Annotated in this window: 42 protein-coding genes; 15 read left to right on the forward strand and 27 right to left on the reverse strand. The window is 62.6% G+C overall.

Going from position 1 to position 47,470, the window contains the following annotated elements; all coding sequences use genetic code 11:
• Positions 1-92: 92 nt before the first annotated feature.
• The 17 genes from murA to DUPY_RS18530 form a co-directional block, all read right to left on the reverse strand.
• Entirely contained in the window at positions 93-1,343 is a 1,251-nt protein-coding gene (gene murA, locus DUPY_RS18450) for a UDP-N-acetylglucosamine 1-carboxyvinyltransferase (protein WP_070249876.1), read from the reverse strand.
• A gap of 2 nt (positions 1,344-1,345) precedes the next feature.
• The gene (locus DUPY_RS18455; RefSeq protein ID WP_019924129.1) at positions 1,346-1,582 is read right to left on the reverse strand and encodes a BolA family protein; all 237 of its coding nucleotides are present in this window, start codon (positions 1,580-1,582) and stop codon (positions 1,346-1,348) included.
• A gap of 52 nt (positions 1,583-1,634) precedes the next feature.
• Entirely contained in the window at positions 1,635-2,402 is a 768-nt protein-coding gene (locus tag DUPY_RS18460) for an ABC transporter permease (protein ID WP_070249879.1), read from the reverse strand.
• Positions 2,399-3,313, reverse strand: coding sequence for an ABC transporter ATP-binding protein (locus tag DUPY_RS18465; RefSeq protein WP_070249881.1), 915 nt, complete (start codon positions 3,311-3,313; stop codon positions 2,399-2,401). The genes DUPY_RS18460 and DUPY_RS18465 overlap by 4 nt, the downstream gene beginning before the upstream one ends.
• 196 nt (positions 3,314-3,509) lie before the next feature.
• Entirely contained in the window at positions 3,510-3,860 is a 351-nt protein-coding gene (locus DUPY_RS18470; RefSeq protein ID WP_070249883.1) for an STAS domain-containing protein, read from the reverse strand.
• Positions 3,861-3,877: 17 nt separating this feature from the next.
• Complete coding sequence (locus DUPY_RS18475; RefSeq protein ID WP_070249885.1) at positions 3,878-4,528, reverse strand: MlaC/ttg2D family ABC transporter substrate-binding protein; 651 nt, start codon at positions 4,526-4,528, stop codon at positions 3,878-3,880.
• Between the two features lie 42 nt (positions 4,529-4,570).
• The gene (locus DUPY_RS18480; protein WP_070249887.1) at positions 4,571-5,575 is read right to left on the reverse strand and encodes an MlaA family lipoprotein; all 1,005 of its coding nucleotides are present in this window, start codon (positions 5,573-5,575) and stop codon (positions 4,571-4,573) included.
• A 3-nt stretch (positions 5,576-5,578) separates the two neighbouring features.
• On the reverse strand, positions 5,579-6,046 hold the full coding sequence (mlaD, locus tag DUPY_RS18485) for an outer membrane lipid asymmetry maintenance protein MlaD (RefSeq protein ID WP_070249889.1): 468 nt from the start codon (positions 6,044-6,046) through the stop codon (positions 5,579-5,581).
• A 34-nt stretch (positions 6,047-6,080) separates the two neighbouring features.
• Positions 6,081-6,869, reverse strand: coding sequence for a lipid asymmetry maintenance ABC transporter permease subunit MlaE (gene mlaE, locus DUPY_RS18490; protein WP_026637700.1), 789 nt, complete (start codon positions 6,867-6,869; stop codon positions 6,081-6,083).
• The gene (locus DUPY_RS18495) at positions 6,866-7,669 is read right to left on the reverse strand and encodes an ABC transporter ATP-binding protein (protein ID WP_071651670.1); all 804 of its coding nucleotides are present in this window, start codon (positions 7,667-7,669) and stop codon (positions 6,866-6,868) included. The genes mlaE and DUPY_RS18495 overlap by 4 nt, the downstream gene beginning before the upstream one ends.
• Positions 7,670-7,861: 192 nt before the next feature.
• Complete coding sequence (locus DUPY_RS18500) at positions 7,862-8,164, reverse strand: helix-turn-helix domain-containing protein (RefSeq protein WP_070249892.1); 303 nt, start codon at positions 8,162-8,164, stop codon at positions 7,862-7,864.
• A 339-nt stretch (positions 8,165-8,503) separates the two neighbouring features.
• Positions 8,504-9,967, reverse strand: a complete 1,464-nt coding sequence (locus DUPY_RS18505) for a glutamate synthase subunit beta (RefSeq protein WP_070249894.1) — start codon at positions 9,965-9,967, stop codon at positions 8,504-8,506.
• A gap of 161 nt (positions 9,968-10,128) precedes the next feature.
• Positions 10,129-14,877 carry a glutamate synthase-related protein gene (locus tag DUPY_RS18510; protein WP_070249896.1) on the reverse strand — a complete coding sequence of 1,583 codons (4,749 nt, stop codon included), beginning with the start codon at positions 14,875-14,877 and terminating at the stop codon, positions 10,129-10,131.
• 192 nt (positions 14,878-15,069) lie between these two features.
• Positions 15,070-15,771 carry a transposase gene (locus DUPY_RS18515; RefSeq protein ID WP_070249966.1) on the reverse strand — a complete coding sequence of 234 codons (702 nt, stop codon included), beginning with the start codon at positions 15,769-15,771 and terminating at the stop codon, positions 15,070-15,072.
• A 215-nt stretch (positions 15,772-15,986) separates the two neighbouring features.
• A complete protein-coding gene (locus DUPY_RS18520) occupies positions 15,987-16,667 on the reverse strand; it encodes a response regulator transcription factor (RefSeq protein WP_070249897.1) in 681 nt (226 codons plus the stop codon).
• 86 nt (positions 16,668-16,753) lie between these two features.
• Positions 16,754-17,881, reverse strand: a complete 1,128-nt coding sequence (locus DUPY_RS18525; protein ID WP_070249898.1) for a PAS domain-containing sensor histidine kinase — start codon at positions 17,879-17,881, stop codon at positions 16,754-16,756.
• 6 nt (positions 17,882-17,887) lie between these two features.
• Positions 17,888-21,031, reverse strand: coding sequence for a DEAD/DEAH box helicase (locus tag DUPY_RS18530; RefSeq protein WP_070249899.1), 3,144 nt, complete (start codon positions 21,029-21,031; stop codon positions 17,888-17,890).
• A 226-nt stretch (positions 21,032-21,257) separates the two neighbouring features.
• Here DUPY_RS18530 and DUPY_RS18535 point away from each other — a divergent pair, with 226 nt between their 5' ends.
• The 3 genes from DUPY_RS18535 (at position 21,258) to DUPY_RS18545 (ending at position 24,654) form a co-directional block, all read left to right on the forward strand.
• Positions 21,258-23,606, forward strand: coding sequence for a Tex family protein (locus tag DUPY_RS18535; RefSeq protein WP_070249900.1), 2,349 nt, complete (start codon positions 21,258-21,260; stop codon positions 23,604-23,606).
• A gap of 153 nt (positions 23,607-23,759) precedes the next feature.
• Positions 23,760-24,071, forward strand: coding sequence for a Grx4 family monothiol glutaredoxin (grxD, locus tag DUPY_RS18540; RefSeq protein ID WP_070249901.1), 312 nt, complete (start codon positions 23,760-23,762; stop codon positions 24,069-24,071).
• Positions 24,064-24,654 (forward strand): UbiX family flavin prenyltransferase, encoded by a 591-nt coding sequence (locus tag DUPY_RS18545; protein WP_070249902.1) that lies wholly within the window; start codon positions 24,064-24,066, stop codon positions 24,652-24,654. The genes grxD and DUPY_RS18545 overlap by 8 nt, the downstream gene beginning before the upstream one ends.
• 59 nt (positions 24,655-24,713) lie before the next feature.
• Here DUPY_RS18545 and DUPY_RS28440 read toward each other — a convergent pair whose 3' ends face one another.
• Positions 24,714-24,887, reverse strand: coding sequence for a hypothetical protein (locus DUPY_RS28440; RefSeq protein WP_167359085.1), 174 nt, complete (start codon positions 24,885-24,887; stop codon positions 24,714-24,716).
• 298 nt (positions 24,888-25,185) lie between these two features.
• On the reverse strand, positions 25,186-25,593 hold the full coding sequence (locus tag DUPY_RS18550) for a hypothetical protein (RefSeq protein ID WP_070249904.1): 408 nt from the start codon (positions 25,591-25,593) through the stop codon (positions 25,186-25,188).
• Positions 25,594-25,860: 267 nt separating this feature from the next.
• Here DUPY_RS18550 and DUPY_RS18555 point away from each other — a divergent pair, with 267 nt between their 5' ends.
• The 6 genes from DUPY_RS18555 (at position 25,861) to DUPY_RS18580 (ending at position 32,436) form a co-directional block, all read left to right on the forward strand.
• Positions 25,861-26,268, forward strand: coding sequence for a MerR family transcriptional regulator (locus DUPY_RS18555; RefSeq protein ID WP_070249906.1), 408 nt, complete (start codon positions 25,861-25,863; stop codon positions 26,266-26,268).
• A gap of 93 nt (positions 26,269-26,361) precedes the next feature.
• Positions 26,362-27,546, forward strand: coding sequence for an isovaleryl-CoA dehydrogenase (locus DUPY_RS18560; protein ID WP_070249908.1), 1,185 nt, complete (start codon positions 26,362-26,364; stop codon positions 27,544-27,546).
• Between the two features lie 35 nt (positions 27,547-27,581).
• Positions 27,582-29,402, forward strand: a complete 1,821-nt coding sequence (gene aceK / locus DUPY_RS18565; RefSeq protein ID WP_070249910.1) for a bifunctional isocitrate dehydrogenase kinase/phosphatase — start codon at positions 27,582-27,584, stop codon at positions 29,400-29,402.
• Positions 29,395-30,615, forward strand: coding sequence for an acetyl-CoA C-acyltransferase (locus DUPY_RS18570; protein WP_070249912.1), 1,221 nt, complete (start codon positions 29,395-29,397; stop codon positions 30,613-30,615). The genes aceK and DUPY_RS18570 overlap by 8 nt, the downstream gene beginning before the upstream one ends.
• On the forward strand, positions 30,600-31,268 hold the full coding sequence (locus DUPY_RS18575; RefSeq protein WP_070249914.1) for an SDR family oxidoreductase: 669 nt from the start codon (positions 30,600-30,602) through the stop codon (positions 31,266-31,268). The genes DUPY_RS18570 and DUPY_RS18575 overlap by 16 nt, the downstream gene beginning before the upstream one ends.
• A 40-nt stretch (positions 31,269-31,308) precedes the next feature.
• Positions 31,309-32,436, forward strand: a complete 1,128-nt coding sequence (locus tag DUPY_RS18580) for an acyl-CoA dehydrogenase family protein (protein ID WP_070249916.1) — start codon at positions 31,309-31,311, stop codon at positions 32,434-32,436.
• A gap of 3 nt (positions 32,437-32,439) precedes the next feature.
• Here DUPY_RS18580 and lepB read toward each other — a convergent pair whose 3' ends face one another.
• Complete coding sequence (gene lepB, locus DUPY_RS18585; protein ID WP_167359086.1) at positions 32,440-33,207, reverse strand: signal peptidase I; 768 nt, start codon at positions 33,205-33,207, stop codon at positions 32,440-32,442.
• A gap of 217 nt (positions 33,208-33,424) precedes the next feature.
• Between lepB and DUPY_RS18590 the strand changes: the two genes are divergently transcribed.
• Positions 33,425-34,006, forward strand: a complete 582-nt coding sequence (locus DUPY_RS18590; RefSeq protein ID WP_070249921.1) for a flavin reductase family protein — start codon at positions 33,425-33,427, stop codon at positions 34,004-34,006.
• A gap of 329 nt (positions 34,007-34,335) precedes the next feature.
• Here the strand turns inward: DUPY_RS18590 and DUPY_RS18595 are convergent, their stop codons facing one another.
• Positions 34,336-35,253 carry a YihY/virulence factor BrkB family protein gene (locus DUPY_RS18595; protein WP_070249923.1) on the reverse strand — a complete coding sequence of 306 codons (918 nt, stop codon included), beginning with the start codon at positions 35,251-35,253 and terminating at the stop codon, positions 34,336-34,338.
• Positions 35,254-35,412: 159 nt separating this feature from the next.
• On the opposite strand from DUPY_RS18595, the gene DUPY_RS18600 reads away from it, so the two are divergent.
• Together DUPY_RS18600 and dacB are read left to right on the forward strand one after the other, a co-directional pair.
• The gene (locus tag DUPY_RS18600; protein WP_070249925.1) at positions 35,413-36,651 is read left to right on the forward strand and encodes a spore maturation protein; all 1,239 of its coding nucleotides are present in this window, start codon (positions 35,413-35,415) and stop codon (positions 36,649-36,651) included.
• Between the two features lie 11 nt (positions 36,652-36,662).
• Positions 36,663-38,312 carry a D-alanyl-D-alanine carboxypeptidase/D-alanyl-D-alanine endopeptidase gene (dacB, locus tag DUPY_RS18605; RefSeq protein ID WP_070249927.1) on the forward strand — a complete coding sequence of 550 codons (1,650 nt, stop codon included), beginning with the start codon at positions 36,663-36,665 and terminating at the stop codon, positions 38,310-38,312.
• A 21-nt stretch (positions 38,313-38,333) separates the two neighbouring features.
• Here dacB and DUPY_RS18610 read toward each other — a convergent pair whose 3' ends face one another.
• The 6 genes from DUPY_RS18610 to DUPY_RS18635 form a co-directional block, all read right to left on the reverse strand.
• Positions 38,334-38,843 carry a type II toxin-antitoxin system VapC family toxin gene (locus DUPY_RS18610; protein WP_070249929.1) on the reverse strand — a complete coding sequence of 170 codons (510 nt, stop codon included), beginning with the start codon at positions 38,841-38,843 and terminating at the stop codon, positions 38,334-38,336.
• On the reverse strand, positions 38,840-39,574 hold the full coding sequence (locus tag DUPY_RS18615; protein WP_070249931.1) for a hypothetical protein: 735 nt from the start codon (positions 39,572-39,574) through the stop codon (positions 38,840-38,842). The genes DUPY_RS18610 and DUPY_RS18615 overlap by 4 nt, the downstream gene beginning before the upstream one ends.
• A gap of 94 nt (positions 39,575-39,668) precedes the next feature.
• Positions 39,669-40,535 (reverse strand): N-acetylmuramoyl-L-alanine amidase, encoded by an 867-nt coding sequence (locus DUPY_RS18620; protein WP_070249933.1) that lies wholly within the window; start codon positions 40,533-40,535, stop codon positions 39,669-39,671.
• A 42-nt stretch (positions 40,536-40,577) separates the two neighbouring features.
• Complete coding sequence (locus DUPY_RS18625) at positions 40,578-41,555, reverse strand: N-acetylglucosamine kinase (RefSeq protein ID WP_070249971.1); 978 nt, start codon at positions 41,553-41,555, stop codon at positions 40,578-40,580.
• An 8-nt stretch (positions 41,556-41,563) separates the two neighbouring features.
• Positions 41,564-43,144: a glycoside hydrolase family 10-like protein gene (locus DUPY_RS18630; RefSeq protein ID WP_229255423.1), complete on the reverse strand. Its 1,581-nt coding sequence runs from the start codon at positions 43,142-43,144 to the stop codon at positions 41,564-41,566.
• Positions 43,145-43,388: 244 nt separating this feature from the next.
• Positions 43,389-44,669 carry an MFS transporter gene (locus DUPY_RS18635; RefSeq protein ID WP_070249935.1) on the reverse strand — a complete coding sequence of 427 codons (1,281 nt, stop codon included), beginning with the start codon at positions 44,667-44,669 and terminating at the stop codon, positions 43,389-43,391.
• Between the two features lie 143 nt (positions 44,670-44,812).
• Here DUPY_RS18635 and DUPY_RS18640 point away from each other — a divergent pair, with 143 nt between their 5' ends.
• From DUPY_RS18640 to DUPY_RS18650, 3 genes are all read left to right on the forward strand, one after another.
• Positions 44,813-45,253 (forward strand): YchJ family protein, encoded by a 441-nt coding sequence (locus tag DUPY_RS18640; protein WP_070249937.1) that lies wholly within the window; start codon positions 44,813-44,815, stop codon positions 45,251-45,253.
• Between the two features lie 30 nt (positions 45,254-45,283).
• Positions 45,284-46,906 (forward strand): carboxyl transferase domain-containing protein, encoded by a 1,623-nt coding sequence (locus DUPY_RS18645; RefSeq protein ID WP_070249939.1) that lies wholly within the window; start codon positions 45,284-45,286, stop codon positions 46,904-46,906.
• 9 nt (positions 46,907-46,915) lie between these two features.
• Positions 46,916-47,470, forward strand: a 555-nt coding sequence (locus DUPY_RS18650; RefSeq protein ID WP_070249941.1) for an enoyl-CoA hydratase/isomerase family protein, incomplete at its 3' end; no start/stop codon positions are given.

A 47,470-nucleotide genomic window follows, 5' to 3' on the forward strand; every position in this document is an offset into this window, starting at 1 on the left:
ATACTTCGGATGCTCAGCATGGACTCCCGCTTTCGCGGGAGTGACGGTGCTTGGTGCACGGGTGTCAATGACGACAGTGGCTGCATAGCGCCTTACTTGATGCGCCGAATATTGGCACCCACCGCCGACAGTTTCACTTCCATCTGGTCGTAACCACGATCGAGGTGATAGATGCGGTCGATCAGCGTCTCGCCGCGGGCGGCCATGGCGGCGATCACCAAGGAAGCCGATGCGCGCAGGTCGGTCGCCATCACCGGCGCGCCAACCAACTGCTCGACGCCCTTGATGAAGGCGGTGTTGCCGTCGGTCTCGATGGCCGCGCCCAGGCGGTTCATCTCCTGCACGTGCATGAAGCGGTTTTCGAAAATGGTTTCGGTCACGCGGCTGGCGCCATCGGCCACCGTGTTGACGGCCATGAACTGCGCCTGCATGTCGGTGGGAAAGCCCGGATATTCGGTGGTGCGGAACGTGACCGGGTGCGGGCGCTGGTCCATGCGCGCACGGATCCAGGTGTCGCCGATGGTCAGCTGCAGGCCCATTTCGCGCAGCTTGTCGAGCGCGGCGTCCATGATGTCCACGCGCGTGTTGCGGATCGAGATATCGCCGCCGGTGGCAGCGACCGCGCACAGGAAGGTCACCGCTTCGATGCGGTCGGAGATCACCGCGTGCTTGGCGCCATGCAGCTCGGCCACGCCTTGAATCACCAGGCGGTTGCTGCCGATACCTTCGATCTTGGCGCCCATGGCCACCAGCAGGTTGGCGAGATCCGTCACTTCCGGCTCGCAGGCGGCGTTTTCCAGCACGGTCTCGCCGTCGGCCAGCGTCGCTGCCATCAAGAGGTTCTCGGTGCCGGTGACGGTGATCATGTCGGTGACGATGCGCGCGCCTTTGAGCTTGGCGCACTTGGCGTAGATGTAACCGGCCTCGATGGTGATCTCGGCGCCCATCGCCTGCAGGCCCTTGATGTGCTGATCGACCGGACGCGAACCGATGGCGCAGCCGCCCGGCAGCGACACCTTGGCCTGGCCGAAGCGCGCCAGCAGGGGGCCCAGCACCAGGATCGACGCGCGCATGGTTTTCACCAGTTCATACGGCGCTTCGAGCTTGTCGATGGCGCTGCCGTTGAGCGTGACCTTGTCGTTGTCCTGGCTGACCTTCAAGCCGGTCTGGCCCAGCAGTTTCAGGATCGTGGCCACGTCGTGCAGGTGCGGCACGTTGGACAACTCGACGTCGCCGGACGTCAGCAGGCCGGCGCACAAAATCGGCAGCGCGGCGTTCTTGGCGCCGGAAATCGTGATGTCGCCGTGCAGGCGGTTGCCGCCTTGAATGAGGAGTTTGTCCATGCTTAGCCTTGGTATTCTTCTGGGGTGAGGGTTTTCATCGACAGCGCGTGGATTTCTTCGCGCATGCGGTCGCCCAGCGCGGCGTACACCAGCTGGTGACGCTGGATCGGGCGCTTGCCCGCAAACGCCGGCGAGACGATGATGGCCTGGAAGTGCTGGCCGTCGCCGTCCACTTCGAGGTGCGTGCATTCGAGGCCGGCCGAGATATAGCCGTGGATCAGTTCTGGAGTGGTAGCCATGATGGGGTCCTGTGTTAAATCTGTTATCTGTATTTGACGCATAGTGTTGCGCTTAGTGCCGCTGCCAGTAGCTGCTGCGCAGCATGCGCAGCGCCGCCAGCGACAGCACCACCAGGAAGCCCGAAACAATGGCCAGGCTGGCCCAGGGGTTGGTGTCGGACTGGCCGAAGAAACCGTAGCGGAAGCCGTCGATCATGTAGAAGAACGGGTTCAGGTGCGACACAGTGAACCAGAACGGCGGCAATGAATTAATCGAGTAGAACACGCCCGACAGGAACGTCAGCGGCATGATCAAAAAGTTCTGGAACGCGGCCAGCTGGTCGAATTTTTCGGCCCAGATGCCGGCGATCAGGCCCATGGTGCCGAGGATGGCGGCGCCCAGCAGCGCAAAGGCCGCAATCCACAGCGGCGCCGAAAAGCTCATGTGGGCAAACCACGCGGTCACGGCAAACACGCCCAGGCCCACGGCCAGGCCGCGCACCATGGCCGCAATCACGTACGCCGAGAAGATCTCCCAGTGCGACAGGGGCGTGAGCAGCACGAACACCAGGTTGCCGGTGATCTTGGACTGGATCAGCGACGACGACGAATTGGCAAAGGCGTTTTGCAGCACGCTCATCATCACCAGGCCCGGAATCAGGAACGACGTGTAGCTCACGCCTTCGTACACCTGCACCCGGCCCTCCAATACGTGGCCGAAGATCAGCAGGTACAGCATGGCGGTCAGGATCGGTGCTGCCACGGTTTGGGTGGCGACCTTCCAGAAGCGCAGCGTCTCTTTGTAGACCAGGGTGCGGAAGCCGCTCGAGATAAAATTCATAACGTGCCCTTGTCCATGATTTGCAGGAAGATGTCTTCGAGGTCGGCCTGTTGCAGCTGCATCTCGTCGATCACGGCACCCGACTCGCGCAAGCGCGCCAGGATACCTTCCACTTCCGCATACTCGTTGATGCGCAGGCTGTACTTGCGGCCATGGTCGGAAGTCTCTGCGTGCGTGACCAGGTGGCGCAGCTCGTCCGGCAGGTCGCCGGCCGTCATGTTGACGATCAGTTGCGAGCCCGAGATGCGGCGGATCAGCGCGGCCATCGAGTCGAGCGCGACGATCTTGCCGCTCTTGAGCATGGCCACGCGCTTGCACATGGCCTGCGCTTCTTCCAGGTAGTGGGTGGTGAGGACCACGGTGTGGCCTTCACGGTTCAGGCGCGAGATGAACTTCCACAGCGTCTGGCGCAGTTCCACGTCCACGCCGGCGGTCGGTTCGTCGAGCACGATCACGGGCGGTTTGTGCACCAGCGCCTGCGCCACCAGCACGCGGCGCTTCATGCCACCCGACAGCGCGCGCATATTGGTGTCGGCCTTGTTGGTCAGGTCGAGGTTGTGCATCACCTCGTCGATCCAGGGGTCGTTATTGGGCAGACCGAAGTAGCCCGACTGCAGGCGCAGCGTTTCGCGCACGGTGAAGAACGGGTCGAACACCAGTTCCTGCGGCACCACGCCGAGCTTGCGGCGCGCCTCGCGGAAGTCGCCGGTGACGTCGTGGCCGTGGATGGTGACCGTGCCGGCATCGGGCCGGATCAGGCCGGCGATGATGGAAATCAGGGTGGTCTTGCCGGCGCCGTTGGGGCCCAGCAGGCCGAAAAACTCGCCCTCCTCGATGGTGAGCGACACGCCGCCCAGCGCCTGGAGCGACTTGTAGCGCTTTTCGACATTCGTTATTTGGATCGCTGACATTCTAGACTTTACGTTGTGCGGCGGCAGGGCCGGCGCTGAGTGCCCGCCAGGGGCCAAAACGGCGCGCGGCGGTGGTACAGGGCGCCACAGCACTGTGGCTGCGGCAACGTTCAATTATAGGGGAAATCTGGGTCGGTCGAACCGGACCGGCGGTATTACAAGGGCAACACAGGGGTACGACGGGGCGGAGCGGGGGTCAATGATGGTGGTGCTGGTCGGCAGGCGCGGCGGCCGGGGCGACGGGAGTGCAATCTTGTTCTTCTTCCTGGCCGGGGAACACCAGGCCGCACACGCCATAGAGCTTGGTCAGGTTTTTCAGCGACGCAGGCAGGTTGTGCAGCATCAGCTGCACCCCGGCTTCGCGCGCGGCGCGCTGCCAGGACAGCAGCACCGACACGGCCACCGAATCGACCGAGGTAACGTTGCTCAAATCAAACGCCTGCTGGCCAGCCTTGATGGCGGCCAGGCCGCGCTCTTGCGCCGCAGTGGCGTTGAGCACGGTCAGGGACGTGAGCGATTGCAGGTTGTCGGTCGATTCGGCGGTCATGGCGTGTACTTGGTTACTTACTTAGCTGGCGTGGCGGGATTGGCTTTGAGGGGCTTGCTGGCCAGCGACTTGTTCTTGTCGGCCAGGGTCTTGATCAGGCCATCGATGCCGCCCTTGTTGATCTCGGACGTGAACGTACCTTTGTAGGTTTCCACCAGCCAGGCGCCCATGACGTTGATGTCATAGATTTTCCAGCTGTCGCCAGCCTTGGCCACGCGGTAGTTCAGCAGGACCGGATCGCCACGGGTCATGTTCACTTGCGAACGCACTTCCACGTCGGTGTCGGCCGCATCGGCACGCATCGGCTTGAAGGTGATGGTTTCGTTCTTGATCTGCGACAGCGCGCCCGAGTACGTGTACACCAGCAGCGTGCGGAACTGTTCCGACAGCGCTTTCTGTTGCTCAGGGGTGGCCTGGCGCCAGAAGCGGCCGGCCGCCAGCGCGGTCATGCGGTTCGAATCGACGTACGGCAGGATCTTGGTTTCGACCAGGGCCATGATTTTTTGCTGGTTGCCGGACTGGATGTCCTTGTCGGCCTTGGCAGTGTTGATCACGTCTTCGCTGATGCGCTTGACCAGCGCGTCAGGCGCCTCGGCCGCTTGCGCGGTCGCGGTAAAGCCCATCGTTGCCACAGCGGCGACTGCTAACAGTTTTTTAATCAGGTTCATCGTTTATCTACCTTTGGTGAGTTCTTCGGGTCACCGGCTGGCTCAGTTCGCAGCCGGTGTACCGGAGTTTAACGCGTTGGGGGCGGATTCCGCTGACACGGTTGGCGAAGTTTCCACTGGAGCAACAGTTGCGACTGCAGTGGCAGGGGCAACGGCGGCGGTTTCAGCGGTGGTCGCGGGTGCAACAGGTGCGACAGGTGCTGCATCAGCTTGCGGCGGCGTCGTTGGCGCGGCGGCCGGCGCCGGCTCGGCAGCAGGCGCTGGCGTCACTGGCGTAGCCGGCACAGCTTGCGGATCGGCAGCTGGCTTGGCGCCGTCGTCCTCACCGTAAGGATCGTCGTTCTGCTTTTTCTTGCGCGGATTGCCGTCTGGGAAGACCTGGCTTTCGCGGCGTTGCAGGTAGCCGTCGCGCAGGAACACGTAGCGGTCGAGTGCAGCGTCTTCGAACAGCGAGCCGGCGTCGAGCAGGCTGGCGCGGGTGTCGATCAGGTTGATGCCGGTGCCGATGTTGCGCACATTGGTCGGATCCTTGTAGCGCCAGATATTGCCGGCGAAGTCGGCCGGCAGCGCCACGGTGTCACGCACGGTGGACGGTCCCAGGATCGGCAACACCAGGTAAGGGCCCGATTCCAGGCCCCACACGCCCAGCGTCTGGCCGAAGTCTTCCTTGTGCTTCTCCAGGCCTGCCGGGGTGGCGATGTCGAACAGGCCCAGGATACCGAGCGTGGAGTTCAGCGCGAAGCGGGTGATGTCGGTCATACCGTCGCCGCCTTTGCCTTGCAGCAGGTTGTTGACGCCGCTCCAGGCATCGGAGATGTTGCCGAAGAAGTTGCCCACGCCGGTTTGCACGAACGACGGCGTAACGTCGCGGTAGACGGTGGCCACCGGTTTCAACGCATAGGTATCGACCTTGTCGTTGAAGGTGAACATGGCGCGGTTATAGCTTTCGTACGGGTCGCGCGGGTTGGGACCGGCGCAGCCAGCCAGCATCATCGCGGTACCCAGCACCAGCGCGGCGGTGCGCAGCGAGGTTTTATTGGTCTTCATTGATTATTCCTTTTTACCGTCAGCAGCCTTGCTGTAGATGAACTGATTGATCAGGTCTTCCAGCACGGCAGCCGATTGGGTCCTTGCGATTTTGTCTCCGGCAACCAGGTTTTTCTCGTCGCCGCCAGCTTCGATGCCTACATATTGCTCACCCAACAGGCCTGCCGTCAGAATCTTGGCCGAGCTGTCTTTCGGGAAGTTATAGCCTTCATCCATGTTCAAGGTCACCAGCGCCTGATACGTCTTGTCGTCGAAACTGATGTCGCCCACGCGGCCGATGACCACGCCCGACGCCTTGACGGCCGCTTGCGGACGCAGGCTGCCGATGTTGTCGAACTTGGCGGTAATCGCGTAGGTTTTACCGAAGGACAAAGAGCCGGTATTACTTGCTTTTAACACCAGAAACATCAGTGCGGCCACGCCGATGACGATAAACAGGCCGACCCAGACATCCAGAGATTTGCGTTGCATAACTATCCTCGTTTAATTCCGTTTTATCTTACAACTATTTGCTGAACATCAGCGCCGTCAACATGAAGTCCAGCCACCAGACCATCAGCGACGAGATCACGACCGTGCGGGTGGTGGCGCGGGCCACGTCTTCCGGGGTCGGACGCGCCTGGTAACCCTGGTACAGCGCGATGAAAGTGATGGCCACGCCGAACACGATGCTCTTGACGAAGCCGTTGAGCACGTCCTTGAACAGGTCCACGCCGCCCTGCATCTGCGACCAGAAAGCGCCCTCGTCGACGCCGATCAGCTGCACGCCGACCAGGTAACCGCCCATCACGCCGACTGCACTGAATACCGACGCCAGCAGCGGCACCGAGATCACGCCGGCCCAGAAACGCGGCGCCAGCACGCGCTGGATCGGATTGACTGCCATCATTTCCATGGCCGACAGTTGCTCACCCGCCTTCATCAAGCCGATTTCGGCCGTCAGCGAGGTACCGGCGCGGCCGGCAAACAGCAGTGCGGTGATCACCGGCCCCAGTTCGCGCGTCAGGCCGAGCGCCACCAGCAGGCCCAAGGATTGCTCCGCGCCGTATTTATTGAGCGTGTAGTAACCCTGCAAGCCCAGCACCATGCCGACGAACAGGCCGGACAGGGTGATGATGACCATCGAGTAGTTACCGATGAAATGCAGCTGCTCGACCAGCAGGTGCGGCCGGCGGAAAATCAGGCCCGGCGACAGGCGCAGGATTTCAAAAAAGGTACGCGCAGCGAAGCCGATGCCCTCGACGAAATCGCGCAGCGGCGCGCCGAGTTTCGACAACAAATTTCTTACACTCATGCTTTAACTCCCAGGCCAAGGTCGTCGGCCAGGGATTTGCCGGGATAGTGGAACGGCACCGGCCCGTCCGCTTCCGCGTTGACGAACTGGTGCACATACGGGTCGGTGGAGGCCATCATGTCGGCCGGCGTGCCGTGCGCGACGATTTTGCCCTGCGACAGGAAATACACGTAGTCGGCAATCGCGAAGCACTCCTTGACGTCGTGCGACACCAGCACCGATGTCGAACCGAGGGCGGTATTCAGATTGCGGATCAGGTTGGCGGTCACGCCCATCGAGATCGGGTCGAGGCCGGCAAACGGCTCGTCGTACATGATCAGTTCGGGGTCGAGCGCGATCGAGCGCGCCAGCGCCACGCGGCGCGCCATGCCGCCGGAGATTTCTCCGGGCTTCAAGGCAGCGGCATTGCGCAGGCCCACGGCGTGCAGCTTCATCAGCACCAGGTTGCGGATCAGTTCTTCCGGCAGGTCGGTGTGCTCGCGCAGCGGGAAGGCGACGTTTTCGTACACGGTGAGGTCGGTAAACAGCGCGCCATGCTGGAACAGCATGCCCATCTTGCGACGCAGAAGGTACAAGCCGGCGGTATTGAGCTTGTGCACCACCTGGCCTTGCACCTTGACCTGGCCCTTGCGCGGGATGAGCTGGCCACCGATCAGGCGCAACACCGTGGTCTTGCCGCTACCCGAACCGCCCATGACTGCGATCACTTTTCCACGTGGGAAATCCATGCTCAGCCCGGACAGGATGGCTCGCTTTCCATACGAGAAATGTAAATCGCGAATTTCGACTAGATTGGACACGACGGAACTCTTTATTTTTTGATGCCGTATTGTAGTGCAGAAAGGTCAATCCTTGCTGGAAGCACCTCCGTTCAACGCAAAGGGACGGACGATGTACCGCCGATAATACAACACTACTGAATCCAAAGTCAGCAATTTACATGAGGCATGCTTTGTTACATGGTGCGGCGCATCATCGATGCCTGTCAAAAGTCAGATAATTGCCTGCAAACCCTTGTCGGCGATCACGTTCAGCAGTTTAAGTGCCGGCCCCGTGGGATGGGAGTCGCCTTGCTCCCATTTGCGCACGGTCGAGGCCGACGTGTGCAAATGAAGAGCGAACACAGGTTGGCTGAACTTCAAGGTCTCGCGTAGGTGTTTGATGTCGGCAGCGCTGAACTCCCGCACCGGCGGCGGACAGATCGCGTCGAACTCGCGCATCGTTACCTTGGTAATTGCTTTTGCTTCGTGTAGCGTAGCCAGGTCGGCACGCAGGGATTCAATGATCGTGCTCACAATGCACCTCCAATAACACGCCCGACTGCAGCGAATGCCGTTCAGTTAAGAGCCGTCATTCCGAATCGACGGAACGCCGCGAAAGCGGGAATCTATGCTGAGCAAATGATCACGCGCCCTATGGATTCCCGCCTGCGCGGGAATGACGGATCATCGGTTCACGGTCAAAAATGGCTTAACTGAAACGGGCATAGTTTTCGAATGCTGAATATTGATAGACTCAGTACGATACGCGCCAGTCCAGCCAAGTGGCGCGCTGGAGTCACGGTGAAAAAAAACCGGGAGGCACGGGGATTGCCCGCCCGCTCCCGGGTTGAAATCGAGGCCTTGCGGCCGTGATCAGCGTGGCAGTTCGGAGCTGCCCATCAGGAATTCATCGACTGCGCGCGCGCACTGGCGGCCTTCGCGGATCGCCCACACCACCAGCGACTGGCCGCGGCGCACGTCGCCTGCAGCAAATACCTTGGCCGACGACGTCTTGTAACAGCCTTCGCCGTCGGTGGTGGCCTTGGCGTTGCCGCGTGCATCTTTTTCCACGCCGAAGGCGTCGAGGATATTGGCGACCGGCGAGACAAAACCCATGGCCAGGAACACCAGGTCGGCCTTCATTTCGAATTCCGAGTTCGGCACTTCGGCCATCTTGCCGTCTTTCCACTCGACGCGGCAGGCGATCAGGCGCTCGACCTTGCCGCCCTTGCCTTCGAGGCGCTTGGTGGCCACGGCCCAGTCGCGCTCGCAACCTTCGTCGTGCGACGACGAAGTACGCAGCTTGGTCGGCCAGTACGGCCAGACCAGCGGCTTGTTTTCCTGCTCCGGCGGCATCGGCATCAGTTCGAACTGGGTGACCGAGGCGGCGCCCTGGCGGTTCGAGGTGCCGACGCAGTCGGAACCGGTATCGCCGCCGCCGATCACGACCACGTGCTTGCCGGTAGCCTTGATCTGATCCTTGACTTTGTCACCGGCATTGATCTTGTTTTGCTGGGGCAGGAAGTCCATGGCGAAATGCACGCCCTTGAGCTCTCGGCCCGGCACCGGCAGGTCGCGCGGCTGCTCGGCGCCGCCGGCCAGGACCACGGCGTCGAATTCTTTTTCCAGGTCTTCAGGGAAAATGGTTTCCTTGGCCCAGTTGTTGACGTTGGCCGGGAAATCCTTGCCGATCAACACGCTGGTGCGGAACACCACGCCTTCGGCCTCCATCTGCTTGATGCGGCGGTCGATGTGCGACTTTTCCATCTTGAAGTCCGGGATGCCATAACGCAGCAGGCCGCCGGCACGGTCCGATTTTTCGAACACGGTGACCGCGTGGCCGGCGCGCGCCAGCTGCTGGGCAGCGGCCAGGCCGGCAGGACCGGAACCGACGACGGCAACCTTCTTGCCGGTCTGGTGCGCCGCAGGCAGCGGCACGACCCAGCCGTGTTCCCAGCCTTCGTCGATGATCTTGTGCTCGATCGACTTGATGCCGACCGGATCTTCGCTGATGCCCAGGGTACAGGCCGATTCGCACGGCGCCGGGCAGATGCGGCCGGTGAACTCGGGGAAGTTGTTGGTCGAATGCAGCGTGTCCAGCGCTTCACGGTAGTTGCCGCGATAGACCAGGTCGTTCCAGTCGGGGATGATGTTGTTGACCGGGCAGCCGTTGTTGCAGAACGGGATGCCGCAATCCATGCAGCGCGCGCCCTGCACCTTGGCTTGCTCGTTGGTCAGGGGAATGACGAACTCGGCGTAGTTTTTCAAACGCGTCGCAGGTGGCAGATAGCCTTCTTCCTGACGCTGGAATTCCATGAAACCGGTGATTTTACCCACGATTAAATCCTCTTTATTCTAATTTACCCGGGACCGCTCATTCGTCGTCCTCGCGTACGCGGGGACCCATAGAACGCTGGCTTCATGTTGCGCTCTATGGATTCCCGCGTGCGCGGGAATGACGGACTCAAGGCTGTCGACGATTCAGACAATAACTTTGCTTAAGCTGCCACCGGCTGCACCACCGCCGTCGCGTTCGCCACGTCTTCCGCCATTTCGGCCAGCACGCGCTTGTATTCGCTCGGGAATACCTTGACGAACTTGCTGCGGCTGTCGGCCCAGTTGTCGAGCAACAGGCGGGCACGGGTGCTGCCGGTGTGCTTGAAGTGGCGCTCGATCAAGCGCTTCAGGATCCCTTCGTCCGACTCGCGGCCCAGGTCCTTGTGCAGCACGTGGTAGGTCGCCGTGTCGGCCGACTGTTCCTTGCTGCTCAGCACGCGCTCCAGGGTCACCATTGCCGTGTTGCAACGCGATTCGAAGTCGCCGTCCGGGTCGTACACGTAGGCGATACCGCCCGACATGCCGGCTGCAAAGTTGCGGCCGGTGGCGCCCAGCACCACCACGGTGCCGCCGGTCATGTATTCGCAACCGTGGTCGCCGGTGCCTTCGACAATGGCCGTGGCGCCCGAGTTGCGCACCGCGAAACGCTCACCGGCCACGCCGTTGAAGAACGCTTCGCCGCTGATCGCGCCGTACAACACGGTATTGCCGACGATGATGTTGTTGACCGCCCAGCCACGGAACTCGGTGTTCGGACGCACGATGATGCGGCCGCCCGACAAGCCCTTGCCCACGTAGTCATTACCTTCACCGACCAGGTCGATGGTGATGCCGTGCGCCAGGAACGCGCACGCCGACTGGCCGGCCGTGCCTTGCAGCTGGATGTGGATGGTGTCGTCCGGCAAGCCGGCGTGGCCGTAACGCTTGGCCACTTCGCCCGACAGCATGGTGCCGACCGTGCGGTTGACGTTGCGCACCGGCGAGATGAACGACACGCGCTCGCCTTTTTCCAGCGCGCCCTTCGCTTGCGCGATCAGCTTGTGATCGAGCGCCTTGTCGAGACCGTGGTCCTGGTCCATGGTGTGGAAGATCGATTGACCGTTCTGCACTTCCGGCTGGTGGAAGATGTTGGTGAAATCCAGGCCCTTGGCCTTCCAGTGCGAGATCGCTTTCGATTTGTCGAGCAGGTCGACGCGGCCGATCAGTTCGTCGTAGGTGCGGATGCCCAGCTGCGCCATCAGTTGACGCGCTTCTTCGGCCACGAAGAAGAAGTAGTTGACCACGTATTCCGGCTTGCCCGAGAACTTGGCGCGCAGGACCGGGTCTTGCGTGGCCACGCCCACCGGGCAGGTGTTCAGGTGGCATTTGCGCATCATGATGCAGCCTTCGACCACCAGCGGCGCCGTGGCAAAGCCGATTTCGTCAGCGCCCAGCATGGCGGCAATCACCACGTCGCGGCCGGTACGCATCTGGCCATCGGCCTGCACCCGGATCCGCGACCGCAAGCCGTTCAGCACCAGGGTCTGCTGGGTTTCCGCCAGGCCCAGTTCCCACGGCGTGCCGGCGTGTTTCACCGACGACAGTGGCGAAGCACCGGTACCGCCGTCGTGCCCGGCCACCACCACGTGGTCGGCCTTGGCTTTCGTGACGCCGGCAGCGACGGTGCCGATACCGACTTCCGACACCAGCTTGACCGAGATCGAGGCGCGCGGGTTGGCGTTTTTCAGATCGTGGATCAGCTGCGCCAGATCTTCGATCGAGTAGATGTCGTGGTGCGGCGGCGGGGAAATCAGGCCCACGCCCGGCACCGAGAAGCGCAAGGTGGCGATGTATTCCGACACCTTGTGGCCTGGCAGCTGGCCGCCCTCGCCCGGCTTGGCGCCTTGCGCCATCTTGATCTGGATCTGGTCGGCCGAGTTCAGGTAAGCGGCAGTCACGCCGAAACGGCCCGACGCCACCTGCTTGATGCGCGAACGCAGCGAGTCGCCTTCCTGCAAGGCGATGTCCACCACCATCTGCTCCTTGCCCATGACCGAGGCCATGGTCTCGCCCTGCTTGATCTTGATGCCCTTCAATTCCTGGGTGTAGCGCGATGGATCTTCGCCGCCTTCTCCGGTGTTGCTCTTGCCGCCGATGCGGTTCATGGCCACCGCCAGCGTGGCGTGTGCTTCGGTCGAGATCGAACCCATCGACATGGCACCGGTCGCGAAGCGCTTGACGATTTCCTTGGCCGGTTCCACTTCGTCGAGCGCAATCGCCTTGCTCGGATCGATCTTGAACTCGAACATGCCGCGCAGGGTCAGGTGACGACGGCTCTGGTCGTTGATGATTTGCGCGTATTCCTTGTAGCTCGAGAAGTTGTTGGCGCGCGTCGAGTGCTGCAGCTTGGCGATCGCGTCCGGCGTCCACAGGTGGTCTTCGCCACGTACGCGGAACGCGTATTCGCCGCCCGCATCGAGGTTGTTGGCCAGCACAGGATCGTTGCCGAAGGCCAGTGCATGCAGGCGCAGCGCTTCTTCCGCCACTTCGAACACGCCGATGCCTTCCACGTTCGACGACGTGCCCTTGAAGTACTTGTTCACCAGCGACTTGTTCAGGCCGACCGCTTCGAAGATCTGCGCGCCGCAGTACGACATATAAGTGGAGATGCCCATCTTCGACATCACCTTCATCAAGCCCTTGCCCACGGCCTTGGTGAAGTTGTAGATCGCTTTTTCGCCCGACAGGTCGCCCGGCATGCCGTGCGCCAGCTCGATCAGGGTTTCCATGGCCAGGTACGGGTGGATCGCTTCGGCGCCGTAGCCTGCCAGCAGGGCGAAGTGGTGGGTTTCACGGGCCGAGCCGGTTTCCACCACCAGGCCGGTGGACGCGCGCAAGCCCTTGCTCACCAGGTGCTGGTGGATGGTCGACGTTGCCAGCAGCGCGGGAATCGCCACGCGGTCCGGGCCGATGGTGCGATCCGATACCACCAGGATGTTGTGGCCCGATTTGACGGCGTCAACGGCTTCCGCGCACAGCGAGGCCAGGCAGGCTTCGATGCCTTCCTTGCCCCACGACAGCGGGTAGCAAATGCTCAGCTCGTACGACTTGAACTTGCCGCCCGTGTGCAGGCTGATGTTGCGCAGGCGCTCCATGTCGTCGAAACCGAGGATAGGCTGCGACACTTCGAGGCGCATCGGCGGGTTGACGTTGTTGGTGTCGAGCAGGTTGGGCTTGGGACCGATGAACGACACCAGCGACATCACCATCGCTTCGCGGATCGGATCGATCGGCGGGTTGGTCACCTGCGCAAACAGCTGCTTGAAGTAGTTATATAACGGCTTCAGTTTGTTGGACATCACTGCCAGCGGCGAGTCGTTGCCCATCGAACCGGTCGCTTCTTCGCCGGCGGCAGCCATCGGCGCCATCAGGAATTTCAGGTCTTCCTGGGTGTAGCCGAACGCCTGCTGGCGGTCCAGCAGCGACGGCACGGCTTTTTCGCCCTGCGCCGGCGCAGCGGTCACGGTCGTGCCCGCACCGTACTTGGCGCGGTTGTGCGCCAGCTGGCTTTCGCTGAGCTTGATTTCGTTGAGCTTGATGCGCACCGCGTTGATCCACGCCTTGTACGGCTTGGCGTTGGCGTAGGTGTCCTTCAGTTCCTTGTCGTCGATGATGCGGCCCGCTTCGAGGTCGATCAGGAACATCTTGCCTGGTTGCAAACGCCATTTCTGGATGATTTTCGACTCGGGAATCGGCAGCACGCCCGATTCCGACGCCATCACCACCAGGTCGTCGTCGGTGACGATGTAGCGGGCCGGACGCAAACCGTTGCGGTCCAGGGTGCCGCCGATGTAACGGCCGTCGGTGAAGGCCATGGCGGCCGGGCCGTCCCACGGTTCCATCATGGCGGCGTGATATTCGTAGAACGCGCGGCGATTGTCGTCCATCGTGCCGTGATTTTCCCACGCTTCCGGGATCATCATCATCATGGCCTGGGCCAGTGGATAACCTGCCATCAACAGCAGTTCGAGCGCGTTGTCGAAGCAGGCGGTGTCGGACTGGCCTTCGTAAATCAACGGGAACAGCTTTTGCAGGTCGTCGCCCAGCACGGCCGACTTCATCACGCCTTCGCGCGCGCGCATCCAGTTGAAGTTGCCCTTGACGGTGTTGATCTCGCCGTTGTGGGCGATCAGGCGGTACGGGTGGGCCAGCGGCCACTCGGGGAAGGTGTTGGTGGAGAAACGCTGGTGCACCAGCGCCAGCGCGGACACGCAACGCGCATCCTGCAGGTCTTTATAGTACACGCCCACCTGGTCGGCCAGCAGCAAGCCCTTGTACACGATGGTACGGGCCGACATCGAGGTGACGAAGAATTCCTTACCGTGGATCAGGTTCAGCGCCTGGATCGCGTGGCCCGACGATTTGCGGATCACGTACAGTTTGCGCTCGAGCGCGTCGGTGACCATGATGTCGGCGCCACGACCGATGAAGATCTGGCGGATCACCGGCTCTTTATCACGCACGGTCGGCGACATCGGCATGTCGATATCGACCGGCACGTTGCGCCAGCCCAGCAAGACCTGGCCTTCGGCGCGCACGGCGCGCTCGATTTCCTGTTCGCAAGCGATGCGCGAGGCGTTTTCCTTCGGCAGGAACACCATGCCCACGCCGTACTCGCCCGGAGGCGGCAGTTCCACGCCCTGCTTGGCCATCTCGTCGCGGTAGTACTGGTCCGGGATCTGGATCAGGATGCCGGCGCCGTCGCCCATGAGCGGGTCGGCCCCGACCGCACCGCGGTGGTCGATGTTTTTCAGGATCATCAGGCCCTGCTCGACGATGGAGTGACTCTTGTTACCCTTGATGTGGGCGACGAATCCGACGCCGCAGGCATCGTGTTCATTGGATGGATCGTACAGACCTTGGGCTTTCATGGTGCTCTCCACTGGCAGATTGGCTATGAGAATGGAGAGTAGAACAATCCCACACAAAAAACAATGACAATAATTAGGGTCGGAGTCGAATTAAAATATTGAATATCCCTAGAATTTTTTATTAGGGACAGAGTGGTTTGGGTGCAAAAAAAATCCGCAGCAGCGAAATATACTGCGGCGGCTTTGACGGATTTATGCGTTTTCTTGCTTGATCTTGAATGGCCGTCCGCGCTTGGCGGGTAGCACCCGGCGCTTGACCTTGTTTTGCAAAACAGCCTTGAACTGGTCCGAGCCCAGCGGCCAGCCCTTGAGCAGGGCATTGCTGATGCGGGTGATATCGTCGCTCGAGATTACCAGTTCGAACAAGGCAACGTAGGCAGCCTCGCGCTCGAACGGCGTGTTGCCCAGCTCCCAGAACTTCGGATGATCGATGATCAGCCCGTCCGGGCGGATGCCGGCGTGGTGACAATAGCTCGACCAGCGGTAGTCCTCGTGGCGCACCGCCAGGCCGCTCCGGACCGGGTTCGATTCGATGTACCGGCTGCACAACATGAAATAGGCATCGGCGTCGATCAACGAGGTCTTGTAGCGTCCGTTCCACAAGGTACCGCTGCGGCTGTATTTCTGGTTGAAGTACGGCACGTAGTAGCGGCCCACCCACTGCATCATCTGGCCCAGGCCATCTTCGTCGGTGGGCGTGACCAGCAAATGCAGGTGGTTGGGCATCAGCACATAGGCGTGGACCTGCACCTTGTAGGTCTTGGCGGCTGCGCGCAGCCAGCCGAGGAAGGCCTGGTAGTCGTCATCGTCGTGGAACACCGGTTGTTCGTTGTTGCCGGTCTGGATGACGTGGTGCGGCTGGTGGGGAACGATGAGGCGGGGCAGGCGGGCCATGATCATTGCGTAAAATTTGGCCGCGCGACGCCGCATCGTCATTCCCGCGAAGGCGGGGATCTAATTCGCATGCGTGGCGTCGGCGCCCGAAAACTGGATTCCCGCCTGGGCGGGAATGACGGAGCTAAAGCTGACGAAGCAAGATACCACTGTGGCCCTGTAAAATCGAGCGAATGGCCAAATCTGCTTCCGCCCTGCCTTTATTTATTTCAAAGTCAGGACAAATTGAAACTGGCGGAGAGGCTGTAACCCTCGCCGTAGGCGCTGCGCAGCGGCAGGTCCTGGCCCAGGCCGGTGCGGGCCTTCTTGCGCAGGCGGTACACCAGCATGTCCACCCGGCGCCCGGCGTCGGGATCGTCGCCGCCGATGCCGGCCACGATCACCTGGCGCGGCACGGGCCGGGTGTTAATCGTGAGCAGGTGCAGGAAGTTGCATTCCTTTTCGGTCAGCGTGATCGCCGTGCCTTGCAGTTCCAGTTGGCGGGCGCTCACTTTCAGGGTCCACTTGCTCGGTGTCGGTGCAGTTTCCTGCGGTCCCACGCGGCGGTCGAGCGCCTCGATGTGGGCGGCCAGCTCCGGGAACTTGATCGGCTTGGTCAGATAATGGTCGGCGCCCAGGCGCAGGCCGAGGATGCGGTTGTCGAACGCCACGCGCCCGGTCAGGACCAGCAAACCGATCTGCGGATACAACTGGCGCATGCGCGGGATGACGTTAAAACCGTCTTCGTCGGGGAGGCCGAGATCGAGTACGACCACGCCCACGTTGCCGTGGCTCAGTGCGGTCCACATATCGCTGGCGTTATTGGTGATGTGCACCTCGTGTTGAAGTTCAGTCAGGAACTCCGCCATTTCCTCGGCGTAGTCCAGATTGTCTTCCACGATCAGTATTTGCGTCATTGATGCGCCATTCGATGTTTTACGGACAAACTGCCCAGTGTAAACTTGCTATTCAGTAGAGCATCAGCGGGCCGCGAGCCCGTCACCTACATCGGGGGATTATCACTGTTGCTACCCACTCGCGCAAGGCTTTTCCCCGGCTTGGCCGTCACCGGCAGCCAAAAGCGAAATTCCGCGCCGCTTTCAGAAACATTTCTGACCGTAATGGTGCCGCCGTGGACATCGGCGATCGACCGCGCCATGTACAGCCCCAGGCCGGAACCGGCGACACCGGCGGCATTGCTGCCACGGGTGCCACGGCCGAAGATGGTCTCCAGTTCAGCTTCCAGCACGCCGGCGCCGTGGTCGCGCACCAGGAATTCGACGCCGCCTTCGACTGCCATCTTGCCGGTCAGTTCCAGCGGCGCGTCGGCCGGCGTGTATTTAATGGCATTGTCGAGCAGGATCTCCAGGCACAGGCGAATGCCGGCCGGGTCGCACCGCATCCACTGCGGCAGCGCTTCGATGTGCAAATCCACCCGGGCGCGGCGCGTACGCGCCACTTCGGCAGTCGCTTCGAGCAGGTTGGCCGGCGAAATCTCGTCCGGTTGGCGGGCGCGGCCGATGCTGGCCATGCGCTCGGGCGACAGGTACTCGTCGAGCATGGCCAGCATGCGGTCCACCGCCGCCTGGATCTTGCGGTAGCGCTTGCGCGTGCCTTCGTCGTGGTGGGTGCCGGTCATTTCCAGGCGCTGGACGGCGCCGTCGATGGTGGACAGCGGCGTGCGGAACTCGTGCGACAGCATCGAGGCGAATTTTTTCTGCTGGTCGGCCAGCGCGCGCCGCTCGGTCAGATCACGCACCACGCCCAGTACCGAGACCGGCACGCCGTCGGCGTCCAGCATCAGCGTCGATTCGATTTCCACCGGCACGGTATGGCCGTCGGCATGGGGAAGTTCGGTTTCGCGCACCAGGCGGCGGCGGCTGAGGTCGCCGGATTCGTAGCGGTCGAGCCGGGGCGCCAGTTCCTGCGCCAGGTCCCAGGCCAGGGCCCGGGCGGTGTCCAGCGTGTAGCCGAACTGGGTTTCGGCGGCATGGCTCAGCCATTCGAGTTCGCCGCTGGCGCAGTCGATCATCCAGCTCACTTCGCCACTGTGGTCGAGCAGCTGGCGGTAGCGCGCTGCCTCCTGCTGCGACTGGCGCAGCGCACTTTCCAACTCAGCCACGGTCGCCATGATCGATTACTCGACCAGCGGGGCGAAGATTTGTTGCAGGTCTTCTTGCGTGAGTGCCATTTTTTGCGACTCCCCTTCTGCCAGGATCGATTGCGCGAGATCCGATTTTTTCTGTTGCAGGATCTGGATCTTTTCTTCCAGCGTGCCCTTGGCGATCAGTTTATACACGAACACCGGCTTGTCCTGGCCGATGCGCCAGGCGCGGTCGGTGGCCTGGTTTTCCGCTGCCGGGTTCCACCATGGATCGTAGTGGATCACGGTGTCGGCCGCAGTCAGGTTCAGGCCCACGCCGCCCGCCTTCAGGCTGATCAGGAAAATCGGCACCGCGCCCTGCTGGAACGCCGCCACTTGCGCGCTGCGGTCCTTGGTGTCGCCGGTGAGCAGCGCGTACGGAATGTCGCGCGCTTCGAGTTCCTGTTCGATCAGTTCCAGCATGCTGGTAAATTGCGAGAATACAAGGATCTTACGCTTTTCTTCCAGCAAGTCTTCAACCATTTGCATCAGGTCGATCAGCTTGGCCGAGCCGGCCGTCTGCTTTTTCGACGACAGCGACTTCACCAATCGTGGATCGCAGCACACCTGGCGCAGCTTGAGCAGCGCTTCGAGAATGACGATCTGGCTGCGCGCCACGCCCTTGCGGTCGATTTCATCGCGCACTTTCTGGTCCATGGCCAGGCGCACGGTTTCGTACAGGTCGCGCTGGGCGCCGGTCAGTTCCACGCGGCGCACCATCTCGGTCTTCGGCGGCAGTTCCTTGGCCACGTTGTCCTTGGTCCGGCGCAGCAGGAACGGCTTGATGCGGCGATTGAGCAGCGAGCGGCGCAGCGGATCGTCCTGGCGTTCGATCGGATGGCGGAACACGGTATTGAACCCCTTCTCGTCACCGAGCAGGCCCGGCAGCAGGAAGTGGAATTGCGACCACAATTCCCCCAGGTGGTTTTCCAGCGGCGTGCCCGACAGGCACAGGCGGTGACGCGCGCGCAGCAGGCCGGCGCTCTGGGCCGCCTTGCTGCGGGTGTTCTTGATGTAGTGCGATTCGTCCAGGATCACCAGGTGGAAATCGTGCTCGCGCAGTTTTTCCTCGTCGCGCGGCAACAGCGCATACGTGGTGAGCACCAGGTCGGCGCCGTCGATCTGGTCGAACTGCGCCATGCGGTCCTTGCCTTGCAACAGCAGCACTTTCAGGTCGGGAGCGAACCGCGCCGCCTCTTCCTGCCAGTTGCCCATCAGGCTGGTCGGGGCGATCACCAAGGCCGGTGCGGTCAGGCGCCCGGCTTCCTTTTCCACCAGGATGTGGGCCAGCGTTTGCACGGTTTTACCGAGGCCCATGTCATCGGCCAGGATGCCGCCGAAGTTGTATTCGCGCAGGAACTGCATCCACGACAAACCATCGGTTTGATAGTCGCGCAGGGTGGCGCGCAGGCCGGCCGGGGTGGCGATGCGCTTGACGGCGCCGAACTGGTTCAAGCGTGAACCCATGTCACGCAGCTCTTCGCCGCCGGTCCATTGCATCTCGACGTTGCGGGACAGTTCGTCGAGGCGGGCGGCGTCGAGGGTGGCCATGCGCAGCGAGGTCTTGATCTTGTCGTTGAAATACAACTCGCCCAGGGTGCCCAGGATGGGCTTGATGCGCGCCCACGGCAGGGCCACCCGTGAGCCGTCCGGCAAGGTGGCCAGCATCTGGTCGTCGTCGCCGTGGTGGGCGATGGCCTTGGGGGTGAAATCGAGCGGCGCGCTGCGGATCAGTTGCACCAGCACCGGCAGCAGCGGCACCCGTTCCTGGTCCACCAGGATGCCGAGCTCGAGGTTGAACCAGGTGTTGCCGCCGTCAGCTTCGTCAGCCGTGACGTCGGCGTACCAGGCGCCGGCGTCGCGCAGGTCGTAGCGGTACTTGGCGGTCTTTTCCAGTTTCCAGCCCGCTTCTTTCAATTCGGCCATGCCCTCGCGGGCAAAGCGGATCCAGGCGGCCTGGTTGGGCAGCAGCAAACCGCCCTTGAGGCTGCTGAGCGGCAGCGTGGTCGGGGCAGTAAATGTGCGCTCGGACAGCAGGGCCAAGGCAGAGGCTTCGGCCGCCACATCGCGCTCGATGATTTCGGTAACGTCACCCTTCTGGCGCACCACGCGCTGCGACGGATCGAACGACACCCGTTCGCCGTCGTAGTCGAACGACAGCACGGCAAAGTCGTGCCAGCGCTGCAGCGAACCGTCAGCCAGCATGGCGGCGTCGAGCGTGAGCACCGGGCGTGGCTTGACGTCGTCGCGCAGGCGCTGCGGCAGCGGTTGCGGCAGCGGCATCAACTGCTGCAAGCCGTGGGCCAGCAGCAATTGCGAGACGCGCATCTTGTCGTGGTTGGTCAGCAGCGGCGCTTGCGCCACCAGCGCCTGCAGGTCGGCCAGCGGGATCGCGGCGCCGCCCTGGTTCAGTTGCAGCACGCCGCACGACAGGTTGTCGATATACCACGGTGGATCGGTGGGCAACATGTAGTCGACCTGGTCGGCGCCGGCTTGCCCCGCATGGCGCGCGCCCGGCGCTGGCTGCACGGCCCAGCCCAGGCGTAATCCTTTGCCCTCTTCGCGCCAGGCCAGGTTGGCTTCGCGCAGCACGCCGCCCTTCAGTGGATAGACCAGGCCGTTACCGACGTCGGCCCAGGAGTTGGCCCACAACAGTTTGTCTTGCTCGGCCAGCATTTGCAGCAGCGCCGCGCCGATCTTGCCGCGTGGTTCGGTGGCCGAACCGGTCTGCGAATTTTGCCCGCTGCGCATCGCCACGAAAAAGCGCACCAGGTCCTCGTCGCCCGCGACCAGGAAGTTGGGCGGCGCCGACAGCAGCGAGAAAATTTCACTGACCGGCGTGGCGGCCGCGACGTCGCCATTGGACCGCAACCGCGCCTTGTACAGGCACAGCGCCACGTGACGGCCACCGCTGGTGGGCGCGAGCACGTAGATCAGGCGGTACTGGGTTTGCTTGGGGTCGGCGTCAACCGGCGGCGGCGTGAGCTTGGCCTTGGGATGCGCTGCGGCGTCCACCCGCTGCAGCCACGTGGCGACAGCATACGAGAGTTGATTCGCAGGGGGCGTCAGGCGCGGGGGTGCAGCCGGTGCCGATGGGGCAGCTTTTACTTCGGAAGCGTCGTCGCGGGTAAAATCCATGGGTCGCATTGTTGTTCAAAGATGGTTCAAAATCGGCAACAGGCGATATTATCCGCCATACACGCGTTCGTGTTTGCGGATTCTATCGAAAAGCCGCCATTCAATCGGTGTTTCCGCACGCATTCGGCACACATCCGCGCGCACACAGTCCGTTTCCGCTGTCAAGACTGGCAGATTCGCCAAGATTGCGTATGATTCCGGGCTTGACTGCTTAGGATCCCCTCTCATGTTGCCTTCCATCGAACAACGCCTCGCCCTCGAACTTGCTGCCAAACCGGCCCAGGTTGCCGCCGCCATCGCCCTGCTCGACGAAGGCGCCACCGTGCCGTTCATCGCGCGTTATCGCAAGGAAGCAACGGGCGGCCTCGACGACATCCAGCTGCGCCTGCTGGAAGAACGCCTGCGCTACCTGCGCGAGCTGGAAGACCGGCGCGCCGCTATCGTGGCATCTATTACCGAACAGAACAAGATGACGCCGGTCTTGCTAGATGCAGTCATGCACGCCGAAGACAAGACCCGCCTCGAAGATTTGTATCTTCCGTACAAACAAAAACGCCGCACCAAGGCCCAGATCGCCATCGAAGCGGGCCTGGCGCCGCTGGCCGACGGCCTGCTGGGCAACCCGGACCTGAACCCGGAAACCGAGGCCGCCAACTACCTGCGCGAGGCCTTTACATCCACCGACGGCAACAACCCGGGCGTGGCAGACACCAAGGCAGCGCTCGATGGCGCGCGCCAGATCCTGATGGAACGCTTTGCCGAAGATGCAACCTTGCTACAATCGCTGCGCGAATACGTACAGGAGCATGGCATTGTCCAGTCGAAAGTCATTGAAGGAAAACAAGAAGAAGGCGAAAAGTTCGCCGATTATTTTGATTATTCCGAACCCCTGGCCAACGTTCCTTCGCACCGCGCGCTGGCGCTGATGCGCGGCCGCCGCGAGGGCATCCTCGATGTCGCCCTGCGCCTCGACAGCGAGCCGGAAAAACCGAAATGGGACGCGCCGCACAATCCGTGCGAGAGCCGCATCGCCGCCCGCTTCGGCATCAGGCAGCAGGGTCGCCCGGCTGACAAGTGGCTGGCCGACACCGCGCGCTGGACCTGGCGCGTGAAGAGCTTCATGCACCTTGATACCGAATTGATGGGCGCGCTGCGCGAAAAATCCGAGCTCGACGCCATCAATGTTTTCGCTACCAACCTGAAAGCCTTGTTGCTGGCAGCCCCCGCCGGTCAGCACGCCACCATGGGCCTGGACCCGGGCCTGCGCACCGGCGTCAAGGTGGCAGTGGTCGATGCCACCGGCAAAGTGGTCGATACGGCCGTGATCTATCCGCACCAGCCCAGGAACGACTGGGACGGTTCGCTGCACACGCTGGGCAAGCTGGCCGCCAAGCACAATGTCTCCTTGATTTCGATCGGCAACGGCACCGCCTCGCGCGAGACCGATAAATTGGCACAGGATTTGATCAAGCGCTTCCCAGAGCAAAAGATGAGCAAGATCGTCGTCTCGGAAGCGGGCGCGTCGGTGTACTCGGCCTCCGAGTTCGCGTCGCGCGAGTTGCCGGATATGGATGTATCGCTGCGCGGCGCGGTATCGATTGCCCGCCGCCTGCAGGATCCGCTGGCTGAACTGGTCAAGATCGATCCGAAATCGATCGGCGTGGGCCAGTACCAGCACGATGTGTCGCAAACCCAGCTGGCGCGCACGCTCGACGCCGTGGTCGAGGATTGCGTCAATGCCGTGGGCGTGGACGTGAATACGGCATCGGCGCCGCTGCTGGCGCGGGTGTCGGGCCTGTCGGCGTCGGTGGCGCAGGCCATCGTCACCTATCGCGATGCGAACGGCGCGTTTACGTCGCGCAGCGGGCTGAAATCGGTACCGCGCCTGGGTGATAAAACGTTCGAGCTGGCGGCGGGCTTTTTGCGCGTGACCGGCGGCGACAATCCGCTCGACGCCTCGGCCGTGCACCCGGAATCGTATCCGCTGGTGGAAAAAATCCTGGCTGATATCAAGAAGGATATCAAGGGCGTGATCGGCGAAGCTGCTCTCATCAAATCACTGAATCCGGCCAAGTACGCGGACGACAAGTTCGGCGTGCCGACCATCACCGACATTTTAAAAGAGCTGGAAAAGCCGGGCCGCGATCCACGGCCGGAATTTACCACCGCCACCTTCAAGGAAGGCGTGGAAGAAATCCGCGACCTGCGCCCGGACATGATCCTCGAGGGCGTGGTGACCAACGTCGCCGCCTTCGGCGCCTTTGTCGACATCGGCGTGCACCAGGACGGCCTGGTGCATATCTCGGCGCTGTCGAACACCTTCGTGAAAGATCCGCACACGGTGGTCAAGGCCGGCCAGGTGGTGAAAGTGAAAGTGCTGGAAGTGGACGAAAAGCGCAAGCGCATCGCCCTGACCATGCGCCTGACCGACAGCGCCCCGCAGCCAGGTGCCCAGCCACAACAGCGCGCCGACCGCAACGACCGCAAGAGCATGGGCCAGCACCAGAAGCAAAGCGCCCGCGAACAACCGGCCGGCGGCAGCATGGCTGCTGCGTTTGCCAAGCTGCGGGGTTGAGCTTCGGGGTCAGTGCCGACATTCGGACACGGCCTCGGCCGCTAAATGCTGAGCACGTGTCCAATTGTCGGCACTGACCCCGAAGTGGCAGTACGCGTGCGGCGCATTTCTTATAAAATGTCGCCATCTATTTACTTCATTACCGAGGCAGCTATGAGCGACGTACAAACCTGGATCAAAGAGACCGTGAGCAACACCCCGGTGGTGCTGTTCATGAAGGGCACCGCCCAGTTCCCGCAGTGCGGCTTTTCCGGCCGTGCCATCCAGATCCTGAAATCTTGCGGCGTTGAAAACATTGCCACCGTCAATGTGCTGGAAGATCCGGAAGTTCGCCAGGGTATCAAGGACTACTCGAACTGGCCAACCATTCCCCAGCTCTACGTCAAGGGCGAATTCATCGGCGGTTCGGACATCATGAACGAAATGTTCGAGTCGGGCGAACTGAAAGCCCTGTTGAATGGCTGATCGCCCGCTGCGGCTGATCGTTGCCATCACCGGCGCCACCGGCGCCATCTATGGCGTGCGACTGCTGCAGCATTTGCAACACACCGCCGGCGTCGAGACCCATGTACTGGTCTCGGATGCCGCCGTGCTGACCTTGCACCAGGAAACCGGCTTGCAGCGGCGCGACGTGGAGGCGTTTGCCCACGTGGTGCACAAGGTGCGCGATATCGGCGCCTCGATTGCCAGCGGTTCGTTCCAGTCGGATGGGATGGTAGTGGCGCCGTGCTCGATGAAGACGCTGGCGTCGGTGGCGCACGGCCTGTCGGACAATTTGATTACGCGCGCGGCCGACGTGGTGCTCAAGGAACGCCGGCGCCTGGTGCTGATGGTGCGCGAAACGCCGTTCAACCTGGCGCACCTGCGCAATATGACGGCGGTGACGGAAATGGGCGGGATTATCTACCCGCCCCTGCCCGGCTTTTATCACAAGCCGCAATCGATCGAAGAGATGGTGGACCACACCGTGGGCCGGGTAATCGACTTGTTCGGCATCGACCACGCACTGACGCCGCGCTGGCATGGCATGAAGCCGTCCGGCCAATAAACACCACTGCAACATTGCCACGCTGCCAGGCCAACCTGGCCGGCAGCGCCACCGACGTCCTAGCGCGTGCCGAAATGCAGGCCGTCTTCCGCTTTTTTCAGTTCCCTGGCTTCTTCCACCATGCGCCGGTCGGCGATGCGCTTGCGCATGACCTCGGCATGCTTGGCGGCCGTCATGGGCGGGGCGGTCATCAATTCCTTCAGCTGCGCGACATTGCTGTAGTTACTTTTCATATGGCTGCTCAAAGGCTGGACTCCAAGTAATCACTACGACTGCAACCGCAAGTCTGTGACAACAACTGTCGATGACAACTTGCCGTTGCAAGTCAGCGGTGCTGACGCCTTATTGTGCCTGAAATCCAATTCTGGACCATGACAATTCGCAAACGTACTTCAAATAAAAAAGTAGCGTTGACGTGCATCAATCCCGCCACCCTGATTCCGAACAAAAAGCGGAAAAGTCATGAAACAAGGTTCACACGGCAACAGTAAAAATGGCCCTTTCCGCCACTGCAAAAACCGCGCAACTTTATTACTTTTGGTAGTTAACCCGCACCAGCATGCGAATAAATTCGCGGGCAATTTGCTTGTGATGTTCGTCCAGGCGCTGTAAATCGGCAATTAACTTGACGTCAGCCGACTCGAAGCGCGAGACACCGTTGGCGCCGTCGCCTTCCGGGGTACCGTGTTCGGCGCCGCCAAAGCGCAACCACTCCGCAGGCACGCCCAGCCATTGGGCGATCATGCGCAGCTTCTCCTGGGTCGGTATCGCCTCGCCCACGAGCCACTTGCGGGCTGCGTGGACGGTAATCGGTCGCCCGTCAAAGCGGATATTGAACTCGCGCGCCAGCCGGGTGGGGCTGTCTGGGGAGTAGTGGGCATTCTTCAGCGCTTGCTGAAGGCGCTGGCTAAAGCTTTCGCGTTCATTTGAGGAATTCATCGTTGCACTATTTCATGTTGCGTCATGAAAGTCAGTCTCTTGAAGCAGAGCTTGATTTGTGACGCTGTGTGGTTCTAAAGTTAACGTTATCGGCTCTGCCAAAAGCGGGAGGGCCCTGGTGGCTGAGCAAATTTTATTTTGTTTTTTGCTTCTATGGAACACTAAACCGTGGAGCGTTATAAATCAAGAAATGTCGCAAGCATCTGCTGCCGCGCTACAATGGCCACTAACGTTAACGTAAGCGGAAATCCAACAATTATTTTGCCGATGTCCACCTATACCATTACCGAACTGGCCCGTGAATTCGACATCACGGCGCGCGCCATCCGCTTCTATGAAGACCAGGGGCTGCTGAGCCCGTCACGCGAGGGCACTGGCGGGCGCAACCGCGTGTATACGCCGCGCGACCGTACCCGCCTCAAGCTTACCTTGCGCGGCAAACGCCTGGGTTTGCCATTGTCGGAAATCCGCGACTTGGTCGACATGTACGAAACACCCAAAGACACGGCGGTGCAGATGAATCACTTTCTCGGCGTACTGGCGCGCCACCGCGAAAATCTGGAACAACAGCGCGAAGACATCGAAATGACCTTGGCCGAGATCACGGCCCACGAACAGGAATGCCGGCGCCTGATCGCCGCCGCTGCCGATGGCAAACCGGCTGCGCTGGACTGAGCACGGTTGACGTTTACGTTAACGTCACTCAAGAGTATCATCGGATGTTCCAGGGAACCGGATTCCCGCCCATGACAACAATGAGGAAGAGACATGCTCGATCTGCCCGGACTGACCTTTGACCACGGCGAGGACATCGCCGCCCTGCGCGCAGCGGTGCAGCAGTTTGCCGCTACCGAAATTGCGCCGCGCGCGGCCGAGATCGACCGCTCCGACCAGTTCCCGATGGACCTGTGGCGCAAGCTCGGCGACCTGGGGGTGCTGGGCGTGACCGTCGGCGAGGAATACGGCGGCGCCAACATGGGCTACCTGGCCCACATCGTGGCGATGGAAGAAATCTCGCGCGCTTCGGCCTCGGTCGGCCTGTCGTACGGCGCCCACTCCAACCTGTGCGTCAACCAGATCAAGCGCAACGGCACCGCAGAGCAAAAACAGCGTTACCTGCCCAAGCTGGTCTCGGGCGAACACATCGGCGCGCTGGCCATGTCCGAACCGAACGCCGGCTCCGACGTGGTCAGCATGAAGCTGCGCGCCGAACTCAAGGGCGACCGCTGGGTGCTCAACGGCACCAAGATGTGGATCACCAACGGGCCAGATGCCGACGTGCTGGTGGTCTACGCCAAGAACGACCTCGAGGCTGGCGCACGCGGCATGACCGCGTTCCTGATCGAAAAAACCTTCAAGGGTTTCTCGGTGGCGCAAAAGCTCGACAAGCTCGGCATGCGCGGCTCGCACACGGGCGAACTGGTGTTCGAGGACTGCGAAGTGCCGCTGGAAAATGTGCTTGGTGGCGTCGGCAAGGGCGTCAACGTGCTGATGTCGGGCCTCGATTTCGAGCGCACCGTGCTCTCCGGTGGTCCGCTCGGCATCATGCAGGCCTGCATGGATTCGGTGGTGCCGTACATCCACGAGCGCACCCAGTTCGGCCAGGCCATCGGCGAGTTCCAGCTGATGCAAGGCAAGCTGGCCGACATGTACTCGACCATGATGGCCTGCAAGGCCTACGTTTACGCGGTGGGCCAGGCCTGCGACCGCGCCGCCACGCCCGAGGCCGTGCGCAACCTGCGCAAGGACGCCGCCGGCGCCATCCTGTACAGCGCCGAAAAGGCCACGTGGATGGCCGGCGAAGCGATCCAGGCACTGGGCGGCAATGGCTACATCAACGAGTACCCGGTCGGGCGCCTGTGGCGCGACGCCAAGCTGTATGAAATTGGCGCTGGCACCAGCGAAATTCGCCGCATGCTGATCGGCCGCGAACTGTTCGCGGAAACCCGCTAAGCGCGCCAGGCGGCCCTGCCACGGTGACATCGACCATGACCCGGGCCGCCTTCCCCAAGCTGCTGCGCTCGCAAATCGCGTTCGACATCGCCCGCGCCATCCTCGACGGTTTCGACAAGCACTACCGGCTGTTCCGCGCAACCAGCCGGCAGGCCAAGCGCTATTTCGAGCGCGGCGCCTGGGCCGAAGCGCAGCGAGCGGCGCGCGAACGGATCGACTTTTACGACCGCCGCGTGCAGGAGTGCGTGCAGCTGCTTGAAGACGAATACAGCCAGGCTGACCTGTCCGACGACGTGTGGCAGGAACTCAAGCTGCACTACATCGGCCTGCTGTCCGACCATGCCCAGCCGGAGCTGGCCGAGACGTTTTTCAATTCCGTGTGCTGCAAGCTGCTGCACCGCAGCTACTTCCATAACGCCTACATTTTCGTGCGGCCGGTGATCTCCACCGAATACATCGACACCCGGGAACTTGCGCCCACCTACAAGGTCTATTACCCGGATGCCGATGGTGTGCATTTCGCGCTCAAGCGCATCATCACCAATTTTCAACTGAACGCGCCGTTCGCCAGCCTCACGCGCGACGTCGAGCAAGTAGAGTTGCGCCTGGCGCAGCTGTTCGGCGCCACCCGCATCGAAGCTAACCACCAGATCCATGTGCTCTCCAACCTGTTCTTCCGCAACAAGGGGGCGTACATCGTGGGCAGGATCATCAACGGCAACCGCGAGTATCCGTTCGTCGTGCCGATCCTGCACGACCGCAAAGGCCATCTCGTGCTCGACACCGTGCTGTTCGATCCCGAGCAGATCACGGTGCTGTTCTCGTTTACGCGCGCTTATTTTTTGGTGGACATGGAAGTGCCGTCGTCCTATGTGCAATTCCTGCGCACGCTGTTGCCGCGCAAGCCGCGCAGCGAGATTTATACGATCCTCGGCCTGCAAAAACAGGGCAAGACGCTGTTCTACCGCGACTACCTGCAACATCTGAAACACTCGTCGGACCGCTTCGATATTGCACCCGGCATTCGCGGCCTGGTGATGCTGGTGTTTGCGCTGCCGTCGTTTCCGTACGTGTTCAAGGTGATCAAGGATTTTTATCCGCCACCGAAGGACACCACGCGCGCGTTGATCAAGCAGAAGTACTTGCTGGTCAAGCACCACGACCGCGTGGGCCGCATGGCGGACACGCTCGAATACTCCAACGTGGCGTTCCCGCGCCACCGCTTCTCGGAGCGCCTGGTCGCCGAACTCGAGCAATTTGCGCCGTCAATGGTGGAGGTCGATGGCGACCAGCTGATCATTCGCCACCTGTACATCGAACGGCGCATGGTGCCGCTCAATATGTGGCTGGCCCATGCCGACCAGGACGGCGACGATGTCCAGCTCGAACACGGCATCGTCGAGTACGGCAACGCCATCAAGGAACTGGTTGCCGCCAACATTTTCCCCGGCGATATGCTGTACAAGAATTTCGGCGTCACCCGCCACCAGCGCGTGGTGTTCTACGATTACGACGAAATCGAATACGTCACCGACTGCAACTTCCGCGACATCCCGCCAGCCCGTACGGAAGAAGACGAGATGGCGTCCGAGCCGTGGTACCCGGTCGGCAAGCACGACGTTTTTCCCGAGCAGTTCGGCCAGTTTTTACTCGGCAACCCCAAGATCCGCCGCTTTTTCCTGCAGCACCACGCCGACCTGCTCACGCGCGACTACTGGCAGGCGCGCAAGCAGCGCATTCTTGATGGCGTGGTGGAAGACGTCTATCCGTACCCGCAGCACGTCCGCTTTTTCCATCATGTCAACACCCCGGCGGTTCCGCCGCCACCGTTTATGGAGATACTTGAAAATGAATGATCCAATTGTGATCGTGGGCGCAGCCCGCACCCCCATGGGCGCCTTCCAGGGCGACTTTTCCGGCCAGGCCGCGCACGACCTGGGTGCAGTGGCCATTGCCGCCGCCGTCGAGCGTGCCGGTATCGATGGCCAACTGGTCGAGCACGTCTATTTCGGCAACTGCCTGATGGCGGGCCAGGGCCAGGCGCCGGCACGCCAGGCCTTGTTGAAAGCGGGCTTGCCCACCTCCACCGGCGCTGTCACCCTGTCCAAGATGTGCGGCTCGGCGATGCAGGCGGCGATTTTTGCGCATGACCAGCTGATCGCCGGCAGCGCCGACGTGGTGGTGGCCGGCGGCATGGAGTCGATGACCAATGCGCCGTACCTGGTGCCCAAGGCGCGCGGCGGCTACCGCATCGGCCACGGCATGCTGCTCGACCACATGATGTACGACGGCCTCGAAGACGCCTACTCGCGCAACGAGAAAACCGGCGAAGGCCGCTCGATGGGCACCTTTGCCGAAGAGTGCGTGGCCAAGTATCAATTTACGCGCGAAGCGCAGGACAATTTCGCCATCGAGTCGGTCAAGCGCGCGCAAGCGGCGACCAGCGAAGGCTGGTTCAAATGGGAAATCGCGCCTGTCACCGTCAGCAGCCGCGCCGGCGACACCGTGATCGACCGCGACGAAGGTCCGTTGAAAGCCAAGCTCGACAAGATCCCAACCCTGCGCGCCGCGTTCAAAAAGGACGGCACCATCACCGCCGCCTCGTCGTCGTCGATCAACGACGGCGCCGCCGCCCTGGTCATGATGCGCGAATCGACCGCCGTCAAACTGCGCGCCAGGGTCATCGCCCGCATCCACGGCCACGCCACCCACGCCCAGGCGCCGGACCTGTTTACCACCGCGCCGATTGGCGCCATCGAAAAGCTGTACAAGAAAACCGGCTGGGCCAGCCGCGACGTCGATCTGTTCGAGATCAACGAAGCGTTCGCGGCCGTGCCGATGGCCGCCATGCGCGACCTCGACATCCCGCACAGCAAGATCAACGTGCACGGCGGCGCCTGCGCGCTCGGTCACCCGATTGGCGCCTCGGGCGCGCGCATCATCGTCACCCTGCTCGGTGCGCTCAAGCGCACCGGCGGCAAGAAAGGCGTGGCGGCATTGTGCATCGGCGGCGGCGAGGCGACCGCCATGGCTATCGAACTGGTGGAGGCATCATGCCAACCGCACTGATCATTGGCGCCTCGCGCGGCATCGGCCTGGAACTGGTCAAACAATATCGCGCCGATGGCTGGCGCGTGATCGCCACCGCGCGCAAGGCCGAGGACTGCACCGCCTTGACAGCGCTGGGCGCGGAAGCGCACAAGCTCGACGTGACCGACGTCGAAGCCTGCGCCGGCCTGGGCTGGAAGCTCGACGACGAGGAACTGGACGTAGCGTTCCTCAACGCCGGCGTGTATGGTCCGCGCCACGACGGTTTTCCGCAGCAATCCGATTTCGACAGCGTGATGCATACCAATGTGCTGGCTGCGATGCGCCTGTTGCCGATCATCGCGCCGATGGTGGCCAGCAAGCGCGGCAAGCTGGCGGTACTGTCGTCGCACATGGGCTCGCTCAGCGAACGAAGCAACCCCAGCGGTTCGCTGTACCGCGCCAGCAAGGCGGCGCTGAACTCGGTGCTGATCGATACCGCGCTGGTGCATGGTCCGCAAGGCGCCACCTGCGTGGCGTTCCACCCGGGCTGGGTGCGCACCGAGATGGGCGGCGCCGGCGCCGACATTTCGCCCGAGGAAAGTGCAGCGGGCATGCGCCATACGCTGGCCACCTTGCCCGCATCGGAGATAGCGGTGTACCGCAACTACGACGGCAAGCCGATCGGCTGGTAGCCCATCCTCTGCCCCTGAACGATAAAAAACACGAGACACCATGATACTGAGCCAGGAACACGACATGATCCGCGACGCCCTGCGCGCTTTTGCGCAGGAGCGTCTGGCCCCCAACGCCGCCCGCTGGGACAAGGAACACCATTTTCCGAAGGAGGAATTGCAGGAGCTTGCCGCCCTCGGCGCCTTCGGGGTGGCGGTGCCCGAAGCCTTGGGCGGCGCCGGCATGGATTACGTGTCGCTGGCGCTGGTGCTCGAGGAAATCGCCGCCGGCGACGGCGGCACGTCCACCATCATCTCGGTCAACAATTGCCCGGTGTGCAGCATCGCCATGATGTACGCCAACGACCGCCAGAAGGAGCAATGGCTGCGTCCGCTGGCGCAAGGCGCGATGCTGGGCGCGTTCTGCCTGACCGAGCCGCACACGGGCAGCGACGCCGCCGCCCTGCGCACCACGGCCGCGCGCGATGGCGACGACTACGTGATCAACGGCGTCAAGCAGTTCATCACCAGCGGCAAATATGCGGACATGGCGATCGTGCTGGCGGTGACCGACAAGGCCGCCGGCAAAAAGGGCATCAGCGCATTCTGGGTACCGACCAGCACGCCCGGCTACGTCGTCGCAGGGCTGGAACAGAAGATGGGCCAGCACTCGTCGGACACGGCGCAAATCCTGTTCGAGAATTGCCGCATTCCGGCAGAAAACCTGATCGGCGCAGAGGGGCAAGGCTACAAGATCGCGCTGTCGGGCCTGGAAGGCGGGCGCATCGGCATCGCAGCCCAGGCCGTGGGCATGGCGCGCGCGGCGTACGAGGCGGCACTGAGCTACGCGCGCGACCGCGAAAGTTTCGGCAAGCCGATCTTCGAGCACCAGGCCGTGCAATTCCGCCTGGCCGACATGGCCACCCAGATCGAAGCGGCGCGGCAATTGATACGCCATGCGGCGTCGATGAAGGACGCGGGCTTGCCGTGCCTGAAGGAGGCGGCAATGGCGAAACTGTTCGCCTCCGAGATGGCCGAGCGCGTCTGTTCGGACGCGATCCAGGTCCACGGCGGCTACGGCTACGTCAGCGACTTCCCGGTCGAGCGCATCTACCGCGACGTGCGCGTGTGCCAGATTTACGAGGGCACCAGCGATATCCAGAAGCTGCTGATCGCGCGCGCCTTGTAGCAGTTACTGTGCAGGCGGGAAGATTGCCACGACCTTGCCGACGATGGCGCCGGACGGTACGAAGCCCCAGTAGCGGCTGTCCTGGCTGTTGTCGCGGTTGTCGCCCATCACGAAGTAGGCGCCGGCCGGCACCTTGCAGCGCAGGGTATCGTTGGCGCTCACGCAGTCGGCTGGCAACGATTGCTGATCATGGGCGATTGCCGGCACGTCGGGATCGATCACGATATCGAACTCCGACTTGGCCGAGCGTTCACGGTAGCGCTGGAGATATTTTGGCGCAGGGTCGGTCAGCAGATGGTCATCGAGCCGTTTTCCACGCGTATCACTGCCATTGATGAAAACGTGCTTGTCGCGGTACTCGACCAGGTCGCCGGGCACACCCACCACGCGCTTGACGAAGACGGTCGCGGGGTCGCGCGGATAATCGAACGCAATTACGTCACCGCGCTCCACGGTAACCGAGAGCGGACGCGTGATCAATTTCGCGCCATACGTGGAATAATGGCCGTAACCCCACTTTTGCACGAGCAGGTTGGAGCGCACCGGGATGGTGGGCGTCATCGAGGTGGACGGCGCGTTGAACGGCTCCACGACAAACAAGCGTACCGGCACGATCACGACCGCCATGGCAACAACTGCGCCGATCAAACCGTACCAGCGGGCATACCACGGCTGCGGCACGCCTTCGCTGGCTGTGGCGGCCCGGCTCGCCAGGCGGTAGGCCAACACGGCGCTTGCCACAGCAAATGCCAGGGTTGCCCAGGCCATCATTGGCGAGTCCGGCAACGTAAAACCTATCCCCGCGAGCACCAACTGCAGCGCGAGCATCACCACCGCCAAACCCGGCCGCCCCAGGTACAAAAACCCCAGCAACGGCATGAAGAACCCGAGCACGGTGGCCAACCACCTTTTTGGTTTGTAAAGCACGACTACCCCGTCAACGTGTATATTAATCAGCAATCTTACTGCGAAAAACCACTTAAAAACCATGACTGATTACATCGATTCTGTCCCACTGGAAAAAGCTTACCGCCTGCTCACCCACGGTCCGACCGTGCTGGTCTCGAGCCGCCACAACGGTGTGGATAACGTGATGGCCGCCGCCTGGTCCTGCGCGCTCGACTTCGCCCCGCCCAAGGTGACGGTGGTGATCGACAAGATCACCGCCACCCGGGCGCTGGTCGAAGGCAGCGGCATGTTCGTGCTGCAAGTGCCAACCGTGGCGCAGTTGCAACTGACCGAGCAACTGGGCACGACCAGCCTGGCGACCGAACCAGACAAGCTGCAACGCGCCCAGGCCGAACTGTTCCATATCGACGGCCATGACCTGCCGTTCGTGGCCGGCTGCTCGGCCTGGCTGGCGTGCCGGCTGGTGCCGGAACCGCACAACCAGCAGACTTATGACTTGTTCATCGGCGAAGTGGTGGGCGCCTGGTCCGATACGCGCGCGTTCAAGGACGGCCACTGGCAGTTCGAACATGCCGATCCGGCCTGGCGCAGCCTGCACCACGTGGCCGGTGGACATTTCTATGCGATCGGCGAGGCACTGACGGTCATGCCGGAAAAATAGGCGAAAAAAAAGCCCGCTCAGCATCAGCTAGCGGGCTTCGTTCCAATGTATTACCAATGCTTTAATCGTACCGTTCTCCAGGGCTATCTGCCAAGTGAGGCGGTAATCTCAGGCGCCCATGCTATCTGCATAGTGCCCCTGACGTGTAAGTCGACCAACGTATTCGAAAGACAGCTGCGGCATCTGCGTCACCAGCGCTACGAACTTACACAGTTCTCGCGCGGCGCATTTGCCAGAGGTGGGACTGTCGGCACGCACAACGTGCAGACCTCAACCACGAACGTAGTGTAACACAGATATTTGTGCGGCGCACAAATTATTTTATCGCTTTATTTCATTGGTGTTGCTTCGGTGGTCAACGGGCGCACGGTCCGGCGCGGCTTGTGGCGACAGGCGCGTTCGAACTCCGAGATCACCTGGGCCCCGAACAGCAGCAGGGTGGCGCCGATCTCCAGGCTGAACATGACGATGATGGCGGTCGTCATCGAGCCATACACCACGTTCACCTGCGACAGCGTGGTGAAGTACCACACCAGGATATGGCGCGCGCACTCCCACAGCAGCGCCGCCGTCACGCCGCCGATCAGTGCGTGCGACAGCGACAACCTGCCCACCGGCATCACCAGGTAGATGGACGTGAGTACCAGCACCTCGCCGCCAAAGCCCACCATGTAGAGCAGCACGCCCGAAATGCCCTGCAACGACCACTCGTAGCCGAACAGCGACACGCTTTCTTCGCCCATCACCTGCAAACTGCCGGCCACGAGCGTGACCAGCAACATGCCCGCCCCCAGCGACAGGATGTAGCAATACGGCATGATGGCCGAGATCAGGAAACGCCGCCGCTTGACCTCCACCCGGTGCTTGAAGATCACGGACATGGCGTTTTCCAGCACCGTGAACGCCAGCGAGCTGAAGAAGATCATGCTGATCAGCAGCACCCCGCCCACCACGTCGCGGTGATCAAGAAAGTGCGAGACCTCCTCGACGATGGGGCCGGAGTGGCCCGGCACCAGCCAGCCCAGGTAGCGCCCGACGGTCTCGAGCAGTACGGCCTCGTCGATGACGTGGGACAGCGCCACCACCACCAGCATCAAGAGCGGCACGATGGACAGCAACGAGTAATAGGCGACCGCGCCCGCGAGCAACAAGCCCTGGTTGGCGCGAAAGCCTTTCAGGCATTGCACCAGGAAAGCCATGGGATGGGTGATCACGTAGACCAGGCCCCTGCGATTAAGAAATTTCATTGCCTTATTTTACGCACAAGCCGGGGACAAGTATGTGCGGCGTCGCCCAGACTCCAGCGCCGGCGCGCCGGTCCAGCTCCGGCCCCACCGATGGCGCGCGGCAGCGATCCCCCGCTATACTGCGGCTATTGCCCACTGATTTGAAGAAAATACGCCTCTATGTCGCTCACCTATATCTGGTCTGGATTTTTCGTGGTCGGCTTGCTGGCCGCACTGGTGCAGTTTTTCTTCATGGGCGACACCGAGATTTTCAAGCGCATTGTCGATGGCACTTTCGTCTCGGCCAAGTCCAGCGTGATGGACATCGCGCTGCCGCTGGCCGGCGTGATGACCTTGTGGCTCGGCATCATGAACATCGGTGAAAAGGCCGGCGCGGTCAACCTGCTGGCGAAGATTATCGCGCCATTCTTCTCGCGCATCTTCCCCGGTGTGCCATCGAACCACCCGGCCAACGGCCACATGGTGATGAATTTCTCGGCCAACCTGCTGGGCCTCGATAACGCCGCCACGCCGTTCGGTTTAAAGGCGATGGAAAGCCTGCAAACCCTCAACCCCAAGGCCGACGAACCGACCGACGCCCAGATCATGTTCCTGGTGCTGCACACCTCGGGCCTGACCCTGATCCCGGTGGCGATCATGGCGCAGCGCTCGATCATGGGCGCGGCCGACCCGGCCGACATCTTCATTCCGTGCCTGATTGCCACCTACGTGGCCACCGTGACCGGCATCATCGTGGTGTCGATCCGCCAGCGCATCAACCTGATCAACCGCGTGGTGCTGGGCTGGCTGGGGGGCATGACTGCCGCCATCCTGGGCATGATCTGGTATTTCACCGAATACCTGACCAAGGCCGAGATCCAGAAGTTTTCCACCGTGTTCAGCAACCTGCTGCTGCTGGTCGTCATTGTCGGCTTCATCCTCGGCGCCTTGCGCAAGAAGGTCAATGTCTACGATGCCTTCATCGAGGGCGCCAAGGGCGGCATCGAAACCTCGATCAAGGTCATTCCGTACCTGGTGGGCATGCTGGTGGCGATCAGCGTGATCCGTAACGCCGGCGTGTTCAACTTCGTGGTGCAGGGCTTTACCTGGGTGTTTACCCACATGGGCATCAATACCGATTTCGTGCCGGCGCTGCCCACCGCGCTGATGAAGCCGCTCAGCGGCAGCGGCGCCAAGGCCATGATGATCGATACCATGCAAACCTACGGTCCCGATTCCTTCGTGGGCCGCCTGGCGTGCGTGTTCAACGGCTCGGCCGATACCACCTTCTACATCGTCGCGCTGTACTTCGGCTCGGTTGGCATCCGCAAGACGCGCTACGCGATCTCGTGCGGCCTGATCGCCGATTTTGCCGGCGTGATCACCGCCATCGCGGTCGCTTACCTCTTCTTCCATTGATCGGGCTGTCCATGTTGCGTCGTACCTTGCTTGCCGCCCTGCTGTTCGTTGGCTCCGTTCATGCCGCGCCGTTGCCGGAGCCGGTCGCGCGGCTGATGAAATCAGCCAAGATTCCAGAGTCGGCGGCCGGCATCGTCGTGCTGCGCGGCGACACCGTGCTGCTGGCGCACAATGCGCAGCAGGTGATGCAGCCGGCCTCGACCATGAAGCTGTTCACGGCCATGACCGCGCTGGAAAAACTCGGACCGGTATTCCGGGGCCGCACCGAGCTGCGCAGCAGCGCCGACGTCGTGCAAGGTGTGCTGCAAGGCGACCTGATCGTGCGTGGCGGCGCCGATGCCGACTTCAACGAAGACGTGCTCCTGCACATGCTGCAGGCGCTGCGCAACCAGGGCATCACCGCCATCAACGGCGACGTGGTGCTGGACCGCACGCTGTTCCAGCCGGCGCGCCTCGACCTCGGCCAGCCGCCGTTCGACGAGTATCCGTGGGCCTACTACAACGTGATTCCCGACGCGCTGCTGATCAACACCAACCTGTTGAAACTCGAACTGCGCGCAGTCGGCGGCCAGCTAGCGATCGTGACCATGCCCGAGATGGACAACGTCATCGTGCGCTCCGACCTGCGCATGACTGATGCGACGTGCGCGCAGTGGGAGCAAGGCTGGCGCACCCCCGATTTCGTGCGCAGCGGCGACCGTATCGACGTGGTGCTGCACGGCAGCTTCCCGCGCGATTGCGTGAAAACCGTCAACATCAACGTGCTCGATCCGCACGATTACCTGGCAGGCCTGGTGCGGGCCACCTGGCGCAAGCTCGGCGGCACGATTGCCGGCACCGTGCGCGAGGCGAATGCGCCGGTCCCGCAGTCCGCTGGATTGGCAAGCGCCCCGGCTGCGCAGCTATTGGCCGGCACGACAGTCGCCCCGGCTGCGCAACAACCTGCGGTAACGACACTGGCCCCGGGCGCGCAGCAGCCTGCCGCCCCGAACGCCGCGCCGGCCAATGCCGATGCAGACGAAGGCGTGCCTGCCGCGCCGCCAGCGACCACGCCGGTCGCACCGGTCACCACGCGCCTGCTGGCCGAACACGTTTCGCGCGCGCTGCCGGAAGTGCTGCGCGACGTCAACAAGAACTCCGACAACACGCTGGCACGCACCATTTTCCTCAGCCTGGGCAGCCTGGAAGCCGACCCGGCGCTGGGCAGCCGCCCACTGCCACCGGACGGCCTCAACACCACCACCAGCGCCCGCGCCGATGCGACGATCCGGGCCTGGCTGCAACAGCACAACATCGACAGCACCGGCCTGGTGCTCGACAACGGCTCCGGCCTGTCGCGCACTGAGCGCGCCACTGCTACCCAGCTGGCCGGCGTGCTGCAGGCGGGATTAAAAAGCAACTGGATGCCGGAATTTTTAGCCAGCCTGCCGATCGCGGCCACCGACGGCACCATGCGGCGCCGCCTGAAAGACAGCCCGGCCGCCACCCGCGCCCGCATCAAGACGGGCAGCCTGAACGGCGTGATTGCGATCGCCGGCTATGTGCAGGACGCCAACAACCAGCCTGTGGTGGTGGTGGCCATGCTGAACGATCCGCGCGTGGCCGGTGGTGCCGGGCGGGCGGTGCTCGATGCGCTGATTGACTGGGTGGCACGGCAATAGCGACAGCAGAACGCTCTCGGCCTAGATGTTCGTATCATCCACTGAAGGTAAGTCCAATACTCGCTGTGTGGATTCGGGACTTTCCGGCAAATCGTCGGTACCGAACGCAGGTATTCCCAATGAGTCAGCGAATTTGCGCAAGCCAGCATCTTCCGAATAAATCGTGCTGGCGCCGTTGACCTTCGCAATCGCGACGATCTGGTGATCGAATTTTATTTTCTGCCACGGTGCATCAGGCTGAGCACCTTTTTTGTTACCCGTGCCAAGGGCATCGGCAATATTGATAGCGCACTCCAGCGCTGCTTTTTCATCGAAGGGAACAATGATGAATGCTGAGCGGCCCTTGAACGCCGACAATACCTCCGGGGCAGCCTTCACATAAAACTCGGACAAAGCAGGTGTAGGGATCAGGATTTTGGATTTCGACTTTTGCAGCGAGGCGACCAGATAGTCGAGTCTTTTACGAAGGCGATCCGAGGTACGCGGATCAAGCAACCTGATGAGTGTGCCTGCATCGAAAAGTACCTTCACTCCACACCCCGCATGTCGAGATGGACGTGGACAGGATCATCGAGATCGTTCCAGCTGTTTCCCTTGGTGAGCCTTGCGGCGTTGAGGATATCCGAGATCGGCGTTTCGTCGAGTAATTCCCAGCCGGTGATCTTGAACTTCTCCAGCGTCCAGAGGCCATTTTCGCCGCGCAGCCAATCACCGTTGCCTGTGACCCGAACCGGGAGGGAGAGGTAGTGCTGAACCAGCTCGCGCGCCATCTCGCTATTTGCTTCGCATTTATGGACGGTGCCATCTGCGTCCTTGAGCCACACCGGAATGGTCTGGTCCTTGCCACCGATGCGAATGACGACCCCGTCCAGGACACCTGCCTCTTTGACGCGATAGGTTTTTTGAACTGGTGTATCCCTGCCAGGAAAGACCAAAATCAGCGCGCTGGTCGGTAAGTTGATTTGGCCAACTGCATGGTCGGATTTCAGCATGTCGTTGATATTGTGGTAGGCCCGTCGAACGTCATCCGGTGCAGCGATAGTATTGGCCAGGCGCAGGCGCGACTCCACAGAGGCAATTGCATCGCATTCGACATGGGCATGTAACACCGCGCTGCCTTTTCTCACTTCCTTGAAATGTACGCAAGCCTGGCTGCCATAGAGGGCTGCCAGTTCGTGCAAGTATTCAGCCAGTCGGGACATGGGAATAGTCTCCGGGCTGAATACATCAATACTGAAGTCGAGGGATTGCGAGTTTTCCATGACACAGCGAAATGGACGAAATGATCAGCCACAGTATGAGCCAGATAGATGAAATGTCAATCGTCACCGAGCGGAACCTCACTTGACAAGTACTTCACTCCACCGGCGCAGTCTCCACACCCGCCGGCACCGCCACTGGCGCGGCCGGCAACACCGGCAGCGGGCTGGTCAGCACGTCCAGCAAGGCGGCGGTTTCCGCGTCCGGCGTGCCGTCGAACAGCGCCGGGCGGTACTTGGTCTGGAATACGGCCACCACGTTGCGGGTGGCCGTGTCGAACACGCCGGTCTGCGGTACGGCGTAGCCTACCTGCGCCAGCGTGCGCTGGAACCAGAAGATGTCGGGCAGTTGCTGCTGGTAGCCGGGCAGGCGCGCGGCCACGCGGCTCGGTTCGGGCCAGGTGATCAGGCCTTCGTCGGCCAGGCGTTTCCAGGGGAACAGCGGACCGGGATCGAGCTTGCGCTGCGGTGCGATCTCGTTGTGGCCGAGGATGTTTTCCGGACGGATGTTGTGACGCTTGACGATGTCCTTGAGCAGCAGCACCAACTGGTCGATCTGCGCCGGCTTGAACGGATACCAGGCGCGGCCCTCCGGCGTGTCCTTGTAGCCGGGGTTGACGATCTCGATGCCGATCGAGGCGGCGTTGAGCTGGTTGTAGATCTTCCAGTTGCTGTAGCCGGCGTGGTTCGACTGGCGCGATTCGTCCACCAGGCTGTACACGGTGGGCTGGTCGGCGTCGGTCACCAGGTAGTGGGCGCTGACGTCCTGCGTGGTCAGGATCTTGACCGAACGCGGCGTGTCCGACACCGTGTAGTGGATGATGACGTACTTGACGCGGTCGCTCTGGCCGCGCGCGCTCAGGGTGCGGTCGATGGCCAGCCCGGCGGGCGGCGGGGGCGGCACGGTGGCGCAGCCGGCAAGCGCCAGCAGGGTGGACAAAACGGTCAGCGTTACGATCTTCATGGGGGTCTCAGGTAATCTCGGGCAACAGTTGCAGCAACATGCTCATGCGTGGGAGTGTAGTGCAATCCGCGCGGCCGCGTGGTGCGCCGGAACACTTATTTGCGTGAGCGAAAGTTCTGCCGGCAGCGCTGAACGCATCGCCTGCACGATGGCCGGATGCAGGGTGGCGGCGCGTCCGCTCACGGCGATCGGCCGCGCGCCGTAGCGCCCCACCAGCGCCAGCGCGATGCGTGCCAGCTCGCGCCCAGCCTGCTCGAGGATGGCGCGCGCCACCGGATCGGCGTCCGCTGCATGCGCGACCGCCAGCGCCAGCCGGCCAATCGCACCACGGTCCTGGCCATAGATGAACTGGCGCGAGAACGCCCAGTCGCTGCCGCCCACGTGGTCGAACACGGCGCGCGCCAGCGCCGACTGTTGCCATGCGCCCGGCTGTTCATCCTCGCGGCGCCAGATATGGCGCATCGCCTCGCGCGCGATCCAGAAGCCGCCGCCGCCATCGTCGAGGGTCACGCCGCGGCCGCCGGCGCGGTGCAAGCTGCCATCCACATCGATCCACGCTGCGATCGAACCGGTACCAGCGACCACCAGGTAGCCCTCGCCCGGCGCGAAGCTGGCCAGATAGGCGATGTCGATGTCGCTGCGCACCGTGACCGCTGCGGGACTCAGTTTCAGTGCTGCGGCCAGCAGCAGGGCCGGTGCGCTGGAGAGGCTGTCGAACCCGGCCAGCGTTGCGGGCGCGATGTCCAGCACTGCGGCCAGCTGCGCGGCCGGCATGGCGGCGCCGTCAAAGCCGGTCAGTCCGGCGCAGACGAAGGCAGGAGTGGCGACCGCCAGCACCTGCCCGGCCAGGTCGGCCAGCACTGCGCTCACCGCCGCAACACCAGCGGCAGAGCCCAGCTGGTTGGCCGAGATGCCGGCTACAAAACCTTCCGCCACGATGGTGCCGGCAGCATCGGCCAGCGCCCAGCGGGTTTGGGTGCCGCCGGCGTCGATGCCGAGCGCCATCGAGTTCACGCTCATCACCAAGCTCACGCCTGCAAGGCGACCGTCACGCGCGTGCTTTCATTGCCGAGCCGGTCAACGGCACTCACCACCACGGCCTGGGCCGCGCCGGCCACCGCATCATCAGGCAGCAACATTACCGGGCGCGACGAGGGCGCCACCGCGAAGCGCCACTGGGCGCCGTAGCGTGTCCAGATCGCGTAATGGCTCACCGGCTTGCCGGCGCCAGCAGACAGGCGCAAGCCGGTGCCGTTGGTTTCACGGCGCGCGGTCGCTGTTGGCGCCGTGGGCAGATCGGAGCCGAGCCACGGCGTGGCCGGCGCCAGCGCAGCGCTCTGGTAGGCGCGGGCGCGCAGCTGGTCGGTGATGCCCTTGCGGTTTTCCATCAACGGCGCAATGCTGAAATGCACGTGGCCACGGGCGCCGGCGCGGGTGCGCGTCACGCCGATCTGTTTGACGATCTCGTCGGGCGCAAACGACTTGGCGCTGTTGTCGATACGGCTCGTGTACAAGCCGGGCCAGACGTGACGCGCGTACGTATTTTGCGCCAGCCAGTAGTCGAGCAGCACGCCGAACGCCTGCGGCGCCTGCGCCACCGGCCAGTACAGCTGCGGCGCCAGGTAGTCGAGCCAGCCGTTGTTGAGCCACAGTTCGGCATCGGCATAAAGCTTGTCGTACTGGCTGAAGCCCACGATGCCGGTCGGGCGGCGGTCGGGGCGGCCGATGCCGAACGGGCTGATGCCAAAGCGCACCCAGCTCTTCTCGCGGTGGATGCCCTTGTACAGCGCCTCGATCAGGGTATTGACGTTCTGGCGCCGCCAGTGCGGACGGTCGAGCGCGCCGCCGCCGAGCAGGTAGCGCTGCCACGACGGCTCGTCCGGGAAATCGAGTTCGCGCCGTGCGGCGCTGCCGCCATCGAGGGCCACGCCCTCGGCGCCGGCGGCACTGGTATTGTCGATCGGGTAAGGATAGAAATAGTCGTCGATGTGGACGCCGTCGATGTCATAGCGGCGCACCACGTCGAGGATCACGTCCAGCGTGCGCTGGGCGGCAGCCGGCTCGCCCGGGTCCATCCACAGGTAGCGCCCGTACGTCTTGACCGCTTCGGGATGGGTGTACGACATGTGGTTGCGCGCCAGCGGCGACTTGGCCGTGGCATGGCGCGCGCGGTACGGGTTGAACCACGCGTGCAGTTCCAGCCCGCGCGCATGGGCCTGCTCCACCCAGAATTGCAGCGGGTCGTAGGTGGGCGCGCGGCCCTGCTGGCCGGTGAGAAACTCCGACCACGGCTCGAGCGCGGACGGGTAAATGGTATCGGCGCTGGGGCGCACCTGCAGCACGATGGCGTTCAGGTTGAGCAGCTTGCAACGCTCGAGGATGGCGATGGCTTCGGCCTGCTGCTTTTCGGCAGACAAATTGCTGCGGCTGGGCCAGTCGATATTGGCAACCGTCGAAATCCAGGCGGCGCGGAACTCGCGCGGCGCCGGCGGCGGGTTGACCAGGCTGGGCGGCGTCGGTGTGACCGGCGGCGGCAAGGCCCCGGGTGCAGCCGGCGCGGCCGGTCCTTCGGGCACGACCGCAGTCGGCGTACTCGAGCAGCCCTGCATGATGGCAGCCACGGCGCCGGCCACGCCAGCGCTCAAGGTCAGCCGTTTCTTCGCATTGAATACCAAAACATTCCCCGATACAGTTGAGGAAACCGCTAAAAACCTACTGCGCGGCCCGCTATCGCCGCTGCGTTGCTCAGCGTACCTGCGTACGCTTGCGCTACTCACGACGATAACGAACCGCTCGCTACGGTTTTTAGGGGTTTCCTTGAGCGTCGTATTGTAATGCGACGATCACCGATTGCTAGCCCTGCTTCTTACCGAATCCGGGCTTGATGTCCACCAGCGCGGTCATGAAAAACGCGGGCAGGGTCGAAATACATGCCCAGATGAAAAAGTTCTGGTAGCCGAGCAGGTGTTGCAACTTGCCGCTGATCATTCCTGGCAGCATCATGCCCAATGCCATGAAGCCGGTGCAGATGGCGTAATGGGCGGTCTTGTGCTCGCCATCGGCCACCATGATCATGTACAGCATGAAGGCGGCAAAGCCGAAGCCGTAGCCGAATTGCTCGACGGCCAGGCAACCGGCAATCACTTCGATGCTGGTGGGCATGGCGGTGGCCAGGTACACGAACACCAAGTCCGGCACGTGCATGATGAACAACATCGGCCAGATCGCCTGTTTCAGCCCGAAGCGGGAGATCACGATGCCGCCGGCAATGCCGCCCAGCACCAGCGCCACCACGCCGATGGTGCCATACACCAGGCCGAACTCGGACGTGGTCAAGCCCAGCCCGCCCTGCGCGCGCGGGTCGAGCAGGAACGGCGCCGCCATCTTGAGCAGCTGCGCCTCGCCCAGCCGGTACAGCAGCAGGAAGCCGATGATGGAGCCGATGCCCTGCTTGCGGAAGAAGCTGCGGAAGGTCTCGACAAAATCGGCCCACAGGGCGCCGGTCTTGGCCGTGCTGTGGTCGCCCTGCGGGCGCGGCAGCACCAGCTGGTGATACACGCACAGCGCCAGGAAAATCGCTGCGGTAATGCCAAACACCACCGACCAGGCAGTCGCGGGATCGTTGCTCGACTTGATCAATTCGCCGGCCAGGTACACCAGCCCGCCCTGCCCGGCAATCATCGCCAGTTTATAAAAGGCGCTGCGCACGCCGACAAAGGCTGCCTGCTGGTGCTGCGAGGGCAAACCCAGCATGTAATAGCCATCGGAGGCGATGTCGTGGGTGGCGGAAGCGAATGCCATCAGCCACAGCACCGCCAGGCTCAGGGCAAAAAATTGCGGTAAATGCAAGGTAAAGGCGACCGCCGCCAGCGCCGCGCTCGACACCAGCTGCATCAGCACGGTCCAGTGGCGCTTGGTGCCGAACAAGTCCACCACGGGCGACCACAGCGGCTTGAGCACCCACGGCAGGTACAACCACGACGTGTAAAACGCCAGGTCGTCGTTGGAGACGCCCAAATTCTTGTACATCACGGTGGACAACAACATCACCGCCACGTACGGCACGGCCTGGCTGAATGACACGCTGGGCACCCAGGCCCACGGGCTGCGTTGCTGCGGACTGCTTCGACTCATACAATTCTCCTCACGGCGCTAGTCTAACGGCGCCGCTCCCGGGCGGCACCTGTTATTTCTTCATCTGGTGTAACTTCGCGCCGGGCGCAAGCACGCCATTTGACGGATAATGCTCGCTTGTCAGACCTGCCCACCGTGCCTCCATGTCCAAGAAGTCCCCTGCGTCCGCCCGCTGCCCCTGCGGCGGCCCCGCGCTGGCCACCTGCTGCGGCCCTTACATCGAAGGCGCCGCCATCGCGCCCACGGCCGAAGCGCTGATGCGTTCGCGCTATACCGCCTACGGCCAGCGCAACGAGCCGTACCTGCTGGCGACCTGGCACGCCAGCACCCGTCCGACCGAGCCTTTATTTGGCGCCGAGGAAAAATTGCACTGGCTGGGACTTGAGGTAAAATCTTCTTTACGTTTACGTCAACGTAAAGCAGAACACGCCGACGAGGAGCGCGACACGGTGGAATTCGTGGCACGGTTCAAGGTTGGCGGCCGGGCCGAGCGGCTGCACGAGGTCAGCAATTTCGTGCGCGAGGCCGATCCTGCCGATGGCGCCTTGCGCTGGTTTTACGTTGACGGACATTTTCCGCAGTAATCGACACGAGACCACGCGCAAAGGACAACCATGCCGCAGATCGACACCAAGCTCAATCCCCGTAGTGCAGACTTCAAGACCAACATCGCCGCCATGCAGGCGGTGGTGGACGACTTGCGCGCCAAGGTCGCTGCCATCGCCCAGGGCGGCGGCGCTGCGGCCAGCGCCAGGCATGTCGCGCGCGGCAAGCTGCTGCCGCGCGACCGCGTGCAAATGCTGCTCGATCCCGGCACGCCATTCCTCGAACTGTCGCAAATGGCCGCCTACGGCATGTACCAGGACGCCAACGGCGTCGATGCTGCGCCGGCGGCCGGCATCATCACCGGCATCGGCCGCGTGGCCGGCCAGGAGTGCGTGATCGTCTGTAACGACGCCACCGTCAAGGGCGGCACCTATTACCCGATCACGGTCAAAAAACACCTGCGCGCGCAGGAAATCGCCGACCAGAACCACCTGCCCTGCATCTACCTGGTCGATTCCGGCGGCGCCAACCTGCCCAACCAGGACGACGTCTTCCCCGACCGCGACCACTTCGGCCGCATCTTTTACAACCAGGCCAACCTGTCGGCCAAGGGCATCCCGCAAATCGCCGTGGTGATGGGTTCGTGCACCGCCGGCGGTGCGTATGTGCCGGCCATGAGCGACGAGTCGATCATCGTCAAGGAACAGGGCACGATTTTCCTCGGCGGTCCGCCGCTGGTCAAAGCGGCCACCGGCGAAGTGGTCACCGCCGAAGACCTGGGCGGGGGCGACGTCCACACCCGCCTGTCGGGCGTGGTCGACCACCTGGCGCAGAACGACCTGCACGCGCTGTCGCTGGCGCGCACCATCGTCTCCAACCTCAATCGCATTAAACCGCAGCAGGGCGCCTTGCGCGCGGTGGTGGAGCCGAAGTACCCGGCCGAGGAACTGTATGGCGTCATTCCGGTCGATACCCGCAAGCCGTTCGATGTGCGCGAGGTCATCGTCCGCATCGTCGATGGCAGCGAATTCGATGAATTCAAGGCGCGCTTCGGCGCCACCCTGGTGTGCGGTTTTGCCCACATCTTCGGCATGAAGGTGGGCATCATCGCCAACAACGGCATCCTGTTCTCGGAGTCTGCCGTCAAGGGCGCGCACTTCATCGAGCTGTGCGCGCAGCGCAAGATCCCGCTGGTCTTCCTGCAAAATATCACCGGCTTCATGGTGGGCCGCAAGTACGAAAACGAAGGCATCGCCCGCCACGGCGCCAAGATGGTCACGGCCGTGGCCACTGCCGCCGTGCCCAAGTTCACCGTCATCATCGGCGGCAGTTTCGGCGCCGGCAATTACGGCATGTGCGGCCGGGCGTTCTCGCCGCGCTTCCTGTGGATGTGGCCCAATGCGCGCATCTCCGTCATGGGTGGCGACCAGGCTGCCAGCGTGCTGGCCACCGTCAAGCGCGACGGCATCGAGGGCAAGGGCGGTACCTGGTCGGCGGATGAAGAAGCCGCCTTCAAGCAGCCGATCAAGCAGCAGTACGAAGAACAGGGCCACCCGTATTACGCCACCGCGCGCCTGTGGGACGATGGCGTGATCGATCCGGCCGACACCCGCACGGTGCTGGGCCTGGGCCTGTCGGCTGCGCTCAACGCACCAATCGAGGACACGAAGTTCGGCGTATTTCGCATGTAAGGAGCGGCGATGACCTACGAGACTTTAACCGTCGCGCGTGCCGGCCAAGTGGCCACCGTCACCCTGAACCGTCCCGACGTGCGCAATGCCTTCAACGAGACGACCATCGCCGAACTGACGCAGGCGTTCGCGGCGCTGGGCGCCGACCAGTCGCTGCGCGCCATCGTCCTGGCGGCCAACGGCCCGGCCTTTTGCGCCGGCGCCGATTTGAACTGGATGAAGAAAATGGCGGGCTACACGCACGCCGAAAACCATGCAGACGCGCTGCAACTGGCTACCATGCTGCGTACGATTTACGCGTGTCCGCAGCCGGTGGTGGCGCGCGTGCAGGGCGACTGCTATGCCGGCGGCATGGGCCTGGTGGCCGCGTGCGACATCGTGGTGGCAGTCGATACAGCGCAGTTCTGTCTGAGCGAAGTGAGACTGGGCCTGATTCCAGCCACCATCGCGCCGTACGTGATCAAGGCCATGGGAGAGCAGGCCTCGCGCCGGTACTTCCTGACGGCCGAGCGGTTCACCGCCGCCACCGCGCTGCGCATCGGCTTCGCCCACGAAGTGGTGGCC

Source organism: Duganella phyllosphaerae, assembly GCF_001758785.1.
Taxonomy (GTDB): Bacteria; Pseudomonadota; Gammaproteobacteria; order Burkholderiales; family Burkholderiaceae_D; genus Rugamonas; species Rugamonas phyllosphaerae.

Bases quoted from the DNA above. Each gene is read 5' to 3' on its own strand.
- DUPY_RS18575 (WP_070249914.1), top strand. From the start codon at position 30,600: ATGCCAACCGCACTGATCATTGGCGCCTCGCGCGGCATCGGCCTGGAA.
- DUPY_RS18570 (WP_070249912.1), top strand. From the start codon at position 29,395: ATGAATGATCCAATTGTGATCGTGGGCGCAGCCCGCACCCCCATGGGC.
- aceK (WP_070249910.1), top strand. From the start codon at position 27,582: ATGACCCGGGCCGCCTTCCCCAAGCTGCTGCGCTCGCAAATCGCGTTC.
- DUPY_RS18525 (WP_070249898.1), bottom strand. From the start codon at position 17,881: ATGGCGACCGTGGCTGAGTTGGAAAGTGCGCTGCGCCAGTCGCAGCAG.
- DUPY_RS18470 (WP_070249883.1), bottom strand. From the start codon at position 3,860: ATGACCGCCGAATCGACCGACAACCTGCAATCGCTCACGTCCCTGACC.
- DUPY_RS18475 (WP_070249885.1), bottom strand. From the start codon at position 4,528: ATGAACCTGATTAAAAAACTGTTAGCAGTCGCCGCTGTGGCAACGATG.
- mlaD (WP_070249889.1), bottom strand. From the start codon at position 6,046: ATGCAACGCAAATCTCTGGATGTCTGGGTCGGCCTGTTTATCGTCATC.
- dacB (WP_070249927.1), top strand. From the start codon at position 36,663: ATGTTGCGTCGTACCTTGCTTGCCGCCCTGCTGTTCGTTGGCTCCGTT.
- DUPY_RS18465 (WP_070249881.1), bottom strand. From the start codon at position 3,313: ATGTCAGCGATCCAAATAACGAATGTCGAAAAGCGCTACAAGTCGCTC.
- DUPY_RS18620 (WP_070249933.1), bottom strand. From the start codon at position 40,535: ATGAAGATCGTAACGCTGACCGTTTTGTCCACCCTGCTGGCGCTTGCC.
- grxD (WP_070249901.1), top strand. From the start codon at position 23,760: ATGAGCGACGTACAAACCTGGATCAAAGAGACCGTGAGCAACACCCCG.
- DUPY_RS18530 (WP_070249899.1), bottom strand. From the start codon at position 21,031: ATGGATTTTACCCGCGACGACGCTTCCGAAGTAAAAGCTGCCCCATCG.
- DUPY_RS18555 (WP_070249906.1), top strand. From the start codon at position 25,861: ATGTCCACCTATACCATTACCGAACTGGCCCGTGAATTCGACATCACG.
- DUPY_RS18600 (WP_070249925.1), top strand. From the start codon at position 35,413: ATGTCGCTCACCTATATCTGGTCTGGATTTTTCGTGGTCGGCTTGCTG.
- DUPY_RS18595 (WP_070249923.1), bottom strand. From the start codon at position 35,253: ATGAAATTTCTTAATCGCAGGGGCCTGGTCTACGTGATCACCCATCCC.
- lepB (WP_167359086.1), bottom strand. From the start codon at position 33,207: ATGATGGCCTGGGCAACCCTGGCATTTGCTGTGGCAAGCGCCGTGTTG.
- DUPY_RS18615 (WP_070249931.1), bottom strand. From the start codon at position 39,574: ATGGAAAACTCGCAATCCCTCGACTTCAGTATTGATGTATTCAGCCCG.
- DUPY_RS18625 (WP_070249971.1), bottom strand. From the start codon at position 41,555: ATGAGCGTGAACTCGATGGCGCTCGGCATCGACGCCGGCGGCACCCAA.
- DUPY_RS18630 (WP_229255423.1), bottom strand. From the start codon at position 43,144: ATGCAGGGCTGCTCGAGTACGCCGACTGCGGTCGTGCCCGAAGGACCG.
- DUPY_RS18580 (WP_070249916.1), top strand. From the start codon at position 31,309: ATGATACTGAGCCAGGAACACGACATGATCCGCGACGCCCTGCGCGCT.
- DUPY_RS18455 (WP_019924129.1), bottom strand. From the start codon at position 1,582: ATGGCTACCACTCCAGAACTGATCCACGGCTATATCTCGGCCGGCCTC.
- DUPY_RS18590 (WP_070249921.1), top strand. From the start codon at position 33,425: ATGACTGATTACATCGATTCTGTCCCACTGGAAAAAGCTTACCGCCTG.
- mlaE (WP_026637700.1), bottom strand. From the start codon at position 6,869: ATGAGTGTAAGAAATTTGTTGTCGAAACTCGGCGCGCCGCTGCGCGAT.
- DUPY_RS18520 (WP_070249897.1), bottom strand. From the start codon at position 16,667: ATGACGCAAATACTGATCGTGGAAGACAATCTGGACTACGCCGAGGAA.
- DUPY_RS18460 (WP_070249879.1), bottom strand. From the start codon at position 2,402: ATGAATTTTATCTCGAGCGGCTTCCGCACCCTGGTCTACAAAGAGACG.
- DUPY_RS18510 (WP_070249896.1), bottom strand. From the start codon at position 14,877: ATGAAAGCCCAAGGTCTGTACGATCCATCCAATGAACACGATGCCTGC.
- murA (WP_070249876.1), bottom strand. From the start codon at position 1,343: ATGGACAAACTCCTCATTCAAGGCGGCAACCGCCTGCACGGCGACATC.
- DUPY_RS18545 (WP_070249902.1), top strand. From the start codon at position 24,064: ATGGCTGATCGCCCGCTGCGGCTGATCGTTGCCATCACCGGCGCCACC.
- DUPY_RS18645 (WP_070249939.1), top strand. From the start codon at position 45,284: ATGCCGCAGATCGACACCAAGCTCAATCCCCGTAGTGCAGACTTCAAG.
- DUPY_RS18560 (WP_070249908.1), top strand. From the start codon at position 26,362: ATGCTCGATCTGCCCGGACTGACCTTTGACCACGGCGAGGACATCGCC.
- DUPY_RS28440 (WP_167359085.1), bottom strand. From the start codon at position 24,887: ATGAAAAGTAACTACAGCAATGTCGCGCAGCTGAAGGAATTGATGACC.
- DUPY_RS18550 (WP_070249904.1), bottom strand. From the start codon at position 25,593: ATGAATTCCTCAAATGAACGCGAAAGCTTTAGCCAGCGCCTTCAGCAA.
- DUPY_RS18515 (WP_070249966.1), bottom strand. From the start codon at position 15,771: ATGGCCCGCCTGCCCCGCCTCATCGTTCCCCACCAGCCGCACCACGTC.
- DUPY_RS18535 (WP_070249900.1), top strand. From the start codon at position 21,258: ATGTTGCCTTCCATCGAACAACGCCTCGCCCTCGAACTTGCTGCCAAA.
- DUPY_RS18635 (WP_070249935.1), bottom strand. From the start codon at position 44,669: ATGAGTCGAAGCAGTCCGCAGCAACGCAGCCCGTGGGCCTGGGTGCCC.
- DUPY_RS18640 (WP_070249937.1), top strand. From the start codon at position 44,813: ATGTCCAAGAAGTCCCCTGCGTCCGCCCGCTGCCCCTGCGGCGGCCCC.
- DUPY_RS18480 (WP_070249887.1), bottom strand. From the start codon at position 5,575: ATGAAGACCAATAAAACCTCGCTGCGCACCGCCGCGCTGGTGCTGGGT.